The following is a 55202-nucleotide window of genomic DNA, read 5'->3' as shown; positions in this document are numbered from 1 at the left end:
AGGCCAAGGTCATCAAAAAGGGGTGGAGCGGAGGGATACCCAAGCGGCCAACGGGGGCAGACTGTAAATCTGCTGGCTTACGCCTTCGGTGGTTCGAATCCACCTCCCTCCACCAGTTTCATGTTGTGGCGTTGTTCCCGGTGCGGGAGTAGTTCAATGGTAGAACCTCAGCCTTCCAAGCTGATGGTGCGGGTTCGATTCCCGTCTCCCGCTCCATTGAACGAAATTGAAAACATGCCATAATACAAAACTCGCTCACGTAGCTCAGTCGGTAGAGCACCTCCTTGGTAAGGAGGAGGTCGAAGGTTCGATTCCTTTCGTGAGCACCATCTTGCTCAAAGCGCCATAACCAACCTGTTACCGAGAAGAAGCCGCCATGTCCAAGGGTAAGTTCGAACGTACCAAGCCGCACGTCAACGTCGGCACCATCGGCCACGTCGACCATGGCAAGACCACGCTGACCGCCGCGCTGACCAAGATCGGTGCCGAGCGCTTTGGCGGTGAGTTCAAGGACTACTCCTCGATCGACGCTGCGCCGGAAGAAAAGGCGCGCGGCATCACGATCTCGACCGCGCACGTCGAGTACGAATCCGACAGCCGCCACTACGCGCACGTCGACTGCCCGGGCCACGCCGACTACGTCAAGAACATGATCACCGGTGCCGCGCAGATGGACGGCGCGATCCTGGTGTGCTCGGCCGCTGACGGCCCGATGCCGCAGACCCGCGAGCACATCCTGCTGTCGCGCCAGGTCGGCGTGCCGTACATCGTCGTGTTCCTGAACAAGGCCGACATGGTGGACGACGCCGAACTGCTCGAGCTGGTGGAAATGGAAGTGCGCGAGCTGCTGAGCAAGTACGACTTCCCGGGCGACGACACCCCGATCATCTCGGGTTCGGCCCGCCTGGCGCTGGAAGGCGACCAGAGCGACATCGGCGTGCCGGCGATCCTGAAGCTGGTCGATGCGCTGGACAGCTGGATCCCGACCCCGGAGCGTGACGTCGACAAGCCGTTCCTGATGCCGGTGGAAGACGTGTTCTCGATCTCGGGCCGCGGCACCGTGGTGACCGGTCGTATCGAGCGCGGCGTGATCAAGGTGGGTGAGGAAATCGAGATCGTCGGTATCCGTCCGACCCAGAAGACCACCGTGACCGGCGTGGAAATGTTCCGCAAGCTGCTGGACCAGGGCCAGGCGGGCGACAACGCGGGCCTGCTGCTGCGCGGCACCAAGCGTGACGACGTGGAGCGCGGCCAGGTGCTGGCCAAGCCGGGTTCGATCACCCCGCACACCGAGTTCGAGGCTGAGGTGTACGTGCTGTCGAAGGACGAAGGTGGCCGTCACACCCCGTTCTTCAAGGGCTACCGTCCGCAGTTCTACTTCCGTACCACCGACATCACCGGCGCCGTGCAGCTGCCGGAGGGCGTCGAGATGGTGATGCCGGGCGACAACGTGAAGATGTCGGTCACGCTGATCAACCCGGTGGCGATGGACGAAGGCCTGCGCTTCGCGATCCGCGAAGGCGGCCGTACCGTCGGCGCCGGCGTGGTTGCCAAGATCGTCAAGTAAGCCTGCAGTACCCGGCGGTAGTTGAGTCTGCCGCTGGTACGCGAATGGCGGGCCGGGAACCTCGGTCCGCCTTCGCCGTCTAAGGGACGTGAAACAAGCCAAGTCATACGCCAGTAGCTCAATTGGCAGAGCAGCGGTCTCCAAAACCGCAGGTTGGGGGTTCGAGTCCCTCCTGGCGTGCCACTTGCCACCTATCCAGTGACCTTGGTCGCGCCCGCAGCAAGAGTCGGATGAACAGCAAGATCGAGCATTCCAAGAGCGCCGCTTCCGGTGGCGATATGGTCAAGTACGTCGGCGCCGCCCTGCTGGTGCTGGCGGGCTTGTTCGTCTGGTTCTGGTTCTCCACTCCGGTGCGCTCGGCCCAGCTGGGCGCGTGGGCGGGTCAGTTGCGTGCGCTGGCCGTGATCGTCGGCCTGGTTGCCGGTGGCGCGTTGTTCATGTTCAGCGCCAAGGGCCATCAGGTCCGCGAATTCCTTTCCGAATCCCGTTTCGAACTGCGCAAGGTCGTGTGGCCGACCCGCCAGGAAGCCATCCGCATGACCTGGGTGGTGATCGTGGTCGTGATCGTGCTGAGCCTGCTGCTGGGTGGTTTCGACTTCGCGATCCAGAAGTTGACCCAGTGGTTCCTGGGGCGTTGAGGAGATAACAGTGAAACGTTGGTACGTCGTCCACGCCTATTCGGGCTTCGAGAAGTCGGTGGCCCAGGCCCTGCGTGACCGCATCGCCCGCGAGGGCATGGAGGAGCGTTTCGGCGACGTCCTGGTTCCGACCGAGGAAGTGGTGGAAATGCGTTCCGGCCAGAAGCGCCGTTCCGAGCGCAAGTTCTTCCCGGGTTACGTGCTGGTCCAGATCGAGACCCACGAGGAAGCCGGCATTCCGCGCATCGACAACGAAAGCTGGCACCTGGTCAAGGAAACCCCGAAGGTGATGGGTTTCATTGGTGGTACCGCCGACCGTCCGCTGCCAATCCGCGACGACGAAGCTGCCGCCATCCTGGATCGTGTCCAGGAAGGCGTCGAGAAGCCGCGTCCGAAGGTGTTGTTCGAGCCGGGCCAGATGGTCCGCGTCACCGAAGGCCCGTTCAACGATTTCAACGGCGTGGTCGAGGAAGTCAACTACGAGAAGAGCCGCCTGCGCGTTTCGGTGCTGATCTTCGGTCGCGCCACCCCGGTCGAGCTCGAGTTCGGCCAGGTCGAGAAGGCGGTCTGATTTCTGCCGCCAACCTGTTCAGGTTGGTGCTGAAAAAACTGCTAGAATTGCCGGCTCCCTGCGAGGGAGCTGAAGCCAAAGGCTGCCGAGAGGTGGCCTTTGGCGCGATTCCAGGATTTCAAAACGCGATGCCGGGACGCGTGATTCCCGGTCCGATGGGGAGCCTGTTGTCGCAAGGCGCTAGCACCCGGAGAGCACTCAAATGGCAAAGAAAGTTGTCGGTTACATCAAGCTGCAGGTGAAGGCCGGTCAGGCCAACCCCTCGCCGCCGGTCGGTCCTGCGCTGGGTCAGCGCGGCCTGAACATCATGGAATTCTGCAAGGCCTTCAACGCCGCCACGCAGAAGCTGGAGCCGGGTCTGCCGGTGCCGGTGATCATCACGGCCTACTCGGACCGTACCTTCACCTTCATCACCAAGAGCACCCCGGCCACCGTGCTGCTCAAGAAGGCGGCGGGCATCACCTCGGGCTCCAAGCGCCCGAACACCGACAAGGTGGGCAAGGTCACCCGCAAGCAGCTGGAAGAAATCTGTAAGGCGAAGGAGCCGGATCTGACGGCTGCCGACCTGGACGCCGCCGTGCGTACGATCGCGGGCTCGGCCCGTTCCATGGGCCTTGTGGTGGAGGGTTAATCTGATGGCACAGACCAAGCGTGAGAAGGCCATCAAGGCCGCCGTCGTCCCGGGCAAGACCTATGCCTTCGAGGACGCGATCAACATCCTGAAGACCGTTGCCAAGGCCAAGTTCGTCGAGTCGATCGACGTTGCTGTGCGCCTGGGCGTGGATGCGAAGAAGTCCGACCAGCAGGTGCGCGGTTCGACCGTGCTGCCGGCCGGTACCGGCAAGTCGGTCCGCGTCGCCGTGTTCGCCCCGGCCGGTGCCAAGGCTGACGAAGCCCTGGCCGCTGGCGCCGAAGCCGTCGGCATGGACGACCTGGCCGAGAAGATGCAGGCCGGCGATCTGAACTACGACGTCGTCATCGCGACCCCGGACGCCATGCGCGTCGTCGGCAAGCTGGGTACCGTGCTGGGCCCGCGCGGCTTGATGCCGAACCCGAAGGTCGGCACCGTTTCCCCGAACCCGGGCGAAGCCGTGAAGAACGCCAAGTCGGGCCAGGTCCGTTACCGCACCGACAAGGCCGGCATCATCCACTGCACCATCGGCAAGGCCAGCTTCGACAACGCTGCGCTGCAGTCGAACCTGCAGGCGCTGCTGCTGGACCTGATCAAGGCCAAGCCGGCCACCTCGAAGGGCACCTACCTGCAGAAGGTCTCGGTCAGCTCGACGATGGGCCCGGGCGTCACCGTCGACCAGTCGTCGCTGACCCTGAAGTAATTGTTTCAAGCGGACACGGCACCCTGGTGTCGTGTCCGTCATTTTGAAGGCACCGAGCCGGCCTGTCCGGCCCGGTAGCCGTCAAAGACCGCAGGCGCGGTCAGCGCATACCGGCGACGGGCAGGGAAGCTCGATCTGGCAAGGAGTCGCCGCCGGCATAGCGGGATCGCTTAATCGATTCCCCGGGAATCACCCTGCGTAGATGGTGCCGCCCTTCTGGAGTTTTCTGGTTCACGCAGGTCTGGGATTCCCGGGTCGGCACACTCCAGGTCTGGAATGGCCACCACCGGAGCGTCACCCCGATGCTCCCGGCGTCCAGGACGGATGCCGCACAGGACCGCAAACGGCAGGAGCCGTAAGCGGAGTTCAATTGGAGGAGTGCAATGGCTCTCAATCTGTCCCAGAAGCAAGAAGTAGTCGCCGAACTGGCAGACGTCGCCGCCAAGGCCCACTCCTTGATCGCAGCCGAATACGCTGGCACCACGGTCGCCCAGATGACCGCGATGCGCAAGCAGGCCCGCGAAACCGGTGTTTTCTTGAAGGTTGTCAAGAACACGCTGGCCGCGCGCGCCGTCGAAGGCACCGATTTCGCAGTCGCTAAGGACCAGATGGTCGGTCCGCTGCTGTATGCGTTTTCGCTCGAGGAGCCCGGCGCTGCCGGTCGCCTGATCAAGGATGCCGCCAAGGGCAATGACAAGCTGCAGGCGAAGATCGTGGCCGTGGGTGGCGAAGTCTACCCGGCGAGCCACGTCGACGTGCTGGCATCGCTGCCGACCCGTGATCAGGCCCTGGCCATGCTGGCCCGCGTCCTGACCGAGCCGGTCACCATGTTCGCGCGCGCCGTCAAGGCTGTTGGTGAGAAGCAGAACGGTGGGGCGGCTGTCGAAGCTGCCGAGCCGGCCGCTGAAACCGCCTGAGTTCGACGTTTCCGTGGTTCCTTTCGGAACCTCAAATCCAGAATATTTTCAAAAGGTAATCAAAATGTCCCTTACCAACGATCAGATCGTCGACGCAATCGCCGAAAAGTCCCTGATGGAAGTGATGGAGCTGGTCAAGGCCATCGAAGAGAAGTTCGGCGTGTCCGCCGCTGCTCCGGTTGCCGTTGCCGTTGCCGGTCCGGCTGCTGTTGTTGAAGAGCAGACCGAGTTCAACGTCATCCTGAAGGATGCCGGCGCCAAGAAGGTCGAGGTCATCAAGGCCGTCCGCGCCATCACCGGCCTGGGCCTGAAGGAAGCGAAGGATCTGGCCGAGGCCGGTGGCGTCGTGAAGGAAGGCGCTTCGAAGGAAGACGCCGAGAAGTTCAAGAAGGAACTGGAAGCCGCCGGCGCCACCGTCGAGCTGAAGTAAGCAGTTCCCTTGCGTCGCCATCGAATCACGGCGATGCAGCCAAGGCTGGGGGCCTAAAGCCCCCGGCCTTTGGTCGTTGTAGAGCCGGGCCCTGCCCGGTGCGGTGACAAGCCCAACACGGGCTGCGTTCCAACCCCTGCCGGCCAGCGCATCGCGCGGCGGACAGGGCGGCAGGCAGACGAGTTGGCAGTTGGAAGTAGCGGGAGAAGGCGTGCTGGTGCCGGCAATACCAGCGACTTCCAACTGACAATTTAAAAGTTCCCTTCCGGGTCGTGGACGCACGGCCTGCACAACAAGGTGGAAGACCCCATGACGTCCTATTCGTACACCGAAAAAAAGCGCATCCGCAAGGATTTCGGCAAGCAGCGCTCGATCCTCGAGGTGCCGTTCCTGCTGGCCATCCAGGTCGACTCGTACCGCGAGTTCCTGCAGGAAAACGTTGATCCGGCCAAGCGCTCCGACCACGGCCTGCACGCCGCGCTGAAGTCGGTGTTCCCGATCTCCAGCTACAGCGGCAATGCCGCCCTGGAGTACGTGGGCTACAAGCTGGGCGAGCCGGTGTTCGACGAGCGCGAGTGCCGCCAGCGTGGCATGAGCTACGGCGCGCCGCTGCGCGTGACCGTGCGCCTGGTCATCTACGACAAGGAATCGTCCACCAAGGCGATCAAGTACGTGAAGGAGCAGGAGGTCTACCTCGGCGAGATCCCGCTGATGACCGACAACGGCACCTTCATCGTCAACGGTACCGAGCGCGTCATCGTGTCGCAGCTGCACCGTTCGCCGGGCGTGTTCTTCGACCACGACCGCGGCAAGACCCACAGCTCGGGCAAGCTGCTGTACAGCGCCCGCATCATCCCTTACCGCGGCTCCTGGCTGGACTTCGAGTTCGACCCGAAGGATGCGCTGTTCACCCGTATCGACCGCCGCCGCAAGCTGCCGGTGTCGATCCTGCTGCGCGCGCTCGGCTACAACAACGAAGAAATGCTCAACGAGTTCTTCGACATCAACACCTTCCACATCCTGCCGGAAGGCGAGGGTGTGCAGCTGGAGCTGGTGGCCGAGCGCCTGCGTGGCGAAACTCTGGGCTTCGACCTGGCTGATGGCGACAAGGTCATCGTGGAAGCCGGCAAGCGCATCACCGCGCGCCACGTCAAGCAGCTGCAGGCCTCGGGCATCGCCGCGCTGGCCGTGCCGGACGACTACCTGGTCGGCCGCATCCTGTCGCACGACGTCGTCGACGCCAACACCGGCGAGCTGCTGGCCCAGGCCAACGACGAGATCACCGACGAGCAGCTGCAGAACTTCCGCAAGGCTGGCGTGGACGCGGTCGGCACCCTGTGGGTGAACGACCTGGACCGCGGTCCGTACCTGTCCAACACCCTGCGCATCGACCCGACCAAGACCCAGCTCGAGGCCCTGGTCGAGATCTACCGCATGATGCGCCCGGGCGAGCCGCCGACCAAGGACGCCGCGCAGAACCTGTTCCACAACCTGTTCTTCACCTTCGAGCGTTACGACCTGTCCACGGTCGGCCGCATGAAGTTCAACCGCCGTGTCGGCCGCAAGGAAGTCACCGGCGAGGCCGTGCTGTACGACCAGAAGTACTTCGGCGAGCGCAACGACGAGGAGTCCAAGCGCCTGGTCGCCGCGCACGGCGAGGGTTCGGACATCCTGGACGTGATCAAGGTCCTGACCGAGATCCGCAACGGCCGTGGCGTGGTCGACGACATCGACCACCTGGGCAACCGTCGCGTGCGTTCGGTCGGCGAAATGGCCGAGAACGTGTTCCGCGTCGGCCTGGTCCGCGTCGAGCGCGCGGTCAAGGAGCGCCTGTCGATGGCCGAGTCCGAGGGCCTGACCCCGCAGGAGCTGATCAACGCCAAGCCGGTCGCCGCCGCCATCAAGGAGTTCTTCGGTTCCTCGCAGCTGTCGCAGTTCATGGACCAGAACAACCCGCTGTCGGAAGTGACGCACAAGCGCCGCGTCTCGGCGCTGGGCCCGGGCGGCCTGACCCGCGAACGCGCCGGCTTCGAAGTGCGCGACGTGCACCCGACCCATTACGGCCGCGTCTGCACCATCGAAACCCCGGAAGGCCCGAACATCGGCCTGATCAACTCGCTGGCCGTGTTCGCCCGCACCAACCAGTACGGTTTCCTCGAGACCCCGTACCGCAAGGTCGTGGACGGCAAGGTCACCGACGACGTCGAGTACCTGTCGGCGATCGAGGAGAACGAGTACGTCATCGCCCAGGCCAACGCCCTGACCGATGCCAAGAACATGCTCACCGAGCAGTTCGTGCCGTGCCGCTACCAGGGCGAGTCGCTGCTGAAGCCGCCGGCGGAAGTGCACTTCATGGACGTCTCGCCGATGCAGACCGTGTCGGTCGCCGCGGCGCTGGTGCCGTTCCTGGAGCACGACGACGCCAACCGCGCGCTGATGGGCGCGAACATGCAGCGCCAGGCCGTGCCGACCCTGCGCGCGCAGAAGCCGCTGGTGGGTACCGGCATCGAGCGTGCCGTGGCGCGCGACTCGGGCGTGACCGTGAACGCCCGTCGCGGCGGTGACATCGTGCAGATCGACGCTGGCCGCATCGTGGTCAAGGTCAACGAGAACGAGATCACCGATGCCGCCGACGCCGGCGTCGACATCTACAACCTGATCAAGTACACCCGTTCGAACCAGAACACCTGCATCAACCAGCGTCCGCTGGTGAACGTGGGCGACGTGATCGCGCGCGGCGACGTGCTGGCCGACGGCCCGTCCACCGACATCGGTGAACTGGCGCTGGGCCAGAACATGCTGATCGCGTTCATGCCGTGGAACGGCTACAACTTCGAAGACTCCATCCTGCTCTCCGAGCGCGTGGTGGAAGAGGATCGCTACACCACGATCCACATCGAAGAGCTGACCTGCGTCGCGCGCGACACCAAGCTGGGGCCGGAGGAAATCTCCGCCGACATCCCGAACGTCTCCGAGCAGGCGCTGAACCGCCTGGACGAGAGCGGCGTGGTGTACATCGGTGCGGAAGTCCGCGCCGGCGACATCCTGGTCGGCAAGGTCACGCCGAAGGGCGAAAGCCAGCTGACCCCGGAAGAGAAGCTGCTGCGCGCGATCTTCGGCGAGAAGGCTTCGGACGTTAAGGACAGCTCGCTGCGCGTTCCGCCGGGCATGGACGGCACCGTCATCGACGTGCAGGTCTTCACCCGCGACGGCATCGAGAAGGACAAGCGCGCGCGCCAGATCGAAGAGAACGAGATCAAGCGCGTCAAGAAGGACTTCGACGACCAGTTCCGCATCCTGGAAGCGGCGATCTACGCGCGCCTGCGCTCGCAGATCGTCGGCAAGGTGGCCAACGGCGGTGCTGGCCTGAAGAAGGGCGACACCATCAGCGACGCCCTCCTCGACGGCCTGAAGAAGGCCGACTGGTTCACCCTGCGCATGAAGGACGAGGACGCCTCCGAAGCCATCGAGCGCGCGCAGAAGCAGATCCAGGCGCACGAGAAGGAATTCGAGCGTCGCTTCGCCGACAAGCGCGGCAAGATCACCCAGGGCGACGACCTCGCTCCGGGCGTGCTGAAGATGGTCAAGGTGTTCCTGGCCGTGAAGCGCCGCATCCAGCCGGGCGACAAGATGGCCGGCCGTCACGGCAACAAGGGCGTGGTCTCCAACGTGGTGCCGGTCGAGGACATGCCGTACATGGCCGACGGTACTTCGGTGGACATCTGCCTGAATCCGCTGGGCGTGCCGTCGCGTATGAACATCGGCCAGATCCTCGAGGTGCACCTGGGCTGGGCCGCCAAGGGCCTGGGCAAGCGCATCCAGAAGATGCTGGAGCAGCAGCGTGCGGTGAACGAGCTGCGCGAGTTCCTCGGCAAGATCTACAACCACGACACCAAGCTGGCCGGCGATCGCGTCGACCTGTCGCAGTTCAGCGATGAAGAGCTGGTGGCGCTGGCCAAGAACCTGACCGACGGCGTGCCGATGGCCACCCCGGTGTTCGACGGCGCGCACGAGGACGAGATCCGCGAGATGCTGAACCTGGCGTACCCGGACGGCGACAAGGACACCGAGCAGCTGGGCTTCAACGGCAGCAAGACGCAGATGCAGCTGTACGACGGCCGCACCGGCGAGGCGTTCGACCGCAAGACCACCGTTGGCTACATGCACTACCTGAAGCTGAACCACCTGGTCGACGACAAGATGCACGCCCGTTCGACCGGCCCGTACTCGCTCGTCACCCAGCAGCCGCTGGGCGGCAAGGCGCAGTTCGGCGGCCAGCGCTTCGGTGAGATGGAAGTCTGGGCGCTGGAAGCCTACGGCGCGGCCTACACCCTGCAGGAAATGCTGACGGTGAAGTCCGACGACGTGCAGGGCCGCAACCAGATGTACAAGAACATCGTCGACGGCGAGCACGAGATGGTCGCGGGCATGCCGGAATCCTTCAACGTGCTGGTGAAGGAAATCCGCTCCCTGGCCATCAACATGGAACTGGAAGACAACTGATCGCGCAGGCGCCGCCGCAGTGATGCGGCGGCGCCGCCGGCAGCGCCCTGACAGCCCATCGACACAGCATTCCTCCTTTCGGAGAACACCATGAAAGACCTGCTCAATCTCTTCAACCAGCAGCGCCAGACGCTGGACTTCGACGCGATCAAGATCGGCCTGGCTTCGCCGGACCTGATCCGCTCCTGGTCCTTCGGCGAGGTGAAGAAGCCGGAAACCATCAATTACCGCACCTTCAAGCCGGAACGCGACGGCCTGTTCTGCGCCGCCATCTTCGGCCCGGTGAAGGACTACGAGTGCCTGTGCGGCAAGTACAAGCGCATGAAGCACCGCGGCGTCGTGTGCGAGAAGTGCGGCACCGAAGTGACCCTGGCCAAGGTGCGCCGCGAGCGCATGGGCCACATCGACCTGGCTTCGCCGGTCGCCCACATCTGGTTCCTCAAGTCGCTGCCGTCGCGCATCGGCCTGATGCTGGACATGACCCTGCGCGACATCGAGCGCGTGCTGTACTTCGAAGCCTACGTGGTGACCGAGCCGGGCCTGACCGCCCTGGAGCGCCGCCAGCTGCTGACCGAAGAACAGTACCTGCAGGCGCGCCAGGAGCATGGCGACGACTTCGACGCCGCCATGGGCGCCGAGGCCGTGTACGAACTGCTGCGCACCATCGACCTGCAGGCCGAAATGGTGAAGCTGCGCGAGGAAATCGCCTCCACCGGTTCGGAAACCAAGCTCAAGCGCCTGACCAAGCGCATCAAGCTGGTCGAAGCCTTCCTCGAGTCGGGCAACCGTCCGGAGTGGATGGTGATGACCGTGCTGCCGGTGCTGCCGCCGGATCTGCGCCCGCTGGTGCCGCTGGACGGTGGCCGCTTCGCGACCTCCGACCTGAACGATCTGTACCGCCGCGTCATCAACCGCAACAACCGCCTGCGCCGCCTGCTGGAGCTCAATGCTCCGGACATCATCGTGCGCAACGAAAAGCGCATGCTGCAGGAATCGGTTGACGCCCTGCTGGACAACGGCCGTCGTGGCCGTGCCATCACCGGCACCAACAAGCGCCCGCTCAAGTCGCTGGCCGACATGATCAAGGGCAAGCAGGGTCGCTTCCGCCAGAACCTGCTCGGCAAGCGCGTCGACTACTCCGGCCGTTCGGTGATCACCGTCGGTCCGTACCTGAAGCTGCACCAGTGCGGCCTGCCGAAGAAGATGGCGCTGGAGCTGTTCAAGCCGTTCGTCTTCGCCAAGCTGCAGCGTCGTGGCCTGGCCACCACCATCAAGGCCGCCAAGAAGCTGGTCGAGCGCGAGGAAGGCGAAGTCTGGGACATCCTGGAAGAAGTCATCCGCGAGCATCCGGTGCTGCTGAACCGCGCGCCGACCCTGCACCGCCTCGGCATCCAGGCGTTCGAGCCGCTGCTGATCGAGGGCAAGGCCATCCAGCTGCACCCGCTGGTCTGCACCGCGTTCAACGCCGACTTCGACGGTGACCAGATGGCCGTCCACGTGCCGCTCTCGCTGGAAGCCCAGCTGGAAGCGCGCGCGTTGATGATGTCCACCAACAACATCCTGTCGCCGGCCAACGGCGAGCCGATCATCGTGCCGTCGCAGGACGTGGTGTTGGGCCTGTACTACCTCAGCCGTGCCCTGATCAACAAGAAGGGCGAGGGCATGGTGTTCGCCAACACCAACGAAGTGAAGCGCGCCTACGACAACCGCGTGGTCGAGCTGCACGCCCGGGTCAAGGTGCGCATCACCCAGGTCGAGCGCGACGAACAGGGCAACAAGGTCAGCAAGGCCTCGATCCAGGACACGACCGTCGGCCGTGCGCTGCTGAGCGAGATCATGCCCGAGGGCCTGCCGTTCGAGCTGTGCAACACCGAGATGACCAAGAAGAACATCTCGCGCCTGATCAACCAGAGCTACCGTCTGCTGGGCCTGAAGGACACCGTGGTGTTCGCCGACAAGCTGATGTACACCGGCTATGCCTACGCGACCCGCGCCGGCGTGTCGATCGGCATCGACGACATGCTGATCCCGGACGAGAAGAAGGGCATCCTGGGCGAAGCCGAGCAGGAAGTGCTGGAAATCCAGGAGCAGTACCAGTCGGGTCTGGTCACCGCCGGCGAGCGCTACAACAAGGTGGTCGACATCTGGTCGCGCACCAACGAGCGCATCGCCAAGGCGATGATGGAAACCATCGGTACCGAGAAGGTCGAGGACGCCGAAGGCAAGACCGTCGACCAGAAGTCGATGAACTCGCTGTACATCATGGCCGACTCCGGCGCCCGTGGTAGCCAGGCGCAGATCCGCCAGCTGGCCGGCATGCGCGGCCTGATGGCCCGCCCGGACGGCTCGATCATCGAGACGCCCATCAAGGCGAACTTCCGCGAAGGCCTGAACGTGCAGGAGTACTTCAACTCCACCCACGGTGCCCGTAAGGGTCTGGCCGATACCGCGCTGAAGACGGCGAACTCGGGTTACCTGACTCGTCGTCTGGTCGACGTGGCGCAGGACGTGGTGATCACCGAAGTCGACTGCGGCACCGTCGAGGGCCTGACCATGACCCCGATCGTGGAAGGCGGCGACGTGGTCGAGCCGTTGAAGGACCGCGTGCTGGGCCGCGTCGTGGCCGAGGACGTGTTCCTGCCGGGCAACGACGAGGATCCGATCGTCACCCGCAACACGCTGCTCGACGAGCAGTGGGTGAACAAGCTGGAAGAAGCCGGCGTGCAGTCGATCAAGGTGCGCTCGACCATCACCTGCGAATCGGCCTTCGGCGTCTGCGGCCGCTGCTACGGCCGCGACCTGGCCCGTGGCCACATCGTCAACATCGGCGAAGCGGTCGGCGTCATCGCCGCGCAGTCGATCGGCGAGCCGGGTACCCAGCTGACCATGCGTACGTTCCACATCGGTGGTGCGGCATCGCGTGCGGCGGCGGTGGACAACATCACCGTCAAGACCACCGGTTCGGTCAAGTTCAACAACCTCAAGCACGTCGACCACGCCAACGGTTCGCTGGTGGCGGTGTCGCGTTCGGGCGAAGTGTCGGTGCTCGATGCCCACGGCCGCGAGCGCGAGCGCTACAAGCTGCCGTACGGTGCCACCATCACCGTCAAGGACGGCGCCGAGATCAAGGCTGGCCAGACCGTGGCCAACTGGGATCCGCACAACCACCCGATCGTGTCCGAAGTGGCCGGTTTCATCCGCTTCATCGACTTCGTCGACGGCATCACCGTCATCGAGAAGACCGATGAGCTGACCGGCCTGGCGTCGCGCGAAATCACCGATCCGAAGCGTCGTGGCTCGCAGGCCAAGGATCTGCGTCCGCTGGTCCGCATCGTCGATGGCAAGGGCAACGACCTGACCATCCCGGGCACCGACCTGCCGGCGCAGTACCTGCTGCCGCCGCGCTCGATCGTCAACCTGCAGGACGGCGCCCCGGTGGGCGTGGGCGACGTGGTCGCCAAGATCCCGCAGGAAGCGTCGAAGACCCGCGACATCACCGGTGGTCTGCCGCGCGTGGCCGACCTGTTCGAAGCGCGCAAGCCGAAGGATCCGGCGATCCTGGCCGAGCGTTCGGGCATCATCAGCTTCGGCAAGGACACCAAGGGCAAGCAGCGCCTGATCATCAAGGACACCGATGGTTCCGAGCACGAAGAGCTGATCCCGAAGTACCGCCAGATCATCGTGTTCGAAGGCGAGCACGTGACCCGCGGTGAAACCGTGGTGGACGGCGAGCCGAGCCCGCAGGACATCCTGCGCCTGAAGGGCGTGGAGGAACTGGCGCGCTACCTGGTCAAGGAAATCCAGGACGTGTACCGCCTGCAGGGCGTGAAGATCAACGACAAGCACATCGAAGTGATCTCGCGCCAGATGCTGCGCAAGGTCGAGATCATCGACCAGGGCGGCAGCAAGTTCCTCAATGGCGAGCAGGCCGAGCGCCAGCGCGTGATCGAGGAAAACGCCAGGCTGGCGTCCCGCAACGAGCTGCCGGCCCGCTTCGAGCCGGTGCTGCTGGGCATCACCAAGGCTTCGCTGGCGACCGAGTCGTTCATCTCGGCGGCGTCGTTCCAGGAAACCACCCGCGTGCTGACCGAGGCGGCCGTGCGCGGCACCGCCGACAACCTGCGCGGCCTGAAGGAAAACGTGATCGTCGGCCGCCTGATTCCGGCGGGTACCGGCCTTGCGTACCATACCAAGCGCCGTCGCGGCGCCTCCGGCCTGACCGAGTCGGAGATCGAGACCTTGGCCGGTACGGCCGCGGTGGTCGAGCCGGAGGTCGCGTCGACTGAAGCTGAACAGGCTGCAGGCGGCGAGGAATGAGGTAGGTCCGGCCATCGTCTGGCCGGGCGCTTTGAAGAATTGCCGGTCCGTCCGCGGGCCGGCGGTTCAACCTGAACGGGGTACATGGAGGCCCCCCTGTAACGGCCCGGGATCAGGGCTGGCCTTGACAGGACGCATTTGACCGCGTTCTGGAGGGGTTGCTACAATCGTCTGTCTCGGCAGGCCTGAATTTTGGGCCTGCTTTACATTTTCCGCATCCTTGGCCGTTTTTACGGCCCCAATCAGAAGAACCTACTGATGGCGACGATCAACCAGCTGGTCCGCAAGCCGCGGCAAGCGACCACCTACAAGAGTGCCTCGCCGGCGCTCGACAAGTGCCCGCAGCGCCGTGGCGTCTGCACCCGTGTCTACACCACCACTCCGAAGAAGCCGAACTCGGCTCTGCGCAAGGTTGCCAAGGTCCGCCTGACCAACCAGGAAGAAGTGATTTCCTACATCGGTGGTGAAGGCCACAACCTGCAGGAGCACTCCGTGGTCCTGATCCGCGGCGGTCGCGTCAAGGACCTGCCGGGTGTGCGTTACCACACCGTTCGTGGCTCGCTCGACGCCGCCGGCGTCGCCAAGCGTCGCCAGGCCCGTTCCAAGTACGGCGCCAAGCGTCCGAAGGCCTAAGGAGAGAGCACTATGTCGCGTAAAGGTAATACCCCGCAGCGTTCCGTCCTGCCCGATCCGAAGCACGGAAGCGAAACCATCGCCCGCTTCATCAACATGGTGATGCTGAGCGGCAAGAAGTCGATCGCTGAAAAGATCGTCTATGGCGCCATGGACGTGATCGGCGAGAAGAATCCGAATGCCGTCGAGCTGGTGCAGAAGGCGCTGGACAACGTGGCTCCGGCCGTCGAAGTGAAGTCCCGCCGCGTCGGCGGCGCCACCTACCAGGTGCCGGTCGAAGTGCGTGCCTCGCGCAAGATGGCCCTGGCGATGCGCTGGCTGATCGAATCGGCACGCAAGCGTGGCGAGAACTCGATGCCGCGCAAGCTGGCCGCTGAACTGCTGGACGCCTCGGAAAACCGTGGCGGCGCCATCAAGAAGCGTGAAGAAACCCACCGCATGGCGGAAGCGAACAAGGCGTTCGCGCACTACCGCTGGTGAGTTTGAAGGCCTTGTGAATACAGGCCGGTGACACCATCTGGGTGTCACCTCGCGGTGACAGAATCGCCGCGCCAACCCGAAGGCCGCCGAAAGGCGGCATTCGGCCATTCCGAAATCCGAAAAATCTGAGAGGCTCCCCGTGGCCCGTTCCACTCCCATCGAGCGTTACCGCAACTTCGGCATCATGGCCCACATCGATGCCGGCAAGACCACCACGTCCGAGCGCATCCTGTTCTACACCGGCAAGAACCACAAGCTGGGCGAAACGCACGATGGCTCCGCCACCATGGACTGGATGGAGCAGGAACAGGAGCGTGGCATCACGATCCAGTCCGCTGCCACCACCGCGTTCTGGAAGGGCATGGACAAGTCCCTGCCGGAGCACCGCTTCAACATCATCGACACCCCCGGGCACGTCGACTTCACCATCGAAGTGGAGCGCTCGCTGCGCGTGCTCGACGGTGCGGTGTTCGTGCTGTGCGCCGTGGGTGGCGTGCAGCCGCAGTCGGAAACCGTGTGGCGCCAGGCCAACAAGTACCACGTGCCGCGCATCGCGTTCGTCAACAAGATGGACCGTACCGGCGCGAACTTCCTGAAGGTCCGGGACCAGCTGCGCGCCAAGCTCGGCGCCGTCGCCGTGCCGATGCAGCTGCCGATCGGCGCCGAAGAGAACTTCAAGGGCGTTGTCGACCTGCTCAAGATGAAGGCCATCCAGTGGGATGAAGCCTCGCAGGGCATGAAGTTCGAGTACGGCGAAGTGCCGGCCGACATGAAGGACGCAGCCGAAGAGGCGCGCACCTTCATGATCGAGACGGCTGCCGAAGCCAGCGAAGAGCTGATGGAAAAGTACCTGGGCGGCGAAGAGCTGGCCGAGGCCGAGATCATCGAAGCGCTGCGCGTCCGTACGCTGGCGACCGAGATCGTGCCGATGTACTGCGGCTCGGCGTTCAAGAACAAGGGCGTGCAGGCCATGCTCGACGGCGTGATCCAGCTGCTGCCGTCGCCGGTGGACGTGCCGGACGTGAAGGGCGTGGACGTTGACGACGAAACCAAGGAGCTGAGCCGTCATTCCGACGACAAGGCCCCGTTCTCGTCGCTGGCGTTCAAGATCATCACCGACCCGTTCGTCGGCGCGCTGACCTTCTTCCGCGTCTACTCGGGCACCCTGAGCGGTGGCGACACCGTGCTGAACTCGGTCAAGGGCAAGAAGGAGCGCATCGGTCGCATCCTGCAGATGCACTCGAACAACCGCGAGGAAATCAAGGAAGTTCTGGCCGGTGACATCGCCGCGGCGGTGGGCCTGAAGGACACCTCCACCGGCGATACCCTGTGCGCGCCGGAAGCGCCGATCATCCTGGAGCGCATGGCGTTCCCGGAGCCGGTGATCTCGATGGCCGTCGAGCCGAAGACCAAGTCCGACCAGGAAAAGATGGGCATGGCCCTGGGCCGCCTGGCGCAGGAAGATCCGTCGTTCCGCGTCAAGACCGACGAAGAGTCGGGTCAGACGATCATCTCGGGCATGGGCGAGCTGCACCTGGACATCATCGTCGACCGCCTGAAGCGCGAATTCAGCGTCGAGGCGAACGTCGGCAAGCCGCAGGTGGCCTACCGCGAGACCATCCAGGCCGCGGACGTGAAGTCGGACTACAAGCACGCCAAGCAGTCCGGTGGTAAGGGCCAGTACGGTCACGTCGTGATCGAGCTGTCGCCGATCACCGCCGAAGACCGCGCCGATCCGAAGATCGCTCCGCTGATCAAGGACGATTTCCTGTTCCTGAACGAAATCACCGGCGGCGTGATCCCGAAGGAATTCATTCCTTCCGTGGAAAAGGGCCTGCGCGAGACCATCACCAGCGGCCCGCTGGCCGGCTTCCCGGTGGTGGACGTGAAGGTCAAGCTGGTGTTCGGCTCGTACCACGACGTCGACTCGTCGGAAATGGCGTTCAAGCTCGCTTCGTCGATGGCCTTCAAGCAGGGCTTCGCCAAGGCCAAGCCGGTGCTGCTGGAGCCGATCATGAAGGTCGAGATCGTCACCCCGGAGGACTACCAGGGCGACGTGATGGGCGACGTGAGCCGTCGTCGCGGCGTGCTGCAGGGCTCGGGCACCACCGGTGATGGCTCGGCCAGCATCATCAATGCGATGATCCCGCTGGGCGAGATGTTCGGCTACGCCACCGCGTTGCGTTCGCAGACCCAGGGTCGCGCGACCTTCACGATGGAGTTCGACCATTACGAGCCGGCGCCGAACAACATCGCCGACACCGTCATCAAGAAGGCCTGAGCCCCGGCTCGGGTCCTTCCCAAAAATTTTGAGCTAATCAAGGAATCGCAAAATGTCCAAGAGCAAGTTTGAGCGCACCAAGCCGCACGTCAACGTCGGCACCATCGGCCACGTCGACCATGGCAAGACCACGCTGACCGCCGCACTGACCAAGGTGGGCGCCGAGCGTTTCGGTGGCGAGTTCCACGCCTACGACGCCATCGACAAGGCGCCGGAAGAGAAGGCGCGCGGCATCACGATCTCCACCTCGCACGTCGAGTACGAGTCCCCGAGCCGCCACTACGCGCACGTCGACTGCCCGGGCCACGCCGACTACGTCAAGAACATGATCACCGGTGCCGCGCAGATGGATGGCGCGATCCTGGTGTGCTCGGCTGCTGACGGCCCGATGCCGCAGACCCGCGAGCACATCCTGCTGTCGCGCCAGGTCGGCGTGCCGTACATCGTCGTGTTCCTGAACAAGGCCGACATGGTGGACGACGCCGAGCTGCTCGAGCTGGTGGAAATGGAAGTGCGCGAGCTGCTGAGCAAGTACGACTTCCCGGGCGACGACACCCCGATCATCTCGGGCTCGGCCCGTCTGGCGCTGGAAGGCGACCAGAGCGACATCGGCGTGCCGGCGATCCTGAAGCTGGTCGATGCGCTGGACAGCTGGATCCCGACCCCGGAGCGTGACGTCGACAAGCCGTTCCTGATGCCGGTGGAAGACGTATTCTCGATCTCGGGCCGCGGCACCGTGGTGACCGGTCGTATCGAGCGCGGCATCATCAAGGTGGGCGACGAAATCGAAATCGTCGGCATCCGTCCGACCCAGAAGACCACTGTGACCGGCGTGGAAATGTTCCGCAAGCTGCTGGACCAGGGCCAGGCGGGCGACAACGCGGGCCTGCTGCTGCGCGGCACCAAGCGTGACGACGTGGAGCGCGGCCAGGTTCTGTCCAAGCCGGGTTCGATCACCCCGCACACCCAGTTCGACGCCGAAGTGTACGTGCTGTCGAAGGACGAGGGCGGCCGTCACACCCCGTTCTTCAAGGGCTACCGTCCGCAGTTCTACTTCCGTACCACCGACATCACCGGCGCTTGCGAGCTGCCGGAGGGCGTCGAGATGGTGATGCCGGGCGACAACGTGAAGATGTCGGTCACGCTGATCAACCCGGTGGCGATGGACGAAGGCCTGCGCTTCGCGATCCGCGAAGGCGGCCGTACCGTCGGCGCCGGCGTGGTTGCCAAGATCACCAAGTAAGCGCGTCTTCCCTGTCCGCGGGGAGCGTGAAAGAAGGGCGGCCTCCGGGCCGCCCTTTTTTGTGGTTCCGCCAGCCAGGGGAAAGCATCCCCTGCGTTCCCGTGGAGCGGGACAACGCCCGGCTGAAGCCTTCCTGGCCAGGCCCGCCGGGCGTTGCCCGGCGCTACAGGGCCGCCGTGATCCACGTTCTGTAGAGCGGGGCAACGCCCCGCTGGAGCCTTCCTGGCCAGGCCCCGTCGGGTGTTGCCCGGCGCTACAAAGCCGCCGTGATCCACGTTCTGTAGAGCGGGGCAACGCCCCGCTGGAGCCTTTCTGTCCAGGCCCCGCCAGGTGTTGCCCGACGCTGCAAGGCCGCCGTGATCCGCCTTCCGTAAAGCAGGGCTGCGCCTCGCTGGGGCCTTCCCGGCCGGGTCCAGCCAGTGCGGGCTGGCGTCGCCTGGCGCGATGCGCCATGGCTTCCCGCATCCGCGGGTGGCGGAAAATGCCCGCTGTTCCGCTCTTGTATCAATGGGCTGTGCAGCCGTCGTGACCTTTGCTACGTGAAACCGGTGGCGGGGGTGCTTAAGGTGCGTGCCGCGGTTGCGGCCGCCAACAAGATAGAGACCAGGAGAAGACGGGATGTTGCGAGGTTCGGGACAACGGCGGCGCAGGGTGGCGCTGGCAGTAGCGCTGGCGGCGATCGCCGCAGTGGCGCAGGCGGCGGTACCGGCGCCTAAGGAGCACTTCGGCTTCACCATCGGCGACGATTACATGCTCGCCACCTATACCCAGACCGAGGCGTATTTCCGCAAGGTCGCCGCCGGCTCAGACCGGTTCCGGCTCGTTGAACTGGGCAGGACCTCGGAAGGGCGCCCGCAGCTGATGCTGGTCGCCTCCTCGCCGGCCAACCTGGCAAAACTGGACGAGTACCGCGGCATCTCCGAGCGCCTGGCGCGGGCGCGCGATGACGAGGCCGTCGCGCGCGGGCTGGCGGAGCAGGGCAAGGCGGTGGTGTGGATCGACGGCGGCCTGCATGCCAACGAGACCGTCGGCGCGCACCAGCTGATCGAGACCGTGTGGCAGCTGGCCAGCCGCGACGACGCAGAGACCCGGCGCATCCTCGACGACACGATCGTGCTGCTGGTCCATGCCAATCCGGACGGGCAGGAGCTGTACTCGGACTGGTACATGCGCGAGCCGGTGCCGGCCAGGCGCGTGCTCGACAAGCCGCCGCGCCTGTACCAGAAGTACGCCGGCCACGACAACAACCGCGACTTCTACATGGCCGCGCTGCAGGAAACGCGCAACCTCAACCTGGCGATGTACACGCGCTGGTACCCGCAGATCGTCTACAACCACCACCAGACCTCGCCCAAGGGCACGGTCATCGTGATCCCGCCGTACCGCGATCCGTACAACTACAACATCGACGCGATGATCCCGGTCGGGCTGGAGTCGCTCGGCTCGACGATGAATCTGCGCTTCCTGCAGGAGAACAAGCCGGGTGCGGTATCCAAGGGCGGCAGCGTGTATTCCACCTGGTGGAACGGCGGCCTGCGCACCATGCCGTACTTCCACAACATGCTCGGCGTGCTGACCGAAATCACCGGCAACCCGACGCCGATGCAGATCCCGTTCCTGCCGGACCGGCAGCTGCCCGACAGCAACCTGCCGGCGCCGGTGCCGGCGCAGACCTGGCATTTCCGCCAGTCCATCGACTACAGCCTGACCGCCAACTGGGCGTTGCTGGACTACGCCTCGCGCAACCGCGAGCAGCTGCTGTGGAACATCTACCGCATGGGCCGCAATTCCATCGAGCGCGGCAGCCGCGATACCTGGACGGCCAGTCCGAGCGTCCTGGCCAGGGCCCGCGCCGACGCAGGCAAGGACGGCAAGCCGGCGGCGGAGCTGGATGCGGGGCAGGTGAGCGCCCTGCTGCGGCGCCCGGAGCAGCGCGATCCGCGCGGCTACATCATCCCGGCCGACCAGGCGGATTTCCCGACCGCGACCGCCTTCGTCAATGCGCTGCAGCTGGCGGGTGTCGAGGTGGAGCGTGCGACCCGGCCGTTCGCCGTGGCTGGCCGCAGGTATCCGGCCGGCTCGTTCGTGGTCAAGGCCGAACAGGCGTTCCGGCCGCACGTGCTGGACATGTTCGAGCCGCAGGACCACCCGCATGACTTCGAGTACGCCGGCGGCCCGCCGATCGCGCCCTACGACTCGGCCGGCTGGACGCTGGCCTTCCAGATGGGCGTGGCATTCGATCGCGTGCTGGAAGGGTTCGATGGCCCGTTCGAGGCGCTGCCGGCAGGGCAGCTGCAGGTGCCGGCTGACGTGCCGGTGCCCGCCTCGGCCACCGGCTACCTGCTCGATGCGCGGGCCAACAACAGCGTGATCGCGGTCAACCGGTTGCTCAAGGCCGGCGTGGCGGTGCGGCGCCTGCATGACCGCGATGGCGCCTTCTTCGTGCCATCCGCATCGGCGTCGGCCATGGCCGGGGCCTTGCGTGGCACCGGCGTGGTGGCGGCCGTCGCTGGCCGTAGCGTCAAGGGTGGTGAGCCGATGAGGGCGCCGCGTATCGCGCTGTGGGACCACTATGGCGGCTCCATGGTCTCCGGCTGGACGCGGCTGGTCCTGGAAAACTTCGGTTTCGACTATGAAGTGGTCTATCCGCAGCAGATCCTCGATGGTGACCTGCGCAGCCGGTTCGACGTGCTGATCCTGCCCAGTGGCGCGCTGCCGCTGCCCGGGGAGCTTGCGATCGAGGGCAAGGCCGGGCGTGCGCCGGCCTCGCCAGACCCGGCCACCATCCCGGCCGAGTTCCGCCCGATGCTGGGCGAACTGGACGGCGAGCCGGCGGTCGCGGCGCTGCGCCGCTTCCTGCAGGCCGGCGGCCATGTCGTGGCCACCGGTTCCTCCAGCGGGCTGGCGCTGCAGCTCGGCCTGCCGCTGCGCAGCCATCTGCTGGGCAAGGGGGCGGACGGCCAGTCCCGCGCGCTCAACCAGCGCGAGTACTACATCCCCGGCAGCGTGCTGCAGGTGGCAGTGGACAAGTCGCGCCCGCTCAACTGGGGGTTGCCGCAGCGCCTGGACGTGTACTTCTCCGACGGTCGCTGGGACAATGCCCCGGTGTTCGATCTTCCTGCCGGCCGCGGCGACATCCGCCCGCTGCTGCGCTTCGACTCGGCCACGCCGCTGCGCAGCGGCTGGGCCTGGGGCCAGGAACACCTGCAGGGCGGGGTGCTGGCCGCCGAGGCCGACGTCGGTGCCGGGCGCCTGACCTTCTTCGGGACGGATATCACCTTCCGCTCGCAGACCCACGGTTCGTTCAAGCTGCTGTTCAACAGCCTGCTGCAGGCCGGCGCCACCGCGGAATGAGGGGTCTGGACGGGCGCACGGAAGCGTCCGCCCGTCCAAGCATGGCCGGCAGCTGAAGCGCAAGAGGGACGGAGTGCCGGGGGCTTGCAAAGCCCCGGGAATGCTGACAGAATGCACGACCACTCGCGGGACTCATGCTTGCATGGGCTCCGCAACCAGCGAAATGAAGGGCAGGACGCGCTTCGTATTCGCCAGACTAAGGACAGGTCGCGTGGGTCGCTCCGGAGGGTTCGGGGCGCTTTCTGCGCGTTTGTTTGTGTCTGGGCGGGCCGGGAAACCGGGCCGCCTTGCTGTTTTGAAGGGATTCGCGCGACGGCCGGGTGGCATGGCCGCGCATTCATGGGGTCCGGTACACAAGAGGCCGGGCCTGTCGCTCTTTAGACCTATAGGAACACCGTCATGGCGGACCAAAAGATCCGGATTCGGCTGAAGGCGTTCGATCATCGTTTGATCGACCGCTCGGCCAGCGAGATCGTTGAAACGGCCAAGCGGACCGGCGCGCAAGTGCGTGGCCCGATCCCGCTGCCGACCAAGATCGAACGTTACACCGTTCTGGTTTCCCCGCACGTCGACAAGGACGCGCGTGACCAGTACGAAACCCGCACGCACAAGCGCGTGCTCGACATCGTCGACCCCAACGACAAGACCGTGGACGCGCTGATGAAGCTCGAACTGGCTGCCGGCGTCGACGTTCAGATCAAGCTGACCTGAGGACTACGACCATGACGAAGAAGTATTCGTTGGGCTTCGTGGGCCGCAAGGCCGGCATGAGCCGCGTTTTCACTGAAGATGGCCTGTCCATCCCGGTGACCCTGATCGAAGCCACCCCGAACCGCATCGCGCAGATCAAGACCGTCGAAACCGACGGCTACAGCGCCGTGCAGGTGACCGTCGGCGCCCGTCGCGCCGCCCTGGTGAACAAGCCGGAAGCCGGCCACTTCGCCAAGGCCAAGGTCGAAGCCGGTCGTGGCCTGTGGGAATTCCGCGTCGAGGACGCCCAGATCGGCGATTACGCCGTCGGTGGCGAAGTCAAGGCGGACATCTTCGAAGTCGGCCAGATCGTCGACGTCCAGGGTGTCACCAAGGGCAAGGGCTTCCAGGGCACCATCAAGCGCTACAACTTCACCATGGGCGACGCCACCCACGGTAACTCGCTGTCGCATCGCGCGCCGGGTTCGTTGGGCCAGCGCCAGACCCCGGGTCGCGTTTTCCCGGGCAAGAAGATGGCCGGCCACATGGGTGCCGTGCAGCAGAGCACGCAGAACCTGGAAGTGGTCAAGGTCGACGTCGAGCGTGGTCTGATTGCCGTCCGTGGTGCCGTTCCGGGTGCTGCCGGTGGCGACGTGATCGTGCGTCCGGCGAGCAAGGCATAAGGAGAGATGACGATGGAACTCGTTATCACGGGTAGCAACAACAAGGTCTCGGTCTCCGAAGCCGTGTTCGGCCGCGATTTCAGCGAAGATCTGGTCCACCAGGTCGTCGTTGCCTACCGCAACGCCGCTCGCGCCGGTACCAAGGCACAGAAGACGCGCTCTGAAGTGGCTGGCACCACCAAGAAGTCGAAGAAGCAGAAGGGTGGTGGCGCTCGTCACGGTGCCCTGACCGCTCCGATCTTCGTCGGCGGTGGCGTCACCTTCGCGGCCAAGCCGCGCAGCTTCGAGCAGAAGGTCAACCGCAAGCAGTATCGCGCCGCCATGTGCGCCATCCTGTCCGAGCTGAACCGCCAGGGCCGCCTGACCATCGTCGAGTCCTTCGACGTGGAAGCGACCAGCACCAAGGGTCTGATCGGCAAGCTGGCTGGCCTGGAAGTGGGCAAGCGTCCGCTGATCGTCACCGAAGAGGCTTCCGAGCACCTGTACCTGTCGGCCCGCAATCTGCCCTACGTGCAGGTGCGTGACGTCCAGGGTCTGGATCCGGTCGCTCTGGTCGCTGCCGACACGGTCGTCATCACCGCCGATGCGGTCAAGAAGGTCGAGGAGTGGCTGGCATGAGCAGCAACGAAAAAATCTTCAGCGTGCTGCGCGCTCCGCGAGTCTCCGAAAAGACCGCGCGCCTGCAGGAACTCTCCAACCAGTACGTCTTCGAAGTCTCGAACGAAGCAACCAAGGCCGATGTGAAGGCCGCGGTCGAGCAGCTGTTCGACGTCAAGGTCGAGGCCGTCAACGTGGTCAACGTCAAGGGCAAGAGCAAGTCCTTCCGTAACCGCGCTGGCCGTCGCGGCGATTGGCGCAAGGCGTACGTGCGCCTGGCCGATGGCCAGTCCATCGATGTAACGGCCAAGGCCTGAGGTACATCCCATGCCATTGATGAAATTCAAGCCCACCTCCGCAGGCCGCCGTTCGGCCCTGCGCGTGGTCACGCCCGATCTGCACAAGGGCGCGCCGCACGCCGCGTTGCTGGAGCCGCAGAGCAAGTCCGGTGGTCGCAACCACCATGGCCGCATCACCACCCGTCATATGGGTGGCGGCCACAAGCAGCACTACCGCATCATCGACTTCAAGCGCAACAAGGAAGGCATTCCGGCGCGCGTGGAACGCATCGAATACGATCCGAACCGCACCGCCCACATCGCCCTGCTGTGCTACGTCGACGGTGAGCGCCGCTACATCATCGCCCCGAAGGGCCTGAAGGCGGGTGACCAGGTCATCTCCGGCGCGCATGCGCCGATCAAGACCGGCAACACCCTGCCGCTGCGCAACATCCCGGTCGGTACCACCATCCACGGCATCGAGCTGAAGCCGGGCAAGGGTGCGCAGATCGCCCGCGCCGCTGGCGCCGGCGTGCAGCTGGTCGCCCGTGAAGGCATCTACGCCACCCTGCGCCTGCGCTCGGGTGAAATGCGCAAGGTGCCGGTCGAGTGCCGCGCCACCATCGGTGAAGTCGGCAACGACGAGCACAACCTGCAGAAGCTCGGCAAGGCCGGTGCTGCACGCTGGCGTGGCGTCAAGCCGACCGTCCGCGGCGCCGCCATGAACCCGGTGGACCATCCGCACGGTGGTGGTGAGGCCAAGGCCGGCCAGGGTAACCCGCATCCGGTCACCCCGTGGGGTGTCCCGACCAAGGGCTACAAGACGCGCCATAACAAGCGCACCCAGCAGTTCATCGTCCGCGATCGTAGGGGCTAATCGACCATGGCACGTTCACTCAAGAAGGGCCCGTTCGTCGATCACCACCTCGTCAAGAAGGTGGAGGCCGCCGCGGGCAGCAAGAAGCCGATCAAGACCTGGTCGCGCCGTTCGATGATCCTGCCGGAAATGGTAGGCGTCACCATCGCCGTGCATAACGGCAAGAACCACGTTCCGGTTCTCGTCAACGAGAACATGGTCGGTCACAAGCTCGGCGAATTCGCCATCACCCGGACCTTCAAGGGTCACGGTGCTGACAAGAAGTCGGGCAAGTAAGGAGAGATGACGATGGAAGCGAAAGCAATCCTGCGCACCGCGCGCATCTCCCCGCAGAAGGCCCGTCTGGTCGCTGACCAGGTGCGCGGCCTTCCGGCCGAGCGTGCGGTCAACCTGCTGAAGTTCTCGGACAAGAAGGCTGCCGCCCTCATCAAGAAGGTGGTGGAGTCGGCTATCGCCAACGCCGAGAACAACCAGGGCGCCGACGTCGATGAGCTGAAGGTCAAGACCATCATGGTTGATGAAGGTCCGAGCCTGAAGCGCTTCATGGCCCGCGCCAAGGGCCGCGGCACGCGCATTCTCAAGCGCACCAGCCACATCACCGTGGTCGTGGGCGAGGGCAAATAACGATGGGTCACAAAGTACATCCGATTGGTATCCGCCTGGGCATCGCCAAGGACTGGAACTCCAAGTGGTACGCCAACAAGGCCGAGTTCGCCAGCTACCTGGCGGCCGACCTGAAGGTCCGCGAGATGCTTCGCAAGAAGCTGGCGCAGGCCGGTATCTCCAAGATCCTGATCGAGCGTCCGGCCAAGACCGCGCGCGTGACGATCCACACCGCCCGTCCGGGCGTGGTGATCGGCAAGCGTGGTGAGGACATCGAGAAGCTGCGCAAGGAAGTGAGCGAAGTGATGGGCGTCCCGGCGCACATCAACGTCACCGAAGTGCGCAAGCCGGAGCTGGACGCGCAGCTGGTCGCCGAGTCGATCGCGCAGCAGCTGGAGCGTCGCATCATGTTCCGCCGCGCGATGAAGCGTGCGGTCGGCAACGCGATGCGCCTGGGTGCCCTGGGCATCAAGGTCAACGTGGCTGGCCGCTTGAACGGCGCTGAAATCGCCCGTTCCGAGTGGTACCGCGAAGGCCGCGTGCCGCTGCACACCCTGCGCGCCGACATCGACTACGGTTTCGCTGAGGCCAGCACCACCTACGGCATCATCGGCATCAAGGTCTGGATCTACAAGGGCGAAGTCTTCGATTTCTCCCAGGTTGGCCAGGAAAAGCAGGACGACAGCCCGCGCAGCGATCGCAACGATCGTGGCGACCGTGCCGACCGTCCGTCGCGCCCGGCTCGTGAAGCGAGGTAACGGCAATGTTGCAACCCAAGCGAACCAAATACCGCAAGATGTTCAAGGGCCGCAACGACGGCCTGAGCTGGAGCGCCAATGCCGTCAGCTTCGGTGAGTACGGCCTGAAGGCCACCGCTCACGGCCAGCTGACCGCGCGCCAGATCGAAGCGGCCCGTCGTTCGATCAGCCGTTACGTCAAGCGTGGCGGCAAGATGTGGATCCGCGTTTTCCCGGACAAGCCCATCACCAAGAAGCCCATCGAAGTCCGAATGGGTGCCGGTAAGGGCGGCGTGGAGTACTGGGTCGCCCAGATCCAGCCGGGCCGCATGATCTATGAAATCGAGGGTGTTTCCGAGGAAATCGCACGCGAGGCGTTCCGCCTGGCGTCGGCCAAGCTCTCGGTCACCACCACTTTCGTGACCCGGACGGTGCGCTGATGGACATCAAACAACTCCGCGAGAAGTCGGCTGACGAACTGAAGGCCCACCTGGTCGACCTGCGCAAGGAGCAGTTCTCGCTCCGCATGCAGGCCGCCACCGGCCAGCTGCCGAAGACCCACGAAACCCGCCGGGTGCGCCGCGAGATCGCTCGCGTCAAGCACCTGATCGGCAGCACGAAGTAAGGATGGCTGCGATGAGCGAAAATACTGAAAGCAAGACGCTGCGCACGGTCGAAGGCCGTGTCGTCAGCAACAAGATGGACAAGACGGTCACCGTGTTGGTGGAGCGCCAGGTCAAGCACGCCCTGTACGGCAAGTACATCAAGCGCTCGACCAAGCTGCACGCTCACGACGCCGAGAACACCTGCAACGAAGGTGATTTCGTGCGTGTGACCGAGATTGCGCCGCTGTCCAAGACCAAGAACTGGCGGGTGGTGGAAATCATCACCCGCGCAGCGAAATAAGGAGCCTGAATCATGATCCAGATGCAGAGCTACCTCGACGTCGCTGACAACTCCGGTGCCAAGGAAGTGATGTGCATCAAGGTGTTGGGCGGCTCGAAGCGCCGTTATGCCCACATCGGCGACATCATCAAGGTCACCGTGAAGGACGCGATCCCGCGCGGCAAGGTCAAGAAGGGCGAAGTCTACGACGCCGTCGTGGTGCGTACCCGCAAGGGTGTGCGTCGCGCCGACGGTTCGCTGATCCGTTTCGACGGCAACGCCGCCGTCCTGCTGAACAACAAGCAGGAGCCGATCGGCACCCGCATCTTCGGGCCGGTGACCCGTGAACTTCGTTCCGAGAAGTTCATGAAGATCGTCTCGCTCGCTCCCGAAGTGCTGTGAGCGACAGGAGATAATCATGGCTAACCGTATCAAGAAGGGCGACCAGGTCGTCGTCAACACCGGCAAGGACAAGGGCAAGCAGGGCGAAGTCGTCCGCGTCGACGGCGACCGCGTGGTCGTCGCCAACGTGAACATCGTCAAGCGCCACACCAAGCCGAACCCGCAGGCAGGTGTTGCCGGCGGCGTGGTCGAGCGTGAAGCTTCGATCCATATCTCCAACGTCAATGTCCTCAACCCGGCTTCGGGCAAGGGCGATCGCGTTGGCTTCAAGGTGCTGGAGGATGGACGCAAACTGCGTGTGTTCCGCTCCAGCGGTGAGGCGATTGACGCCTGAGGAATGAGCTGATGACTTCCCGTCTCGAAAAAATCTACAAGGAAGAAGTGGTGCCGGCGCTGATGAAGCAGTTCGGCTACACCAATCCGATGGAAGTGCCGAAGCTGGTCAAGATCACCGTCAACATGGGCGTCGGCGAAGCCGCGACCAACAAGAAGGTGCTCGAGAACGCCGTGGCCGACATGACCAAGATCACCGGCCAGAAGCCGGTGGTCACCAAGTCGCGCGTCTCGGTGGCTTCGTTCAAGATCCGCGATGGCTGGCCGATCGGTTGCAAGGTCACCCTGCGCCGCAACACCATGTTCGAATTCCTGGATCGCCTGATCAACATCTCGCTGCCGCGCGTGCGTGACTTCCGCGGCGTGTCGGGTCGTTCGTTCGACGGTCGCGGCAACTACAACATGGGCGTGAAGGAACAGATCATCTTCCCGGAAATCGACTTCGACGCCGTCGATGCGATCCGCGGCATGGATATCGCCATCACCACCACCGCCAAGACCGATGCGGAAGCGAAGGCGCTGCTGGCAGCGTTCAAGTTCCCGTTCCGTAACTGATCCGTCGAGGAAACCGAAATGGCAAAGACCTCCATGGTCAACCGCGACATCAAGCGGGAAAAGCTGGCCAAGAAGTACGCCGACAAGCGTGCGGCTCTGAAGAAGATCGTGTCCTCGGTGGACGCGAGCTACGAAGAGAAGATCGAAGCCGCGGCCAAGCTGTCCAAGCTGCCGCGCGATTCGTCGCCGTCCCGCCAGCGCAACCGCTGCGAACTGTCGGGCCGTCCGCGTGGCGTGTACCGCAAGTTCGGCCTGGGCCGCAACAAGCTGCGCGAAGCCACCATGCGTGGCGACGTGCCGGGCCTGCGCAAGGCCAGCTGGTAAGAAACCTCCGTGCCGGGCCGCTAGGCCCGGCCGGTGGGCCGGAAGGGCAACCCGCCGGCAATACAGGGAGTCCGACGCAAGTCGGACTTTTTGTCGTATACTCCCGCGTCTTGCCCGCCCGAAAGTGCGGGTGGCGTTGGTAGGGGCCCCGGCCCATCCCGGGAAAACTCGAGATTTTCGCGAAAGCGGATATCGGTGCACTCAAAGGTATCTACATGAGCATGACTGATCCCATCGCCGACCTGCTGGTCCGCATCAAGAATGCGGCCGCGGTTGGCAAGCAGACGGTGAAAGCGCCGTCGTCCAAGATCAAGGTGGCGATTGCCCAGGTCCTGAAGGACGAGGGTTACATCACCGACCTGCGCGTCAACCAGCTGGAAAACAACAAGGCCGAGCTGGAAATCGTCCTGAAGTATTTCGAAGGCAAGCCGGTCATCGCGACCCTGAAGCGCTTCTCGCGTTCGGGCCTGCGCCAGTACCGCGGCAAGAGCGAGCTGCCGAAGGTCCTCAACGGCCTGGGCATCGCCATCATTTCCACCTCCAAGGGCATCATGACCGATGCGCAGGCGCGCCAGCAGGGCGTCGGCGGTGAAGTCCTGTGCTTCGTGGCCTAAGCGAGAAGGAGTAGAACATGTCCCGCGTAGCCAAGAAGCCGATCAACCTGCCCAAGGGCGTTGAGCTGAACATCCAGTCGGAATCCGTGAGCGTGAAGGGCCCGAAGGGCACCCTGTCGCTGAACAAGTCCGCTGGCGTTGAAATCACCATCGACAATGGCGTCGTCACGCTGAATCCGAAGGACATCTCCTTCGACGCGCTGACCGGCACCGTGCGTTCGATCCTGGCCAACATGGTCCATGGCGTGTCCGAAGGCTTCGAGAAGAAGCTGGAGCTGGTCGGCGTGGGTTACCGCGCTGCCATGCAGGGCAAGGACCTGAACCTGTCGCTGGGCTTCTCGCACCCCGTCGTGTTCGTGGCGCCGGAAGGCATCACCCTGGCCACCCCGACGCAGACGGAAATCGTCGTGCAGGGCGCGGACAAGCAGGTGGTCGGCGAAGTCGCTGCCAAGATCCGTGGCTATCGTCCGCCGGAGCCCTACAAGGGCAAGGGTGTGAAGTACGCCGGTGAGAACATCATTCGCAAGGAAGCCAAGAAGGCCTAAGGCGGATCCTTCGCAAAAGTCTGCGCATCCGTGTGCGGACTTTTCGGGAAAAGCACAGCTTTCAGCTTTCGAGGATAAAGATCATGAACAAGAACATCGCTCGCCTGCGTCGCGCCAAGTCGACCCGTTCGCACATCCGTACCCTGGGCGTGCCGCGCCTGTCGGTGCTGCGTACCGGCCAGCACCTGTACGCGCAGGTCTTCACCGCCGACGGCTCGAAGGTGCTGGCTGCCGCCAACACCACCCAGGCCGACGTCAAGGACGGCCTGAAGAACGGCAAGAACGCCGACGCCGCCGCCAAGGTTGGCCGCATCGTTGCCGAGCGCGCCAAGGCCGCCGGCATCGAGAAGGTCGCCTTCGATCGTTCGGGCTACCGCTACCACGGCCGCATCAAGGCCCTGGCGGATGCCGCGCGCGAGGCCGGTCTGCAGTTCTAAGGCACAAGGGCAGGGGCGTTCGCGCTCCTGCCCGCCTGCTCGCCGGCCTGAATGAGGCCGGACGGCGCCGCTCTTCTGCAGCGGTCCACCGGAACAACGCATCACTCCACAACCATAAGCGGCCTCGAGCCGTACATACCCAACAACCAAGGAATCAACATGGCAGAAGAGCGTCAGCAGCGGGGTCGCGATCGCGACCGTAACCGCGAAGAGAAGATCGACGACGGCATGATCGAGAAGCTGGTCGCGGTCAACCGCGTCAGCAAGACCGTCAAGGGCGGTCGCCAGTTCACCTTTACCGCCCTGACCGTGGTCGGCGACGGCGAAGGCAAGGTCGGTTTCGGCTATGGCAAGGCGCGCGAAGTGCCGGTCGCCATCCAGAAGTCGATGGAACAGGCCCGCAAGAACCTGGTCAGCGTTGACCTGCACAACGGCACCTTGTGGCACACCGTCAAGGACGGCCACGGCGCGGCCCGCGTGTTCATGCAGCCGGCTTCGGAAGGTACCGGCGTGATCGCCGGCGGCGCCATGCGTGCCGTGCTGGAAGCGGTCGGCGTGAAGAACGTGCTGGCCAAGGCCACCGGCTCGCGCAACCCGATCAACCTGGTGCGTGCCACCGTGAAGGGCCTGGCTGGCATGCAGTCGCCGGCGCGCATCGCGGCCAAGCGCGGCAAGAAGGTGGAGGAACTCAACCATGGCTAATGAGTCCAACAAGACCGTGAAGGTGCGCCTGGTGCGCGGCCTGCGTGGAGCCCAGTCGCGTCATCGCCTGTCGGTGCGTGCGCTGGGTCTGAACAAGCTCAACGATGTGCGTGAACTGAAGGACAGCCCGCAGGTTCGCGGCCTGATCAATACCGTTCACTACCTCGTCAAGGTTGAGGAGTAATCGATCATGACTCTGCGTCTCAATGAACTGAGCCCGGCACCGGGCGCCCGCACCGAGCGCACCCGCGTCGGCCGCGGTATCGGCTCGGGCCTGGGCAAGACCGCCGGTCGCGGCCACAAGGGTTCGTTCGCCCGCAAGGGTGGCGGCAAGATCAAGGCTGGCTTCGAAGGCGGCCAGACCCCGATGCAGCGCCGTCTGCCGAAGATCGGCTTCCGTTCCAAGATGGCCAAGGACACCGCTGAAGTGTTGTCCTACCACCTGGACCGCCTGGAAGCCGGTGAGATCGATTTCGCTGCGCTGCGCGCCGCGAAGCTGGTCCCGACGACCGCCAAGAAGGCCAAGATCGTCCTCAAGGGCGAGCTGACCAAGGCGTTCACCCTGAAGGGTGTGGCGGCTACCGCCGGCGCCAAGGCTGCGATCGAAGCTGCCGGCGGCAGCGTACAGGAGTAACTGGAACATGGCGCAAGCTGGCATCGGTAACCTCGCGGGCGGAATGGGCAAGTTCACTGAACTTCGCCAGCGTCTTCTGTTCGTAGTCGGGGCATTGCTCGTCTATCGCATCGGCTGCTACGTGCCGGTGCCGGGCGTCAATCCCGATGCCATGCTTGCGCTGATGCAGGCGCAGGGCGGCGGTATCGTGGACATGTTCAACATGTTCTCGGGCGGCGCCCTGCACCGTTTCAGTATTTTCGCGCTGAACGTGATGCCGTACATCTCGGCATCGATCGTGATGCAGCTGGCGGTCCATATCTTCCCCGCGCTCAAGGCGATGCAGAAGGAAGGCGAGTCGGGCCGCCGCAAGATCACCCAGTATTCGCGCATCGGCGCGGTGCTGCTGGCCATCGTGCAGGGCGGTTCGATCGCCCTGGCGCTGCAGAACCAGCTGTCGCCGGGCGGTGCGCCGGTCGTCTACGCGCCGGGCATGGGCTTCGTGCTCACCGCTGTGGTCGCGCTGACCGCCGGCACCATCTTCCTGATGTGGGTCGGCGAGCAGGTGACCGAGCGCGGCATCGGCAACGGCGTCTCGCTGATCATCTTCGCCGGCATCGTCGCCGGCCTGCCGGCCGCGGTCATCCACACGCTGGAGGCCTACCGCGACGGCAACATGAGCTTCATCTCGCTGCTGCTGATCGTCATCGTGGTGCTGGCGTTCACCTATTTCGTGGTGTTCGTCGAGCGCGGCCAGCGCCGCATCACGGTCAATTACGCCCGTCGCCAGGGTGGCCGTAATGCCTACATGAACCAGACCTCGTTCCTGCCGCTGAAGCTGAACATGTCCGGCGTGATCCCGGCCATCTTCGCCTCCAGCATCCTGGCCTTCCCGGCCACGCTGGCGATGTGGTCCGGCCAGGCCAGCTCGGCGACCTGGCTGCAGAAAGTGGCCAACGCACTGGGTCCGGGCGAGCCGCTGCACATGATCGTGTTCGCCGCGCTGATCACCGGTTTCGCGTTCTTCTATACCGCGCTGGTGTTCAATTCGCAGGAAACCGCCGACAACCTGAAGAAGTCGGGCGCGCTGATCCCGGGCATCCGTCCGGGCAAGGCCACGGCCGAGTACATCGACGCCGTGCTGACCCGCCTGACGGCAGCCGGCTCGCTGTACCTGGTGATCGTCTGCCTGCTGCCGGAACTGATGCGCACGCAGCTGAATGCCTCGTTCTACTTCGGCGGCACCTCGCTGCTGATCGTGGTGGTGGTGGTGATGGACTTCATCGCCCAGGTGCAGGCGCACCTGATGTCGCACCAGTACGAGAGCCTGCTGAAGAAGGCGAACCTGAAGGGCGGCAACCGCGGCGGTTTTGCGCGCGGCTGATTCTCCCGCTATACTTTCCGCTTCATAGCGCGAAGACCGCCCTGGTTCCCGGGGCAGGTCTTCAAGACAGAAGGGCGGCCCCCGCAGCGGTCTCGGGTGGGGGTGTGATGTGGTTGTTCCGCGCGGGAGTAGCGCGGGCGGCTTGGAGAGAAATCTCCCTGCCAGGCACATCCGGCGCCGGAGCATGGGCACACTCCCCACGCCGGGTCCATGGAACCTTGTGTTCCACGGACTTCCAAGCAAACCGAGGCCTTGTTAGAATCGCTAGTTCACTTTTTTGATCCATCCTGCCGGAATGGCGCGCCACGCGGTGCGCATTCGGCCATCACTCAGCTGGAGAACCGCGTCATGGCGCGTATTGCAGGCGTCAACCTGCCAGCCCAGAAGCACGTCTGGGTCGGGTTGCAAAGCATTTACGGCATCGGCCGTACCCGCTCGAAGAAGGTCTGCGAAGCCGCAGCCGTTGCTTCGACCACCAAGATCCGCGATCTGTCGGAGCCGGAAATCGACCGTCTGCGCCTGGAAGTGGGCAAGTACATCGTCGAAGGCGACCTGCGTCGTGAAGTCGGCATCGCCATCAAGCGCCTGATGGACCTGGGCTGCTACCGCGGCCTGCGTCACCGTCGCGGCCTGCCGCTGCGTGGTCAGCGCACCAAGACCAACGCCCGCACCCGCAAGGGTCCGCGCAAGGCGCTTAAGAAGTAAGGGACCCTAGAAAATGGCTAAGCCCGCTGCTGCTAAGACCAAGAAGAAGATCAAGCGCGTCATCACCGATGGCGTCGCCCACGTCCACGCTTCTTTCAACAACACCATCGTTACCATCACCGACCGCCAGGGCAATGCACTGTCCTGGGCGACCTCCGGTGGTGCCGGCTTCCGCGGTTCGCGCAAGTCGACTCCGTTCGCCGCGCAGGTCGCCGCCGAGAAGGCCGGCAAGGCCGCGCTGGACTACGGCGTGAAGTCGCTGGAAGTCCGCATCAAGGGTCCGGGTCCGGGCCGTGAGTCGGCCGTGCGTTCGCTGAACAACGTCGGCTACAAGATCACCAACATCATCGACGTGACGCCTATCCCGCACAACGGGTGCCGTCCGCCGAAGAAGCGTCGCGTCTAAAGGGAGCGATAAGAAATGGCTCGTTATATCGGTCCTACCTGTAAGCTCGCCCGTCGCGAAGGCGCCGACCTGTCGCTGAAGAGCCCGGCCCGTGCGCTGGACTCCAAGTGCAAGCTGGAGCAGAAGCCCGGCCAGCACGGCGCTACCGCCCGCAAGGGCAAGCTGTCCGACTACGCCACCCAGCTGCGTGAAAAGCAGAAGGTCAAGCGCATCTACGGCCTGCTGGAGCGCCAGTTCCGCAACTACTACAAGAAGGCCTCGACCAAGAAGGGCAACACCGGCGAGAACCTGCTGCAGCTGCTGGAAACCCGCCTGGACAACGTCGTCTACCGCATGGGCTTCGCCGTGACCCGTCCGGCTGCCCGCCAGCTGGTCTCGCACCGCGGCGTCACCGTGAACGGCAAGTCGGTCAACCTGGCTTCGTACCAGGTCAAGGCCGGCGACGCGATCGCCCTGTCGGAAAAGGCTGCCAAGCAACTGCGCGTGCAGGAAGCCCTGACCATCGCCGAACAGCATGACCTGAGCCCGTCGTGGGTTGAAGTCGATTCGAAGAAGTTCAGCGGCGTGTTCAAGGCCGTTCCGGATCGCGCCGACCTGCCGGCGGACATCAACGAAGCGCTGATCGTCGAGCTGTACTCGAAGTAATTCACATTGGAGAACCCCCGGCGACGGCCGGGGGTTCACTAGGAGAACCCGCAACATGACGGTTACCGCCAACCAGGTTCTGCGTCCTCGCGGTCCGCAGATCGAACGCCTTACCGACACCCGCGCCAAGGTCGTCATCGAGCCCTTGGAGCGGGGTTACGGGCATACGCTGGGCAATGCCCTGCGTCGCGTGCTGCTGTCGTCCATCCCGGGCTTCGCCATCACGGAAGTCGAGATCGACGGCGTGCTGCATGAGTACACCACGGTCGAAGGGCTGCAGGAGGACGTGCTCGAAGTCCTGCTCAACCTGAAGGACGTGGCCATCCGCATGCATTCCGGCGACAGCGCCACCATCTCCCTGTCCAAGCAGGGTCCGGGTGTGGTGACTGCCGCAGACATCAAGGTCGACCACAACGTCGAAGTCCTCAACGGCGAGCAGATCATCTGCAACCTGACCAAGGACACGGCGATCAACATGCGCCTGAAGGTCGAGCGTGGCTTCGGCTACCAGCCGGCGGCGTCGCGTCGTCGTCCGGATGAAGAAACCCGCGCCATCGGCCGTCTGGTCCTGGACGCCTCGTTCTCGCCGGTCCGCCGCGTCGCCTATGCCGTGGAAGCGGCCCGCGTCGAGCAGCGCACCGACCTGGACAAGCTGGTCATCGATATCGAAACCAACGGCACGATCGATGCCGAGGAAGCCGTCCGCACTGCGGCCGACATCCTCAGCGATCAGCTGTCGGTGTTCGGTGACTTCACCCACCGCGACCGCGGTGCGGCCAAGCCGGCCAACAACGGCGTGGATCCGGTGCTGCTGCGCCCGATCGACGATCTGGAGCTGACCGTGCGTTCGGCGAACTGCCTGAAGGCCGAGAGCATTTACTACATCGGCGATCTGATCCAGAAGACCGAAGTCGAGCTGCTCAAGACCCCGAACCTCGGCAAGAAGTCGCTGACCGAGATCAAGGAAGTGCTGGCCCAGCGTGGCCTGTCGCTCGGCATGAAGCTGGAGAACTGGCCGCCGGCCGGCGTCTCCGCCCACGGCATGCTGGGGTAAGTAAAAGCTGCCCAGCCGTTGCCTTGCAGGCAACGGCTGGCGTTGGCGAACAACCCGGCGCGCTATGCCGGGCGGGGAGCAGACGCGGCGCGAGCCGTGGCTCCCGCTTTACCTTGTAACTGCAACACCCGCGCTGACGGCCGCAACGCCGCTGCGCCGGTCGTCCATGGAAGGGGCGGCCAGGACCATCCGCAGTCCAAGCAGCAACGCCAGGATGGCGACAACGACGTCCAACGACCCATCATTGACCAAGGAATAGACCCATGCGCCACCAGAAGTCGGGCCGCAAGTTCAACCGCACCAGCGCCCACCGCGAAGCGATGTTCAAGAACATGGCCGCCTCGCTGTTCAAGCACGAGCTGATCAAGACCACCCTGCCGAAGGCCAAGGAACTGCGCCGCGTCGCCGAGCCGCTGATCACCCTGGCCAAGGTCGACTCCGTCGCCAACCGCCGTCTGGCGTTCGCCCGCCTGCGTGACAAGGAAGCCGTCGGCAACCTGTTCACCATCCTGGGCCCGCGCTACGCCACCCGTCCGGGCGGCTACCTGCGCCTGCTGAAGTGCGGCTTCCGCGCCGGCGACAATGCGCCGATGGCCTACGTCGAGCTGGTGGACCGTCCGGCTGCCGTTGCCGAGGAAGTGGCCGAGTAATCGCGCCTTCCGCTGCAATCACGCCTGAAACAGAAAGCCCGGCCCTGGCCGGGCTTTTTGCTTTTGGAGAATGCGGGATCCCATCGAATGCGCTCGTGCATGGCTGGAGCGGTTGGCCGACAGAGGATGCCGCATGCTGTGTCGATGGCCGGATGCGAGCAGGCAGCGGCCGGCCGTGGGATGGCTTTTCGCCGGCCAGGGCGCTTCCCCCGCAACTTTGCGCTGGACAAGGCCGGACGTGCGCTCATGCAGGATCATCATGCGTGGCGATGCTGTCCTGCGGCTGCCGGCCTGTTACGCTTGCCCGATCATTGATCCGGAACGACGTGATGAATCCTTTGCGGTGGAGTTTCCGCGCGCAGTGCCTGCTGGGCTTCCTGGCCTGCGCGGGCCTTCTGGCGTTCGCCATCTGGATGCAGTTGAAGATGGGGCTGGAGCCATGTCCGCTGTGTATTTTCCAGCGCATCGCCTTCGCCGCGCTGGGCCTGGTGTTCCTGCTGGGCGCGCTGCATGGGCCCGCGTCGCGCGGCGGTCGCAGCCTCTATGGCGTATTCGCGTTCATCGCCGCGGCGGTGGGCGCCGGCATCGCCGGGCGTCACGTCTACGTGCAGTTGCTGCCGAAGGAGCTGGGCAGCAGCTGTGGTCCGCCGTTGAGCTTCCTCAGCGAGACCATGGGGCCGTTCGAGGTGTTCCGCACCGTGCTTACCGGCACGGGCGACTGCGGCAACATCGACTGGACCTTCCTCGGTCTGAGCATGCCGATGTGGAGCCTGGTGTGGTTCGCGCTGCTTGGCGCCTGGGCGCTGCATGCCGGGCTGCGCGCGCGCAGGACGCGCCTGTTCTGATTCCCCGGTTCCCTGATTCCTCCCACGCATCGCAACGGTAAGCGCATGAACCTGTCCCACTCCTTGTCCCCGGCCGCCTCCGCATCGAACTGGGCGCCGGACAGCTGGCGTGGGCGGCCTGCGCTGCAGATGCCGACCTATCCCGATCCGCAGGCGCTGGAGGCGGCGCTGGCGCAGCTGCGCCAGCTGCCCCCGTTGGTGACCTCGTGGGAGATCCTCGCGCTCAAGCAGCAGCTGGCCGAGGCGCAGGAGGGCAAGCGCTTCCTGCTGCAGGGCGGCGACTGCGCCGAGAATTTCGCCGACTGCGAGTCCGGCACGATTTCCAACCGGCTCAAGGTGCTGCTGCAGATGAGCCTGGTGCTGGTGCACGGACTGCGCAAGCCGGTGATACGGGTCGGGCGCTTCGCCGGGCAGTATGCAAAGCCGCGCTCGGCCGACACCGAGACCCGCGACGGGGTGACCCTGCCCAGCTATCGCGGCGACGTGATCAATGCGCCGGAGTTCACCGAGGCCGCGCGCGTGCCCGATCCGCAGCGCATGATCGTCGCCCATTCGCGTTCGGCGCTGACGATGAATTTCGTGCGCGCGCTGATCGATGGCGGCTTCGCCGACCTGCACCACCCCGAGTACTGGAACCTGAGCTGGATGGGCTGTTCGCCGCTGGCGGCGGAATACCAGAAGATGGTCGGCGCCATCGGCGATGCGGTGCGGTTCATGGAGACGCTGTCCGGCGCGCAGGTGCACAACCTCAACCGGGTCGATTTCTACACCTCCCACGAGGCGCTGCTGCTGCCCTACGAGCAGGCGCTGACCCGGCAGGTACCGCGCCAGCATGGCTGGTTCAACCTGAGCACGCACTATCCGTGGATCGGCATGCGCACCGCGGCACTGGATGGAGCGCACGTGGAGTACCTGCGCGGGGTGCGCAACCCGATCGCGATCAAGGTGGGGCCATCGGTGCAGCCGGATCAGCTGCTGCGCCTGATCGATACGCTCAATCCCGACGACGAGCCGGGCCGGTTGAGCTTCATCCATCGCATGGGCGCGGCGCAGATCGCGGACAAGCTGCCGCCGCTGCTCGATGCGGTGAGGCGCGACGGCCGACGCGTGCTGTGGGTGTGCGACGCGATGCACGGCAATACCGAGAGCACCAGCAACGGCTACAAGACCCGTCGCTTCGACAATATCCGCCGTGAGGTGGAGTTGTCCTTCGACCTGCATGCGGCGGCCGGCACGCGCCTGGGCGGCGTGCACCTGGAACTGACCGGCGAGGACGTCACCGAATGCACCGGGGGCGCGCGCGAGCTCACCGAGGTGGACCTGGAGCGGGCCTACCGCTCGAGCGTGGATCCGCGCCTGAACTACGAGCAGTCGCTGGAGATCGCCATGGCGATCGTGCGCAAGCAGGGTAGCGTCGACGCATAGGCGGCGTTCTGCGCGCGACCGTGGTCTTGCGGATGAAGGTTGTCGCGGCGGTGACGCGGCCCTGCGGAGCCGCTCCTACGGCGTGGGTGCGAACGCCGGCGGCCTGCGTGCCCGGGTCAGCTGTTCGTAGGCGTGCCCCAGTTCCAGCAGGCGCGGTTCGCTCCATGCGGGACCCATGAACAGCAATCCAAGCGGCAGGCCATTGGCGTGGCCCATGGGCACGCTCAGGCTGGGGTAGCCGGCCACGGCGGCGGCGCCGTAGCTGCCGCCAGGATAGTCGTCGCCCTTGCCCGGCGTCGTGCGCCAGGCCGCGCCGGTGGTGGGGGCGATCAACGCATCGAGCCGGTCCGCGCGCAGCGTGGCGTCGATGCCCTCGGCGCCGGCGAGGCGGCGGGCGTTGCCGCGCGCGGCGATATAGATCGGATCGTTGAGCGAGCCGGCCTGTTCGGCCTGCAGCAGCAGTTCCTGGCCGAAGAGGTGCAGCTCCTGCGATGCGTGGGCATCGTTGAAGGCGATCAGGGCGCCGAGCGAAGCCACCGGGGTGCGCCATTGCTGGAAATAGCGGTTCAGCCCGTTCTTGAATTCGTACAGCAGAACCGTCTGCTCGTCCTTTTCCCAGCCGTCCTCGCTGGGCAGGGCGGTGTCGATGACCGTGGCGCCGGCGGCACGCATCGCCGCTACTGCCTGGTCCAGCAGGGGTTTGATCTCCGCGCGCTCGGCAAGCGCGTTGCGCAGCACGCCGATGCGCGCGCCGTGCAGGGCGTCAGGGCGCAGGCGCGCACCGTAGTCGTATACGGCCCGTCCGGGCATCGTCGCGGTAGCCGGGTCGGATTCGTCGCGACCGGCCATGGCTGCCAGCAGCAGCGCGGCATCGGCAACGCTGCGCGCCATCGGTCCGGCGGTGTCCTGGCTGAAGGAAATCGGGATGATGCCATCGCGACTGACCAGGCCCACGGTCGGCTTGAGTCCGACGATGCCGGTGACGGCCGCCGGGCAGACGATGCTGCCGTCGGTTTCGGTACCGATGGCGGCCACGGCCAGGTTGGCGGCGACGGCCACGGCGCTGCCCGAACTGGAACCACAGGGGTTGCGGTCCAGCGCATACGGGTTGCGGGTCTGGCCGCCCAGCGCGCTCCAGCCCGAGGTCGAGCCGGTGGAGCGGAAATTGGCCCATTCGCTCAGGTTGGTCTTGCCCAGGATCACCGCGCCGGCCTCGCGCAGGCGCTGCACCAGGAAGGCGTCGCGCCGCGGGCGGAACGTTTTCAGCGCCAGCGAACCGGCGGTGTTGTGCATGGGCGTGGCGCCGATGTTGTCCTTGAGCAGGATCGGCATGCCGTGCAGCGGGCCGCGGATGCGGCCGGCGCGGCGTTCGGCGTCGCGCTGGGCGGCTTCGCGGCGCGCGGCGGGATTGATCTCGATCACCGAGCGCAGCGCCGGGCCTGCGCGGTCGAGCAGGGCGATGCGGCGCAGGTAGGCGTCGGTGAGGGTGACGCTGTCGAGCTCGCCGGCGGTGATCCGCGCCTGCAGCTCGGCGATGCCGGCTTCCTGGTAGGGGAACGGCGGTTCGCCTGCCGGGGTGGCGCTGGAGGTCCGCTGGCAGGCGCAGCACAGCATTGCCGCCAGCATGGGCAGGAGCAGTCGGGAATGCTTCGGGATGGGCCGCATGCCGCGCAGGCTATCGGGCCGGGCCAGCCTTGGCAAACCCACGCCCGGGGCCATGCTGGCATCCATGGCCGGGGTGCCGCTGCATGCGGTTCAGTGCGATGTCTGGCGCAGACGGGCAAGGAGAGGTCGCGCGCGAACCTGTCCCCGCCGCCTGGCTCCCCGGGGAATCGATCTTCAGCGCGCGGCCGGCGGCCGGCGTTTGCCGATGTCCCTGGCCAGCACCCAGACCACGAGGATGTTGACGGCCAGCAGCAGCCACGAGGCCCAGCCGGGATGGCGGACGATGGCGTAGATGTCCAGCGGCAGGTACAACGCCGCGGAAATGCAGCCCAGCCACGAAGCCCAGGCCTTGGCGCGCCACAGGCCCCAGGCTTCCAGCGAGCGCAGCAGGCCGTAGGCGACCAGGGCGATGGCGCCGACGTGCACGGTGTCGGGCGTGATCATGTCCAGCAGCGTGGAGAACGAGCCGTGCTCCGGATCGGCACCGACGCGGCGGATCAGCGTATTGACGATGTTGCGCAGGGGAGCGGGCCCGGAGATCTCCAGGCCCGCGGCGGCGAGGAAGGCCAGCACGGCCTTGACCGCTTCCAGCAGTGCGATGGCGGCAAGTCCCGGATGCGCATGCGGATCCGGGTTGTAGGGCTTGCGCGCGGACAAGTCGATCAGCCGGCGCGGGAGGCGCGCTTGCGGTCGCTTTCGGTCAGGAACTTCTTGCGCAGGCGGATTTCCTTCGGCGTGATTTCCACCAGCTCGTCGTCGTCGATGAAGTCCAGGGCCTGTTCCAGCGAGAACTTGATGGCCGGGGTCAGCTGGATCGCATCGTCCTTGCCCGAAGCGCGCATGTTGGTCAGCGGCTTGGTCTTGATCGCGTTGACGGTCAGGTCGTTGTCCTTGGAGTGGATACCGATCAGCTGGCCTTCGTACACGTTGTCGCCTTCGGCGGCGAACAGCTTGCCGCGTTCCTGCAGCGGGCCCAGCGAGTAGGCCGGGGTGGCGCCCGGGGCATTGGCGATCATCACGCCGTTCAGGCGCTTGGCGATGGCGCCCTGTTCCTTCGGACCGTAGTGGTCGAACACGTGGAACAGCAGGCCCGAACCCTGGGTCAGGGTCTTGAACTCGTTCTGGAAGCCGATCAGGCCACGCGCCGGGATCTTGAAGTCCAGGCGCACGCGGCCCTTGCCGTCCGGCTCCATGCCTTCCAGCAGCGCCTTGCGGGTGCCCAGCTTTTCCATCACGCCGCCCTGGTGCTGCTCTTCGATGTCCACCACCAGCTGTTCGATCGGCTCCATCAGCTGGCCGTCGATTTCCTTGATGATCACTTCCGGGCGCGACACGGCCAGCTCGTAGCCTTCACGGCGCATGGTTTCGATCAGCACCGACAGGTGCAGCTCGCCACGGCCGGAGACCAGGAACTTGTCGGCGTCTTCGAGCAGCTCGACCTTCAGCGCCACGTTGTGCACGGTCTCGCGCTCCAGGCGTTCCTTCAGCTGGCGGCTGGTCAGGAACTTGCCGCCGGACAGGTCCTTGTTGCCGGCGAACGGCGAGTTGTTGACCTGGAAGGTCATCGAGATGGTCGGTTCGTCCACGGTCAGGGCCGGCAGCGCCTCCGGGGTGTCCAGCGCGCAGACGGTGTCGGAGATGGTCAGTTCCTGGATGCCGGAGATGGCGATGATGTCGCCGGCCTGGGCTTCCTCGACCTCGATGCGTTCCAGGCCCATGAAGCCCAGCACCTGCAGGACCTTGCCCTGGCGCTTCTTGCCTTCGCGGTCGATCACGATGACCGGCTGGTTCTTCTTGACCTTGCCGCGCTGCACGCGACCGATGCCGATCACGCCGACGAAATTGTTGTAGTCCAGCTGGCTGACGCGCATCTGGAACGGGCCTTCCGGATCCACGTCCGGCACCGGCACGTACTTCATGATCGCTTCGAACAGCGGGGTCATGTCGCCCGAGCGCACGGTGTCTTCCAGGCCGGCGTAGCCGTTCAGGCCCGAGGCATAGACGATCGGGAAATCCAGCTGCTCGTTGGTGGCGCCGAGCTTGTCGAACAGGTCGAACACCTGGTCGATCACCCACTCCGGACGCGCGCCCGGGCGGTCGACCTTGTTGACCACGACGATCGGCTTGAAGCCCATCGCGAAGGCCTTCTGGGTGACGAAGCGGGTCTGCGGCATCGGGCCGTCCATCGCGTCGACGAGGATCAGCACCGAGTCGACCATCGACAGCACGCGCTCCACCTCGCCGCCGAAGTCGGCGTGTCCGGGGGTGTCGACGATGTTGATGCGGTTGCCATTCCACTTGATGGCCGTGTTCTTGGCCAGGATGGTGATGCCGCGTTCCTTTTCCTGGTCGTTGCTGTCCATGACGCGCTCGGCGAGCACCGTGCGCTCGCCCAGCGTGTCGGAATTCTTGAGCAGGCAGTCAACCAGGGTGGTCTTGCCATGGTCGACGTGGGCGACGATGGCGATGTTGCGAAGGTTTTCGATGGACATGCGAAAGACGGCCAGCCGGTGCCGTGAATGGGGAAAAGAAGTCCAACATTATACGGGCATGCGGCCGATCCGCGAAAAGGGGCGGTGGCGGGCCCCGGGAGGGGCATTCAGCCGGCGGCGGGCGGAGTGAGGGCGGGGGAAGTCGGCCCGCCGGGGGCGGGTGTATCCTATGCGGTCTGCGATAGACGTCTTCTCCCACAAGGATTCCCATGTCCCTGACCGCCCATTTCGACACCTCCCGCGGCCCGATCAAGGTCGAGCTGTTCGCCGACAAGGCGCCGCTGACCGTGGCCAATTTCGTCAACCTGGCCAAGCGCGGGTTCTACGACGGCCTGAATTTCCACCGCGTGATCGCCGATTTCATGATCCAGGGCGGCTGCCCGGAGGGCTCCGGCCGCGGCGGCCCGGGCTACCGTTTCGAGGACGAGGCCAACAACGGCGTGCGCCACGAGCGCGGCGTGCTGTCCATGGCCAATGCCGGCCCGAACACCAATGGCAGCCAGTTCTTCATCACCCACATCAAGACCGACTGGCTGGACGGCAAGCACACCGTGTTCGGCAAGGTGACCGAAGGCCTGGACGTGGTGGATTCGGTCAAGCAGGGCGACCTGATCAACAAGATCACCATCGAAGGCGATGCCGACGCCGTGCTGGCCGCCAAGGCCGACCGCGTGGCCGAGTGGAACAAGATCCTCGCCGCCTGACCTGCCAACGGCCACCCGCAGGGGTGGCCGTTTCCATGATGCGCCCCGATTCCAGCCCCGCCTCCGCGACCGCGAAGGCCGGGGCAGTCCCAGAACACCTTTCTTAGCAGAGGAAACCCCCATGAAAGCACCCGTACGTGTCGCCGTGACCGGCGCTGCCGGCAATATCGGCTATGCCCTGCTGTTCCGCATCGCTTCCGGCGAAATGCTGGGCAAGGACCAGCCGGTCATCCTGCAGCTGCTCGAGATCGACAACGAAAAGGCCCAGGCCGCGCTGAAGGGCGTGGTCATGGAACTGGAAGACTGCGCCTTCCCGCTGCTGGCCGGCGTGGTCACCACCGCCGATCCGCTGGTGGCGTTCAAGGACGTCGACGTGGCCCTGCTGGTCGGCGCCCGTCCGCGCGGCCCGGGCATGGAGCGCAAGGACCTGCTGCTGGAGAACGCCAAGATCTTCACCGTGCAGGGCAAGGCGCTCAATGCCGTCGCCAAGCGCGATGTGAAGGTGCTGGTGGTCGGCAACCCGGCCAACACCAACGCCTACATCGCCATGAAGTCGGCCCCGGACCTGGATCCGAAGAACTTCACCGCCATGCTGCGCCTGGACCACAACCGTGCCCTGAGCCAGCTGTCGGCCAAGACCGGCAAGGCCGTGGACAGCTTCGAGAAGTTCACCGTGTGGGGCAACCACAGCCCGACCATGTATCCGGACTACCGCTTCGCCACCACCGGCGGCGCCTCGGTGGCCGAGCTGATCAACGACCAGGAATGGAACGCCAACACCTTCATCCCGACCGTCGGCAAGCGCGGCGCGGCGATCATCGCCGCCCGTGGCCTGTCCTCGGCCGCGTCGGCCGCCAATGCCGCCATCGACCACGTGCATGACTGGGTGCTGGGCAGCAACGGCAAGTGGGTGACCATGGGCGTGCCGTCCGATGGTTCCTATGGCATTCCCGAAGGCGTGGTGTTCGGTTTCCCGGTGATCACCGAGAACGGCAAGTACAGCATCGTCAAGGACCTGTCGATCGACGACTTCTCGCGCAAGTACATCGACATCACCCTGGGCGAGCTGGAAGAAGAGCGCGCCGGCGTGGCCGACCTGCTGTAACCGCAGCGGTCCGGTGGCATGACGAACGGGGAGGCTCAGGCTTCCCCGTTCTGCTTTGGGCAGTGCCTGCCCGGTTGCCGGCCAGCGGCCGACCCTACGCCCGGTGCCCGGGCTCTGCTCTCCATTTCCGTACCGCATGTATCCCGACATCGCACTGCATTACATCGACGATGCCTTCCTGGTCGCTGAAAAGCCCCCCGGCCTGCTGTCCGTGCCCGGGCGGCTGCCGGAGAACCAGGATTGCCTGGTGTCGCGATTGCAGGCGGTTTACGCGGACGTGCTGACCGTGCATCGCCTGGACCAGGTGACCTCCGGGTTGATGCTGCATGCGCGCGGCAAGCAGATGCAGGCGGCGTTGTCGGCGCAGTTCGAACAGCGCCGCGTCGGCAAGCGCTATGAGGCCGTGGTCGAGGGCGTGGTCGAGGGCGATGCCGGCGAGATCGCCTTGCCGCTGATCTGCGACTGGCCGAACCGGCCGAAGCAGAAGGTGGACCATGAACACGGCAAGCCGGCGCTCACGCGCTGGCGGGTGCTGGCGCGCGATGCGCCGGCCTGCCGCACGCGGCTTGAACTGGAGCCCGTCACCGGGCGCAGCCACCAGTTGCGGCTGCACCTGGCCAGTCTCGGCCATCCGATCGTCGGCGACGTGCTGTACGGCGCGGCTGCTGCCGCGCGCGTACATCTGCATGCGCGCCGCCTCGCATTCGCGCATCCGCTGACCGGCGAGGCGGTGGCGTTCACCTCGCCCTGTCCGTTCTAGCGCCTTCGGCTTTCGTCGTACGACCATCGTCGCAGGGAGCGGCGATCCGCGCGGGACTATGCTCGAAGCGGACCAGGCAGGTGCCGGAGGACGTCGTGCAATACGAGCAGATCCATCGCCGTTCCATCGAGGAGCCCGAGGCGTTCTGGGCCGAGGAGGCCAGGGCCATCCACTGGCATCGTCCGCCGCGGCAGATCCTGGACTACTCCAATCCGCCGTTCCGGCGCTGGTTCGTCGGCGGCCAGACCAATCTCTGCTACAACGCCGTTGACCGCCATCTGCAGGAGCGCCCCGACCAGCTGGCGCTGGTGGTCGTTTCCACCGAGACCGGCACGACCCGCGAGATCACCTACCGCCAGCTGTACCGCGAAGTGAACGCATTCGCCGCGGTGCTCAGGCAGCTGGACGTCGGCCGCGGCGACCGCGTGGTGATCTACATGCCGAACATGGCCGAGGCGGTGTTCGCCATGCTGGCCTGCGCGCGCATCGGTGCGGTGCATTCGGTGGTGTTCGGCGGCTTCGCCGCGCACAACCTGGCGCTGCGCATCGACGACGCCCGGCCGAAGCTGCTGATCGCCGCCGACGCGGGCATGCGCGGCGGCAAGGTGATTCCGTACAAGCCCATGGTCGATGCGGCATGCGCCGAGGCCTCCAGCCCGCCGCCGAAGGTGTTGATCGTCTCGCGCGGGCTGGATGCGGGCATGACCCGGGTGCCGGGGCGCGACGAGGACTATGCGGTGCTGCGCGGACAGGTCGGCGACGTCGAAGTGCCGGTGGAATGGCTGGAATCCAACGAGCCCAGTTATCTGCTCTACACCTCGGGCACCACCGGCAAGCCGAAGGGCGTGCAGCGCGACGTCGGCGGCTACGCGGTGGCGATGGCGCAGTCGATGCGCACGGTGTTCGACTGTGCGCCCGGGCAGGTGATGTTCTCCACCTCCGATGTCGGCTGGGCGGTGGGGCATTCCTACAACGTATATGGGCCGCTGATCGGCGGCTGCACGTCGCTGCTGTACGAAGGGCTGCCGACGAATCCGGACCCCGGCATCTGGTGGGCGCTGTGCGAGCAGTATGGTGTGCGCACGATGTTCTCCTCGCCCACCGCGATCCGCGTGCTGAAGAAGCACGACGTGGATTTCATCCATCGCCACGACCTGTCCGACCTGAAATACCTGTTCCTTGCCGGCGAGCCGCTGGACGAACCCACCGCACAGTGGATAGGCAATGCGCTGCGCAAGCCGGTGATCGACAACTACTGGCAGACCGAGACCGGCTGGCCGGCATTGACGCTGCTGCCGGGCCTGGACATGAAACCGGTGAAGTTCGGTTCGCCGGGCTTTCCCAATCTCGGTTACCGGATGAAGGTGATCGACGAGCAGACCGGCGCTGAAGTCGCGCCCGGACAGAAGGGCGTGCTGGTGATCCAGCCGCCGCTGCCGCCGGGCTGCATGAGCACGGTCTGGAACGACGACGAACGGTTCCTCAAGAGTTATTTCGGCCATTTCGACGAGTTGCTGTACAGCTCGCTGGACTGGGCCATCCGCGACGAAGAGGGCTATACGTTCATCCTCGGCCGCACCGACGACGTGATCAACGTGGCCGGGCACCGGCTCGGCACGCGCGAGATCGAAGAGGCCGTCAGCAACCACCCGCGCGTGGCCGAGGCGGCGGTGATCGGCGTGCACGACGAACTGAAGGGGCAGGTGCCGCTGGTGTTCGTCACGCTCAAGCAGGCTGCGGCCGCGGACGAGGTCCCGGCGTTGTCGGCGGAGATGGTGCGGCAGGTCACTGCATCGCTCGGGGCGGTGGCGCGCCCGGCCCATGTGCATATCGTCAATGCGCTTCCCAAGACACGTTCGGGTAAGCTGCTGCGGCGTTCGCTGCAGGCCCTGGCGGAGCGGCGCGACCCGGGCGACCTGTCGACACTGGATGACCCGGGCGCACTCGAGGAAATCCGCCGCGCGCTGGGGATATAGCGCGGGCCGCAGGGCGGCGATCGCAGGGGACGGTGCGTACGCATGCAGGCACGACGGGGCGGGGGCCCCGCCTGCGGTCCGCGCGCATCGTGGTTGCGGTGCACAAATGCGGGAGGGGTAATGGCGTTGATCCATGCCAAGACGGCGGCTGGCCGTCGCGAGATCGAAGACCGCGGCCTGCGCCTGGCGCCGGCGCTGCGCTCGGTGCTGTTGCTGGTGGACGGGCAGCGCGACAGCCGCGAACTGCAGCAGATGGCGCAGGGCCTGCGTGCGCCGGAGGACGTGCTGGAGCAGTTGCTGGCACTCGGGCTGATCGAGGCGGTCGGCGGCAGCGTCGAACGCGCGCCGCAGGTGCCGGTCACCATGCAGTTGGGCGACGATCCGCTGCGCTGCCAGCAACTGCGCGACTGGATGGCCGAGTCGGTACGCAGGCATCTCGGGCTGAAGGGGTACCTGATCCAGCTCAAGATCGAGCGCAGCCACAACGCGGTGGGTCTGGAACAGCTGTGGCCGGAAGTGGCGTCCGCCCTTGGGAAGGCCAAGAGTCCGGCGTTCGCCAATCGCTGGCTGGAAGAGACCCGGGCGCTGGTAATGGCGTGATGCCCGCGGTGGCCGGGGCGTGTGGCGATCCCGCGCGTCCCCGGCTGCCTGCCGGTGGCCGGCACTATCATGCGGCCTCTTACCCAGGGAGTCCCAGGCATGGATCGACAGGACGGCGACGGAACCGGCACCGCGGGATGGGACGCCATCAACGCGGCATTGTGCGCGTTGTATCCGGGCCAGGAGCCGAGGCACTACGGCACGCTGGTATCGCACACGCTGGGCGGCGACGACCCGCTGGACGGCATCAGCGTGTACTGGAGCGAACTGCCGTGCCCGCATTGGCACTACGTCACCTACGGTTTCTCCGAGCTGTACGGCAAGCAGAGCGACGATCCGCAGGAAAGCGGTTTCGGCTTCGAACTGACTTTCCGCCTCGCCGCCGGCGAGGGCGCAGGCAGGGTGGGCGAAGTCCCCATGTGGCCGCTGAACCTGCTGCAGAACGTGGCGCGCTACGTGTTCGGCAGCGGCAATGTGTTCGAGGCCGGGCATCATCTCGATGCCAATGGCCCGATCGCGCTGGACGTCGATACGCAGCTGCGGCACCTGGCCGTCGTCGCCGACCCGCGCTTGCCGGCGATCGACACGCCCAACGGGCGCCTGGATTTCCTGCAGATGGTGGGCATGACCGACGAGGAGATGGCGGCGATCAGGCGCTGGTCGACGCTGGGCGTCATGGCCGCGCTCGAACCGGCGATGCCGTCGTGGATCACCGTGCTTGAACGTGCCTCGCTGCTGCGCGATCCGGCGCTGGCCGCACAGGTGGAGGCCGGGAGCCGCCGCGAAGGCTCCAGCACCGGCATGCTGTTCGTGGACACGCTGGACTGGTCCGTCGATGGCGTGCGCACGACGCTGGTGCTGGGCGCGGGACAGGTGGAAAGCGTGCTGGAACTGCTGCCGCTGCGCCTGCACCACGACCGGCCGCTGGTGGTGCTCGGCAGGGAGCGGCAATGGCGGTTCGAGCCGGGCACGGCGGACGACCTGCAACTGGACGACGACGGCGCGCGCTGCGTGCTGTCCGACGCCACGCTTGCGGCGATGCTGGAGGAAATCCGCGCCGAGCGTGGCGTCTATCCGTTGCCGGGCGGAAGGCTGCAGGTGGAGGTGGTGCCGACGCAGCTGCGCGACGGTCGTGGCAACGTGATCCGCGAGATCGGGTGAACCGGCCGCCGGTGCGAACCACCGTCATTGCGGCGGGGCCGGGCGGCGGCCTGCCGCCGCCAGCGAGAAGACGAACACCGCGCCGGCATCGCTCGCGGCCAGTTCGATCCGGCGCTGGTGCAGCTGCAGGATGCGATGCACGATCAACAGGCCGAGACCGCCGCTGTCCGGGCGCCGGCTGTCGAGCGCGGACGGCGCGCTGAACAGCTGCGCGCGCCGTTCCGGGGCGATGCCCGGGCCGGTATCGGCGATACGGACCTCGACCTCGTCGCCGGCGGCCCGCAACGCGACCGTGATGTGGCCGCCTTCGGGCGTGTGGCGTATGGCGTTGTCGAGCAGGTTGGTCAGCACCCGCTCGACCAGCCCGAGGTCGGCCTGGACTGCAGGCAGGCCCGCCGGGATGTCCGCGGCCAGCGACTGCCGCCGCGCCCCGGCCGCCAGTTCGAATTTCTGGAACACGTCCTGCACCAGGTCCGGCAGGGAGAACGCCTGCGGCTCCAGTACCACGCCGCCGTGCTCCAGCCGCGCCAGTTCGAACAGCGCCTGCGCCAGGTGGCCGACCTTGTCGCTCTGCGCCAGCGCGATGGACAGGTAGCGCCGGCGTTCATCGGCACCGAGCGTGGCGTCTTTCAGCGCCAGCGTTTCCAGGTAGCCGTGCAGCGACGACAGCGGCGTGCGCAGGTCGTGGGAAATATTGGCGACCAGTTCGCGGCGCTGCTGGTCCTGCTCGCGCAGCTGCCGCCATTGCTCGGCGATGCGCTGCGCCATGTGGGCGAAGCTGTGCTGCAGGACGACCAGTTCGTCGCGTTCGCCCGGGCGCGGTGGCGCGGATGGCGCGGGCAGCGCGGGAACGCCGGCCTCGACATCGAAGGCCTGGATGTCGCGGGTCAGCCGGCGCAGCGGCCGGGTGATCCAGCGGAAGGCGACGACGCCGGCCAGCAGGCCGACGGCCGCCACGATCGCCAGCGACCACAGGGTGGTGCGCAGGCTGGCGCTGGCCGCGATGTCGGCCGCCAGCGCCTCGCGTTGTTCGCCGGCCAGCACCACGTAGATGTAGCCGACCTGCTGGTCCTGCACGCGCAGCGGCGCGGCGTTGAATACCTTGCGTCCGTTGCTGCTGCGCGGATCGTCGCCAAGGATCGGCAGCGGCGCGCCGGCCAGCAGCGCCCGGACCGGCGCCAGGTCGACGCGGTCGCGCCTGAGGTGGCCATCCGGCGCGTCGTGGCCGAGGATGCGGCCCTGCTCGTCGAGCAGGTAGACCTCCACGCTGGGATTGACCGCCATCAGCTTGCCGAACAGCGCACGCACCTCGCCGTCGCGCAGGCCGCGTGCATCCATCAGTTCGCCGCTGCGCGCGATGTGTTCGGCCAGGCCGCGCGAAAGGCGCTGCACGGTTTCCTGTTCGTGCATGCGCGTGCTGCGCATCTGGATCCATGCCAGCGCGCCGCAGCAGACCAGCAGCAGCGCGCAGAACACCAGCGACAACCGCTGGGAGAGTGTCAGCCGGTTCATTCGTCGCTCCCGCCGCCACCGGCCAGCTTGTAGCCGCGCCCCCACACGGTGAGGATGCGGCGCGGCGCGGCCGGGTCGCGTTCGATCTTGTTGCGCAGGCGGTTGATGTGGGTATTGACGGTGTGTTCGTAACCGTCGTGGCGATGGCCCCAGACCTGGTTGAGCAGGTCCATGCGCGAATACACCTGGTCCGGATGGCGGGCGAAGAAATGCAGCAGGTCGAACTCGCGTGGCGTCAATTCCAGCGCATCGCCATCCACCTGCGCGGTGCGCGCGACCGGATCGATATGGATGCCGGCCACGTCGATCGCGCCGGCATCGATGCGCGCGCTCTGCGCCATCGCCTCGACCCGGCGCAGCAGCGCCTTGACCCGCGCAACCAGCTCCAGCATCGAGAACGGCTTGGCCAGGTAGTCGTCCGCGCCCAGTTCCAGGCCAAGGATGCGATGCACCTCGCTGGCGCGCGCGCTGGTGATGATGATCGGCGTGTAGCGCGGCATCGCCCGCACGTGCCGGCAGATTTCCAGGCCGTCCACGCCGGGCAGCATCAGGTCCAGCACCAGCGCGCTCCAGGCGTCGCTTTCAATAAGGCGCAGTCCGTCGTCGCCGGTGGCCGCATGGGTCACCTCGTAGCCTTCGTCGCGCAGGTGCATGCGCAGCAGGTTGGCGATGTGGACATCGTCCTCGACGATCAGCACGCGTTTGGCGCGGTTCATCGGCACGTCCGGCCGGCTGGGAGATGGCCTCCATTGTGGGTGCAACCCGGCGCCGATGTGTCACGGAAAATTTAACTCCGCGTGAGGATTCGTTGATCGCCACGGGCGCAGCATGGCCGCATCGTTCCTGCCTGGAGACCAGCCATGTCCCTTACCCGTCGCAGGCTGCTGGGCATCGGCGGCGCGGTGGCCGCGGCCGGCCTGTTCGGCGCGGGCGCCTGCAGCCGTGCCGCCCCGGTGCCTCCCGCCGGACAGGGCCGCTTCGAAGTCGTGCACAGCGACGCCCAGTGGCGCCGGCAACTGACGCCCGCGCAGTACGCGGTGCTGCGCGGGCAGGGTACCGAGCGTGCCTTCAGCAGCCCGCTCGACCAGGAGCACCGCCGCGGCACCTTCCAGTGCGCCGGCTGCGCGCTGGCGCTGTTCTCCTCGGCCACCAAGTTCGACAGCGGCACCGGCTGGCCGAGCTTCTGGGCGCCGCTGCACGGTGCGGTCGGCGAGGACCGCGACACCACCTTCGGCATGCTGCGGGTGGAAGTGCACTGCCGGCGCTGCGGCGGCCATCTCGGCCACGTGTTCGACGACGGACCGCGTCCTACCGGGTTGCGCTACTGCATGAACGGCGTGGCCATGAACTTCGTCGCGGCCTGAGCGCCGCCATCCCCGATTCCACCAAGGACTCTCCATGCTCCTGCTCCTGCTGGCCTATCTCGGCGGTGTGCTCACCCTTCTCAGCCCGTGCATCCTGCCGGTGCTGCCCTTCGTGTTCGCGCGCCCTGACCGGCCGTTCCTGCGCAGCGGCCTGCCGCTGCTGGCCGGCATGGCGCTGATGTTCGCGGTCGTCGCCAGCCTGGCGGCGGTCGGCAGCCGCTGGGTGGTGCAGGCCAACCAGGCCGGGCGCTGGATCGCGCTGGTGGTGATGGCGATCTTCGCGCTGGCCTTGCTGTGGCCCGCGCTGGCGGGCCGGCTGCTGTCGCCGCTGCAGCGTATCGGCGGACGGCTGGATGCGTCGGCCGGCGACGGCGGTGGCATCGGCAGCTCGCTGCTGATCGGCGTCGCCACCGGTCTGCTGTGGGCGCCGTGCGCCGGACCGATCCTGGGCCTGATCCTCACCGGTGCGGCGCTGCAGGGGGCGAACATCGGCACCAGCGGCCTGCTGCTGGCTTATGCGTCAGGGGCGGCGACATCGCTGGCGTTGGCGCTATGGATCGGTGGCCGCGTGTTCGCCGCGCTGAAGCGTTACCTGGGCGCGGGTGAATGGATCCGGCGCGGGCTGGGCGCTGCGGCGTTGCTGGCGGTGGTCGCGATCGCCATGGGCTGGGACACCGGCGTGCTGACCCGGTTGTCGACCGTAAGCACCGCGCGCCTGGAGCAGGGGCTGCTCGACGCGCTGCCCGCGCATGAGCCGGCGGCGGGCGGTTCGATGATGATGATGGCCGCGAGCGATGCCGCGCCGCCGGCGTTGCCGGTCGAAGGCACGCTGCCGTCGCTGGCCGGTGCCACCGGCTGGCTCAACAGCCCGCCACTGGATGCGCAGGCGCTGCGTGGCAAGGTGGTGCTGGTCGATTTCTGGACCTACTCCTGCATCAACTGCCTGCGCGCGCTGCCGCATGTGCGCCAATGGTACGAGCGCTATCGCGATCATGGGCTGGTGGTGATCGGCGTGCATGCGCCGGAGTTCGCGTTCGAGCGCGACGTGCGCAACGTGCAGCGGGCGGTGCAGGACCTGGGCGTCACCTGGCCGGTCGCGCTCGACAACGATTTCGCGATCTGGCGCGGCTTCGGCAACCGCTACTGGCCCGCGCATTACTTCATCGACGCGCAGGGGCGCATCCGCGCCCATCATTTCGGCGAGGGCGATTACGAGGAATCCGAGCGGATCATCCGCGCGCTGCTGCGCGAAGCCGGCAGCGCCTTGCCTGACGACGCGACGCCCGCCATGTCTGCCATGTCTGCCATGTCTGCGCCGCGCGGTGGCGTCGAGCGCGAGGCGGACATGGGCAACCTGCGCTCGCCGGAAACCTACATCGGCCATGCGCGTGCGGAGAATTTCGTGTCGCCCGGTGGGCTGCGCGCGGGCAAGGCGTTCGACTACACCGTGCCGGCCACGCTGCGACTCAACCAATGGGCGCTGGGCGGACGCTGGATCGTCGGCGACGAGGATGCGCGGCTGCGACAGGCGGGCGGCCGCATCGCATTCCGCTTCCATGCGCGTGACCTGCACCTGGTGCTGGCGCCGGAAGCAGCCGGCACGCCGGTGCGCTTCAAGGTGCGCATCGACGGTCATGCGCCAGGCGCCATGGCCGGCGGCGACGTGACCGCCGATGGCGATGGGCAGGTGGACGGCAACCGCCTTTACCAGCTGATCCGCCAGGACGGCGCGGTGGAGGACCGCAGCTTCGAGATCGAGTTCCTCGATCCGGGCGTGCGCGCCTACGCCTTTACTTTTGGTTGACCCACGGAGGCCGGCGATGAAGCCTGTGATGGAAAAATGGGTTGCCGGCGGCGTTGCCTTCCTTGTCGCCGGCCTGCTGGTGGCGGGGGTGCTCAGCCTCGATCGCCCGGTGCACGCCGCCGCCGCGGCGGTGCGCGTGCCAGCGCCTGTCGGCATCGCCGATCTGCGCCAGCCCGGTGTGATGCATGCCCGCGTGGTATTCGCCGGTGGCTGCTTCTGGGGTGTGCAGGGCGTGTTCCAGCATGTGAAGGGCGTGGAGAGCGCGGTATCCGGTTACATCGGTGGCAGCGCGGCCGACGCCCGCTATGCGCGCGTGGGCACGGGCACGACCGGCCACGCCGAAGCGGTGCAGGTGACCTACGACCCGGCGCAGGTCGGCTACGCGCAGTTGCTGCAGGTGTTCTTCTCGGTGGTGCACGACCCCACGCAGCTGGACCGGCAGGGGCCGGACCGTGGCAGCCAGTATCGTTCGGCGGTCTATGCCGACGACGCGGCGCAGCGCGCGGCGACGCTGGCCTATATCGACCAGCTGCAGCGCAGCGGCGTGTTCGCCGCGCCGGTGGTGACCCGGGTCGATGGCGGCAAGCGCTTCTATCCGGCGGAGGAATACCACCAGGACTATCTCGTCCTGCATCCGGACGCGCCCTACATCCGCATCAACGACCTGCCGAAGATCGAGGCGCTGAAGCGGCAGTATCCGGCGCTCTACCGTAACAGGCCACGACGGGTGGCGACCTTGTCGGTGCGTTGATGGCAGCTCCGGCGGGGGGAAACGCGACGGGCCGCCGGTGGTGCCACCGGC

58 protein-coding genes and 4 tRNA genes are annotated in these 55202 nt (G+C 65.8%); 56 read left to right on the top strand and 6 right to left on the bottom strand.

What is annotated here, in order from left to right:
- Positions 1-29 precede the first annotated feature (29 nt).
- The 45 genes from QMX80_RS05015 (at position 30) to rplQ (ending at position 36987) form a co-directional block, all read left to right on the top strand.
- Positions 30-115 (top strand) — tRNA-Tyr (locus QMX80_RS05015).
- 27 nt (positions 116-142) lie between these two features.
- Positions 143-216, top strand: a tRNA-Gly gene (locus QMX80_RS05010).
- 37 nt (positions 217-253) lie between these two features.
- Positions 254-329 (top strand) — tRNA-Thr (locus tag QMX80_RS05005).
- A gap of 47 nt (positions 330-376) precedes the next feature.
- Positions 377-1567, top strand: coding sequence for an elongation factor Tu (gene tuf, locus QMX80_RS05000; RefSeq protein WP_057505099.1), 1191 nt, complete (start codon positions 377-379; stop codon positions 1565-1567).
- 107 nt (positions 1568-1674) lie between these two features.
- Positions 1675-1750: transfer RNA gene (locus QMX80_RS04995), tRNA-Trp, on the top strand.
- A gap of 47 nt (positions 1751-1797) precedes the next feature.
- Complete coding sequence (secE, locus tag QMX80_RS04990) at positions 1798-2205, top strand: preprotein translocase subunit SecE (RefSeq protein WP_055767450.1); 408 nt, start codon at positions 1798-1800, stop codon at positions 2203-2205.
- A 10-nt stretch (positions 2206-2215) separates the two neighbouring features.
- Positions 2216-2776 carry a transcription termination/antitermination protein NusG gene (nusG, locus tag QMX80_RS04985; protein ID WP_055767453.1) on the top strand — a complete coding sequence of 187 codons (561 nt, stop codon included), beginning with the start codon at positions 2216-2218 and terminating at the stop codon, positions 2774-2776.
- 202 nt (positions 2777-2978) lie between these two features.
- The gene (rplK, locus tag QMX80_RS04980) at positions 2979-3407 is read left to right on the top strand and encodes a 50S ribosomal protein L11 (protein ID WP_055767456.1); all 429 of its coding nucleotides are present in this window, start codon (positions 2979-2981) and stop codon (positions 3405-3407) included.
- Positions 3408-3411: 4 nt separating this feature from the next.
- The gene (gene rplA / locus QMX80_RS04975) at positions 3412-4110 is read left to right on the top strand and encodes a 50S ribosomal protein L1 (protein WP_055767459.1); all 699 of its coding nucleotides are present in this window, start codon (positions 3412-3414) and stop codon (positions 4108-4110) included.
- A 383-nt stretch (positions 4111-4493) separates the two neighbouring features.
- Positions 4494-5027, top strand: a complete 534-nt coding sequence (gene rplJ / locus QMX80_RS04970) for a 50S ribosomal protein L10 (protein WP_055767461.1) — start codon at positions 4494-4496, stop codon at positions 5025-5027.
- 64 nt (positions 5028-5091) lie between these two features.
- A complete protein-coding gene (gene rplL / locus QMX80_RS04965; RefSeq protein WP_055767464.1) occupies positions 5092-5457 on the top strand; it encodes a 50S ribosomal protein L7/L12 in 366 nt (121 codons plus the stop codon).
- A 309-nt stretch (positions 5458-5766) separates the two neighbouring features.
- Positions 5767-9960 carry a DNA-directed RNA polymerase subunit beta gene (gene rpoB / locus QMX80_RS04960; protein WP_055767467.1) on the top strand — a complete coding sequence of 1398 codons (4194 nt, stop codon included), beginning with the start codon at positions 5767-5769 and terminating at the stop codon, positions 9958-9960.
- Positions 9961-10050: 90 nt separating this feature from the next.
- Positions 10051-14277, top strand: coding sequence for a DNA-directed RNA polymerase subunit beta' (gene rpoC, locus QMX80_RS04955; RefSeq protein WP_282275624.1), 4227 nt, complete (start codon positions 10051-10053; stop codon positions 14275-14277).
- Positions 14278-14535: 258 nt separating this feature from the next.
- Positions 14536-14910, top strand: a complete 375-nt coding sequence (gene rpsL, locus QMX80_RS04950; protein ID WP_004145320.1) for a 30S ribosomal protein S12 — start codon at positions 14536-14538, stop codon at positions 14908-14910.
- 12 nt (positions 14911-14922) lie between these two features.
- Positions 14923-15390, top strand: coding sequence for a 30S ribosomal protein S7 (rpsG, locus tag QMX80_RS04945; RefSeq protein WP_055767474.1), 468 nt, complete (start codon positions 14923-14925; stop codon positions 15388-15390).
- A 139-nt stretch (positions 15391-15529) separates the two neighbouring features.
- Positions 15530-17671: an elongation factor G gene (gene fusA, locus QMX80_RS04940; protein ID WP_055767477.1), complete on the top strand. Its 2142-nt coding sequence runs from the start codon at positions 15530-15532 to the stop codon at positions 17669-17671.
- Positions 17672-17723: 52 nt separating this feature from the next.
- A complete protein-coding gene (tuf, locus tag QMX80_RS04935; protein ID WP_057505101.1) occupies positions 17724-18914 on the top strand; it encodes an elongation factor Tu in 1191 nt (396 codons plus the stop codon).
- Between the two features lie 618 nt (positions 18915-19532).
- The gene (locus tag QMX80_RS04930; protein ID WP_282275621.1) at positions 19533-22268 is read left to right on the top strand and encodes a M14 metallopeptidase family protein; all 2736 of its coding nucleotides are present in this window, start codon (positions 19533-19535) and stop codon (positions 22266-22268) included.
- Between the two features lie 399 nt (positions 22269-22667).
- Positions 22668-22979, top strand: coding sequence for a 30S ribosomal protein S10 (gene rpsJ / locus QMX80_RS04925; protein WP_005408208.1), 312 nt, complete (start codon positions 22668-22670; stop codon positions 22977-22979).
- 11 nt (positions 22980-22990) lie between these two features.
- Positions 22991-23641, top strand: coding sequence for a 50S ribosomal protein L3 (rplC, locus tag QMX80_RS04920; RefSeq protein WP_055767485.1), 651 nt, complete (start codon positions 22991-22993; stop codon positions 23639-23641).
- A 12-nt stretch (positions 23642-23653) separates the two neighbouring features.
- On the top strand, positions 23654-24259 hold the full coding sequence (gene rplD, locus QMX80_RS04915; RefSeq protein WP_055768477.1) for a 50S ribosomal protein L4: 606 nt from the start codon (positions 23654-23656) through the stop codon (positions 24257-24259).
- A complete protein-coding gene (rplW, locus tag QMX80_RS04910; RefSeq protein ID WP_054663307.1) occupies positions 24256-24555 on the top strand; it encodes a 50S ribosomal protein L23 in 300 nt (99 codons plus the stop codon). The genes rplD and rplW overlap by 4 nt, the downstream gene beginning before the upstream one ends.
- Before the next feature lie 10 nt (positions 24556-24565).
- On the top strand, positions 24566-25393 hold the full coding sequence (rplB, locus tag QMX80_RS04905) for a 50S ribosomal protein L2 (protein ID WP_055767486.1): 828 nt from the start codon (positions 24566-24568) through the stop codon (positions 25391-25393).
- 6 nt (positions 25394-25399) lie between these two features.
- A complete protein-coding gene (gene rpsS, locus QMX80_RS04900; RefSeq protein WP_055767489.1) occupies positions 25400-25669 on the top strand; it encodes a 30S ribosomal protein S19 in 270 nt (89 codons plus the stop codon).
- Between the two features lie 12 nt (positions 25670-25681).
- Positions 25682-26017, top strand: a complete 336-nt coding sequence (gene rplV / locus QMX80_RS04895; protein ID WP_054668596.1) for a 50S ribosomal protein L22 — start codon at positions 25682-25684, stop codon at positions 26015-26017.
- Between the two features lie 2 nt (positions 26018-26019).
- The gene (gene rpsC, locus QMX80_RS04890; protein WP_054663315.1) at positions 26020-26754 is read left to right on the top strand and encodes a 30S ribosomal protein S3; all 735 of its coding nucleotides are present in this window, start codon (positions 26020-26022) and stop codon (positions 26752-26754) included.
- 5 nt (positions 26755-26759) lie between these two features.
- Entirely contained in the window at positions 26760-27173 is a 414-nt protein-coding gene (gene rplP / locus QMX80_RS04885) for a 50S ribosomal protein L16 (protein ID WP_055767492.1), read from the top strand.
- Complete coding sequence (gene rpmC / locus QMX80_RS04880; protein WP_055767495.1) at positions 27173-27358, top strand: 50S ribosomal protein L29; 186 nt, start codon at positions 27173-27175, stop codon at positions 27356-27358. Before rplP ends, rpmC begins: the two co-directional genes overlap by 1 nt.
- An 11-nt stretch (positions 27359-27369) precedes the next feature.
- Positions 27370-27639, top strand: a complete 270-nt coding sequence (rpsQ, locus tag QMX80_RS04875; protein WP_055767498.1) for a 30S ribosomal protein S17 — start codon at positions 27370-27372, stop codon at positions 27637-27639.
- 12 nt (positions 27640-27651) lie between these two features.
- Positions 27652-28020: a 50S ribosomal protein L14 gene (gene rplN, locus QMX80_RS04870; protein ID WP_003479595.1), complete on the top strand. Its 369-nt coding sequence runs from the start codon at positions 27652-27654 to the stop codon at positions 28018-28020.
- 16 nt (positions 28021-28036) lie between these two features.
- The gene (rplX, locus tag QMX80_RS04865; protein ID WP_055767501.1) at positions 28037-28354 is read left to right on the top strand and encodes a 50S ribosomal protein L24; all 318 of its coding nucleotides are present in this window, start codon (positions 28037-28039) and stop codon (positions 28352-28354) included.
- Positions 28355-28365: 11 nt separating this feature from the next.
- On the top strand, positions 28366-28908 hold the full coding sequence (gene rplE / locus QMX80_RS04860) for a 50S ribosomal protein L5 (protein ID WP_054663329.1): 543 nt from the start codon (positions 28366-28368) through the stop codon (positions 28906-28908).
- Positions 28909-28926: 18 nt separating this feature from the next.
- Complete coding sequence (rpsN, locus tag QMX80_RS04855) at positions 28927-29232, top strand: 30S ribosomal protein S14 (protein WP_054663332.1); 306 nt, start codon at positions 28927-28929, stop codon at positions 29230-29232.
- A gap of 215 nt (positions 29233-29447) precedes the next feature.
- Positions 29448-29846, top strand: a complete 399-nt coding sequence (gene rpsH, locus QMX80_RS04850) for a 30S ribosomal protein S8 (protein WP_055767504.1) — start codon at positions 29448-29450, stop codon at positions 29844-29846.
- A gap of 17 nt (positions 29847-29863) precedes the next feature.
- The gene (rplF, locus tag QMX80_RS04845) at positions 29864-30391 is read left to right on the top strand and encodes a 50S ribosomal protein L6 (RefSeq protein ID WP_055767507.1); all 528 of its coding nucleotides are present in this window, start codon (positions 29864-29866) and stop codon (positions 30389-30391) included.
- An 83-nt stretch (positions 30392-30474) separates the two neighbouring features.
- Positions 30475-30828 (top strand): 50S ribosomal protein L18, encoded by a 354-nt coding sequence (gene rplR, locus QMX80_RS04840; RefSeq protein ID WP_055767510.1) that lies wholly within the window; start codon positions 30475-30477, stop codon positions 30826-30828.
- A gap of 159 nt (positions 30829-30987) precedes the next feature.
- Positions 30988-31530 carry a 30S ribosomal protein S5 gene (rpsE, locus tag QMX80_RS04835; RefSeq protein ID WP_055767513.1) on the top strand — a complete coding sequence of 181 codons (543 nt, stop codon included), beginning with the start codon at positions 30988-30990 and terminating at the stop codon, positions 31528-31530.
- Positions 31523-31714: a 50S ribosomal protein L30 gene (gene rpmD / locus QMX80_RS04830; RefSeq protein ID WP_004145412.1), complete on the top strand. Its 192-nt coding sequence runs from the start codon at positions 31523-31525 to the stop codon at positions 31712-31714. Before rpsE ends, rpmD begins: the two co-directional genes overlap by 8 nt.
- 6 nt (positions 31715-31720) lie before the next feature.
- Positions 31721-32164 (top strand): 50S ribosomal protein L15, encoded by a 444-nt coding sequence (gene rplO / locus QMX80_RS04825; RefSeq protein ID WP_055767516.1) that lies wholly within the window; start codon positions 31721-31723, stop codon positions 32162-32164.
- 7 nt (positions 32165-32171) lie between these two features.
- Entirely contained in the window at positions 32172-33527 is a 1356-nt protein-coding gene (gene secY / locus QMX80_RS04820; protein ID WP_055767517.1) for a preprotein translocase subunit SecY, read from the top strand.
- Positions 33528-33875: 348 nt separating this feature from the next.
- On the top strand, positions 33876-34232 hold the full coding sequence (gene rpsM, locus QMX80_RS04815; RefSeq protein ID WP_055767520.1) for a 30S ribosomal protein S13: 357 nt from the start codon (positions 33876-33878) through the stop codon (positions 34230-34232).
- 13 nt (positions 34233-34245) lie between these two features.
- A complete protein-coding gene (gene rpsK, locus QMX80_RS04810; RefSeq protein ID WP_054663352.1) occupies positions 34246-34638 on the top strand; it encodes a 30S ribosomal protein S11 in 393 nt (130 codons plus the stop codon).
- Between the two features lie 15 nt (positions 34639-34653).
- The gene (gene rpsD / locus QMX80_RS04805; RefSeq protein ID WP_054663355.1) at positions 34654-35283 is read left to right on the top strand and encodes a 30S ribosomal protein S4; all 630 of its coding nucleotides are present in this window, start codon (positions 34654-34656) and stop codon (positions 35281-35283) included.
- 55 nt (positions 35284-35338) lie between these two features.
- A complete protein-coding gene (rpoA, locus tag QMX80_RS04800) occupies positions 35339-36337 on the top strand; it encodes a DNA-directed RNA polymerase subunit alpha (RefSeq protein WP_054663357.1) in 999 nt (332 codons plus the stop codon).
- A 263-nt stretch (positions 36338-36600) separates the two neighbouring features.
- Positions 36601-36987 carry a 50S ribosomal protein L17 gene (gene rplQ / locus QMX80_RS04795; protein ID WP_055767523.1) on the top strand — a complete coding sequence of 129 codons (387 nt, stop codon included), beginning with the start codon at positions 36601-36603 and terminating at the stop codon, positions 36985-36987.
- 18 nt (positions 36988-37005) lie between these two features.
- Here the strand turns inward: rplQ and QMX80_RS04790 are convergent, their stop codons facing one another.
- Positions 37006-37248 carry a hypothetical protein gene (locus tag QMX80_RS04790; protein ID WP_282275578.1) on the bottom strand — a complete coding sequence of 81 codons (243 nt, stop codon included), beginning with the start codon at positions 37246-37248 and terminating at the stop codon, positions 37006-37008.
- A 68-nt stretch (positions 37249-37316) separates the two neighbouring features.
- Here QMX80_RS04790 and QMX80_RS04785 point away from each other — a divergent pair, with 68 nt between their 5' ends.
- Positions 37317-37832 (top strand): disulfide bond formation protein B, encoded by a 516-nt coding sequence (locus QMX80_RS04785; RefSeq protein ID WP_282275577.1) that lies wholly within the window; start codon positions 37317-37319, stop codon positions 37830-37832.
- A 45-nt stretch (positions 37833-37877) separates the two neighbouring features.
- Positions 37878-39257 carry a 3-deoxy-7-phosphoheptulonate synthase class II gene (locus QMX80_RS04780; RefSeq protein WP_282275576.1) on the top strand — a complete coding sequence of 460 codons (1380 nt, stop codon included), beginning with the start codon at positions 37878-37880 and terminating at the stop codon, positions 39255-39257.
- A 75-nt stretch (positions 39258-39332) separates the two neighbouring features.
- Here QMX80_RS04780 and QMX80_RS04775 read toward each other — a convergent pair whose 3' ends face one another.
- The 3 genes from QMX80_RS04775 to typA all read right to left on the bottom strand — a co-directional run bounded on the left by QMX80_RS04775 (position 39333) and on the right by typA (position 43414).
- A complete protein-coding gene (locus QMX80_RS04775; protein ID WP_235504281.1) occupies positions 39333-40871 on the bottom strand; it encodes an amidase in 1539 nt (512 codons plus the stop codon).
- A 225-nt stretch (positions 40872-41096) separates the two neighbouring features.
- The gene (locus tag QMX80_RS04770; protein WP_055767532.1) at positions 41097-41579 is read right to left on the bottom strand and encodes a DUF2127 domain-containing protein; all 483 of its coding nucleotides are present in this window, start codon (positions 41577-41579) and stop codon (positions 41097-41099) included.
- A gap of 5 nt (positions 41580-41584) precedes the next feature.
- Positions 41585-43414 (bottom strand): translational GTPase TypA, encoded by a 1830-nt coding sequence (typA, locus tag QMX80_RS04765; protein ID WP_055767535.1) that lies wholly within the window; start codon positions 43412-43414, stop codon positions 41585-41587.
- A gap of 209 nt (positions 43415-43623) precedes the next feature.
- Here typA and QMX80_RS04760 point away from each other — a divergent pair, with 209 nt between their 5' ends.
- From QMX80_RS04760 to QMX80_RS04735, 6 genes are all read left to right on the top strand, one after another.
- Positions 43624-44118 (top strand): peptidylprolyl isomerase, encoded by a 495-nt coding sequence (locus QMX80_RS04760; protein ID WP_055767537.1) that lies wholly within the window; start codon positions 43624-43626, stop codon positions 44116-44118.
- A 121-nt stretch (positions 44119-44239) separates the two neighbouring features.
- Positions 44240-45223 carry a malate dehydrogenase gene (locus tag QMX80_RS04755; RefSeq protein WP_055767540.1) on the top strand — a complete coding sequence of 328 codons (984 nt, stop codon included), beginning with the start codon at positions 44240-44242 and terminating at the stop codon, positions 45221-45223.
- 136 nt (positions 45224-45359) lie between these two features.
- Entirely contained in the window at positions 45360-45983 is a 624-nt protein-coding gene (locus QMX80_RS04750) for an RluA family pseudouridine synthase (protein WP_055767542.1), read from the top strand.
- 95 nt (positions 45984-46078) lie between these two features.
- Positions 46079-47959 carry a propionate--CoA ligase gene (gene prpE, locus QMX80_RS04745; protein WP_282275573.1) on the top strand — a complete coding sequence of 627 codons (1881 nt, stop codon included), beginning with the start codon at positions 46079-46081 and terminating at the stop codon, positions 47957-47959.
- 120 nt (positions 47960-48079) lie between these two features.
- Positions 48080-48559, top strand: coding sequence for a hypothetical protein (locus QMX80_RS04740; protein WP_055767545.1), 480 nt, complete (start codon positions 48080-48082; stop codon positions 48557-48559).
- Between the two features lie 99 nt (positions 48560-48658).
- Positions 48659-49720 (top strand): suppressor of fused domain protein, encoded by a 1062-nt coding sequence (locus QMX80_RS04735; RefSeq protein WP_282275572.1) that lies wholly within the window; start codon positions 48659-48661, stop codon positions 49718-49720.
- Between the two features lie 24 nt (positions 49721-49744).
- Here QMX80_RS04735 and QMX80_RS04730 read toward each other — a convergent pair whose 3' ends face one another.
- Together QMX80_RS04730 and QMX80_RS04725 are read right to left on the bottom strand one after the other, a co-directional pair.
- The gene (locus tag QMX80_RS04730; RefSeq protein WP_055767553.1) at positions 49745-51232 is read right to left on the bottom strand and encodes a HAMP domain-containing sensor histidine kinase; all 1488 of its coding nucleotides are present in this window, start codon (positions 51230-51232) and stop codon (positions 49745-49747) included.
- Complete coding sequence (locus tag QMX80_RS04725; protein WP_282275571.1) at positions 51229-51948, bottom strand: response regulator transcription factor; 720 nt, start codon at positions 51946-51948, stop codon at positions 51229-51231. The genes QMX80_RS04730 and QMX80_RS04725 overlap by 4 nt, the downstream gene beginning before the upstream one ends.
- Before the next feature lie 144 nt (positions 51949-52092).
- Between QMX80_RS04725 and msrB the strand changes: the two genes are divergently transcribed.
- Genes msrB through msrA form a run of 3 tightly spaced genes read left to right on the top strand, consistent with a single transcriptional unit; the run spans position 52093 to position 55151 of the window.
- Positions 52093-52596, top strand: coding sequence for a peptide-methionine (R)-S-oxide reductase MsrB (msrB, locus tag QMX80_RS04720; RefSeq protein ID WP_055767558.1), 504 nt, complete (start codon positions 52093-52095; stop codon positions 52594-52596).
- Positions 52597-52630: 34 nt separating this feature from the next.
- Entirely contained in the window at positions 52631-54400 is a 1770-nt protein-coding gene (locus QMX80_RS04715) for a cytochrome c biogenesis protein DipZ (protein WP_282275568.1), read from the top strand.
- 16 nt (positions 54401-54416) lie between these two features.
- Positions 54417-55151, top strand: a complete 735-nt coding sequence (gene msrA / locus QMX80_RS04710; protein ID WP_282275566.1) for a peptide-methionine (S)-S-oxide reductase MsrA — start codon at positions 54417-54419, stop codon at positions 55149-55151.
- Positions 55152-55202: the final 51 nt, after the last annotated feature.

The sequence above is a fragment of the Stenotrophomonas sp. PS02297 genome, from assembly GCF_029959705.1.
Classification (GTDB): Bacteria; Pseudomonadota; Gammaproteobacteria; order Xanthomonadales; family Xanthomonadaceae; genus Stenotrophomonas; species Stenotrophomonas nitritireducens.
This window is presented reverse-complemented; position numbering and strand designations above follow the sequence as displayed.

Coding starts and splice junctions, on each gene's coding strand:
- tuf (WP_057505099.1), top strand. CDS start 377: ATGTCCAAGGGTAAGTTCGAACGTACCAAGCCGCACGTCAACGTCGGC.
- secE (WP_055767450.1), top strand. CDS start 1,798: ATGAACAGCAAGATCGAGCATTCCAAGAGCGCCGCTTCCGGTGGCGAT.
- rplK (WP_055767456.1), top strand. CDS start 2,979: ATGGCAAAGAAAGTTGTCGGTTACATCAAGCTGCAGGTGAAGGCCGGT.
- rplA (WP_055767459.1), top strand. CDS start 3,412: ATGGCACAGACCAAGCGTGAGAAGGCCATCAAGGCCGCCGTCGTCCCG.
- rplJ (WP_055767461.1), top strand. CDS start 4,494: ATGGCTCTCAATCTGTCCCAGAAGCAAGAAGTAGTCGCCGAACTGGCA.
- rplL (WP_055767464.1), top strand. CDS start 5,092: ATGTCCCTTACCAACGATCAGATCGTCGACGCAATCGCCGAAAAGTCC.
- rpoB (WP_055767467.1), top strand. CDS start 5,767: ATGACGTCCTATTCGTACACCGAAAAAAAGCGCATCCGCAAGGATTTC.
- rpoC (WP_282275624.1), top strand. CDS start 10,051: ATGAAAGACCTGCTCAATCTCTTCAACCAGCAGCGCCAGACGCTGGAC.
- rpsL (WP_004145320.1), top strand. CDS start 14,536: ATGGCGACGATCAACCAGCTGGTCCGCAAGCCGCGGCAAGCGACCACC.
- rpsG (WP_055767474.1), top strand. CDS start 14,923: ATGTCGCGTAAAGGTAATACCCCGCAGCGTTCCGTCCTGCCCGATCCG.
- tuf (WP_057505101.1), top strand. CDS start 17,724: ATGTCCAAGAGCAAGTTTGAGCGCACCAAGCCGCACGTCAACGTCGGC.
- QMX80_RS04930 (WP_282275621.1), top strand. CDS start 19,533: ATGTTGCGAGGTTCGGGACAACGGCGGCGCAGGGTGGCGCTGGCAGTA.
- rpsJ (WP_005408208.1), top strand. CDS start 22,668: ATGGCGGACCAAAAGATCCGGATTCGGCTGAAGGCGTTCGATCATCGT.
- rplC (WP_055767485.1), top strand. CDS start 22,991: ATGACGAAGAAGTATTCGTTGGGCTTCGTGGGCCGCAAGGCCGGCATG.
- rplD (WP_055768477.1), top strand. CDS start 23,654: ATGGAACTCGTTATCACGGGTAGCAACAACAAGGTCTCGGTCTCCGAA.
- rplW (WP_054663307.1), top strand. CDS start 24,256: ATGAGCAGCAACGAAAAAATCTTCAGCGTGCTGCGCGCTCCGCGAGTC.
- rplB (WP_055767486.1), top strand. CDS start 24,566: ATGCCATTGATGAAATTCAAGCCCACCTCCGCAGGCCGCCGTTCGGCC.
- rpsS (WP_055767489.1), top strand. CDS start 25,400: ATGGCACGTTCACTCAAGAAGGGCCCGTTCGTCGATCACCACCTCGTC.
- rplV (WP_054668596.1), top strand. CDS start 25,682: ATGGAAGCGAAAGCAATCCTGCGCACCGCGCGCATCTCCCCGCAGAAG.
- rpsC (WP_054663315.1), top strand. CDS start 26,020: ATGGGTCACAAAGTACATCCGATTGGTATCCGCCTGGGCATCGCCAAG.
- rplP (WP_055767492.1), top strand. CDS start 26,760: ATGTTGCAACCCAAGCGAACCAAATACCGCAAGATGTTCAAGGGCCGC.
- rpmC (WP_055767495.1), top strand. CDS start 27,173: ATGGACATCAAACAACTCCGCGAGAAGTCGGCTGACGAACTGAAGGCC.
- rpsQ (WP_055767498.1), top strand. CDS start 27,370: ATGAGCGAAAATACTGAAAGCAAGACGCTGCGCACGGTCGAAGGCCGT.
- rplN (WP_003479595.1), top strand. CDS start 27,652: ATGATCCAGATGCAGAGCTACCTCGACGTCGCTGACAACTCCGGTGCC.
- rplX (WP_055767501.1), top strand. CDS start 28,037: ATGGCTAACCGTATCAAGAAGGGCGACCAGGTCGTCGTCAACACCGGC.
- rplE (WP_054663329.1), top strand. CDS start 28,366: ATGACTTCCCGTCTCGAAAAAATCTACAAGGAAGAAGTGGTGCCGGCG.
- rpsN (WP_054663332.1), top strand. CDS start 28,927: ATGGCAAAGACCTCCATGGTCAACCGCGACATCAAGCGGGAAAAGCTG.
- rpsH (WP_055767504.1), top strand. CDS start 29,448: ATGAGCATGACTGATCCCATCGCCGACCTGCTGGTCCGCATCAAGAAT.
- rplF (WP_055767507.1), top strand. CDS start 29,864: ATGTCCCGCGTAGCCAAGAAGCCGATCAACCTGCCCAAGGGCGTTGAG.
- rplR (WP_055767510.1), top strand. CDS start 30,475: ATGAACAAGAACATCGCTCGCCTGCGTCGCGCCAAGTCGACCCGTTCG.
- rpsE (WP_055767513.1), top strand. CDS start 30,988: ATGGCAGAAGAGCGTCAGCAGCGGGGTCGCGATCGCGACCGTAACCGC.
- rpmD (WP_004145412.1), top strand. CDS start 31,523: ATGGCTAATGAGTCCAACAAGACCGTGAAGGTGCGCCTGGTGCGCGGC.
- rplO (WP_055767516.1), top strand. CDS start 31,721: ATGACTCTGCGTCTCAATGAACTGAGCCCGGCACCGGGCGCCCGCACC.
- secY (WP_055767517.1), top strand. CDS start 32,172: ATGGCGCAAGCTGGCATCGGTAACCTCGCGGGCGGAATGGGCAAGTTC.
- rpsM (WP_055767520.1), top strand. CDS start 33,876: ATGGCGCGTATTGCAGGCGTCAACCTGCCAGCCCAGAAGCACGTCTGG.
- rpsK (WP_054663352.1), top strand. CDS start 34,246: ATGGCTAAGCCCGCTGCTGCTAAGACCAAGAAGAAGATCAAGCGCGTC.
- rpsD (WP_054663355.1), top strand. CDS start 34,654: ATGGCTCGTTATATCGGTCCTACCTGTAAGCTCGCCCGTCGCGAAGGC.
- rpoA (WP_054663357.1), top strand. CDS start 35,339: ATGACGGTTACCGCCAACCAGGTTCTGCGTCCTCGCGGTCCGCAGATC.
- rplQ (WP_055767523.1), top strand. CDS start 36,601: ATGCGCCACCAGAAGTCGGGCCGCAAGTTCAACCGCACCAGCGCCCAC.
- QMX80_RS04790 (WP_282275578.1), bottom strand. CDS start 37,248: ATGATGATCCTGCATGAGCGCACGTCCGGCCTTGTCCAGCGCAAAGTT.
- QMX80_RS04785 (WP_282275577.1), top strand. CDS start 37,317: ATGAATCCTTTGCGGTGGAGTTTCCGCGCGCAGTGCCTGCTGGGCTTC.
- QMX80_RS04780 (WP_282275576.1), top strand. CDS start 37,878: ATGAACCTGTCCCACTCCTTGTCCCCGGCCGCCTCCGCATCGAACTGG.
- QMX80_RS04775 (WP_235504281.1), bottom strand. CDS start 40,871: ATGCTGTGCTGCGCCTGCCAGCGGACCTCCAGCGCCACCCCGGCAGGC.
- typA (WP_055767535.1), bottom strand. CDS start 43,414: ATGTCCATCGAAAACCTTCGCAACATCGCCATCGTCGCCCACGTCGAC.
- QMX80_RS04760 (WP_055767537.1), top strand. CDS start 43,624: ATGTCCCTGACCGCCCATTTCGACACCTCCCGCGGCCCGATCAAGGTC.
- QMX80_RS04755 (WP_055767540.1), top strand. CDS start 44,240: ATGAAAGCACCCGTACGTGTCGCCGTGACCGGCGCTGCCGGCAATATC.
- QMX80_RS04750 (WP_055767542.1), top strand. CDS start 45,360: ATGTATCCCGACATCGCACTGCATTACATCGACGATGCCTTCCTGGTC.
- QMX80_RS04740 (WP_055767545.1), top strand. CDS start 48,080: ATGGCGTTGATCCATGCCAAGACGGCGGCTGGCCGTCGCGAGATCGAA.
- QMX80_RS04735 (WP_282275572.1), top strand. CDS start 48,659: ATGGATCGACAGGACGGCGACGGAACCGGCACCGCGGGATGGGACGCC.
- QMX80_RS04730 (WP_055767553.1), bottom strand. CDS start 51,232: ATGAACCGGCTGACACTCTCCCAGCGGTTGTCGCTGGTGTTCTGCGCG.
- QMX80_RS04725 (WP_282275571.1), bottom strand. CDS start 51,948: ATGAACCGCGCCAAACGCGTGCTGATCGTCGAGGACGATGTCCACATC.
- msrB (WP_055767558.1), top strand. CDS start 52,093: ATGTCCCTTACCCGTCGCAGGCTGCTGGGCATCGGCGGCGCGGTGGCC.
- QMX80_RS04715 (WP_282275568.1), top strand. CDS start 52,631: ATGCTCCTGCTCCTGCTGGCCTATCTCGGCGGTGTGCTCACCCTTCTC.
- msrA (WP_282275566.1), top strand. CDS start 54,417: ATGAAGCCTGTGATGGAAAAATGGGTTGCCGGCGGCGTTGCCTTCCTT.